52 protein-coding genes and 1 pseudogene (1 of these 53 cut by a window edge) are annotated in these 57022 nt (G+C 64.5%); 38 read left to right on the top strand and 15 right to left on the bottom strand.

Annotated features, from left to right (window positions below):
• Positions 1-661 carry the 3' portion of a PaaX family transcriptional regulator gene (locus ACEQZD_RS11855; RefSeq protein WP_372530078.1) on the top strand. The gene continues 275 nt to the left of window position 1, outside the view, so only the last 661 of its 936 coding nucleotides appear in the window; its start codon lies off the left edge, out of view; its stop codon occupies positions 659-661.
• 21 nt (positions 662-682) lie between these two features.
• Here ACEQZD_RS11855 and ACEQZD_RS11850 read toward each other — a convergent pair whose 3' ends face one another.
• Genes ACEQZD_RS11850 through ACEQZD_RS11840 form a run of 3 tightly spaced genes read right to left on the bottom strand, consistent with a single transcriptional unit; the run spans position 683 to position 2883 of the window.
• The gene (locus ACEQZD_RS11850; RefSeq protein WP_370185705.1) at positions 683-1816 is read right to left on the bottom strand and encodes an acetyl-CoA C-acyltransferase; all 1134 of its coding nucleotides are present in this window, start codon (positions 1814-1816) and stop codon (positions 683-685) included.
• 23 nt (positions 1817-1839) lie between these two features.
• Positions 1840-2274, bottom strand: a complete 435-nt coding sequence (locus ACEQZD_RS11845) for a PaaI family thioesterase (RefSeq protein WP_067604838.1) — start codon at positions 2272-2274, stop codon at positions 1840-1842.
• A 36-nt stretch (positions 2275-2310) separates the two neighbouring features.
• The gene (locus ACEQZD_RS11840) at positions 2311-2883 is read right to left on the bottom strand and encodes a TetR/AcrR family transcriptional regulator (RefSeq protein WP_370185702.1); all 573 of its coding nucleotides are present in this window, start codon (positions 2881-2883) and stop codon (positions 2311-2313) included.
• A gap of 221 nt (positions 2884-3104) precedes the next feature.
• Between ACEQZD_RS11840 and ACEQZD_RS11835 the strand changes: the two genes are divergently transcribed.
• Positions 3105-3488: a DoxX family protein gene (locus ACEQZD_RS11835; RefSeq protein ID WP_370185699.1), complete on the top strand. Its 384-nt coding sequence runs from the start codon at positions 3105-3107 to the stop codon at positions 3486-3488.
• Between the two features lie 102 nt (positions 3489-3590).
• Here ACEQZD_RS11835 and ACEQZD_RS11830 read toward each other — a convergent pair whose 3' ends face one another.
• Together ACEQZD_RS11830 and purT are read right to left on the bottom strand one after the other, a co-directional pair.
• On the bottom strand, positions 3591-3992 hold the full coding sequence (locus tag ACEQZD_RS11830) for a TM2 domain-containing protein (RefSeq protein ID WP_214013522.1): 402 nt from the start codon (positions 3990-3992) through the stop codon (positions 3591-3593).
• Positions 3993-4028: 36 nt separating this feature from the next.
• Positions 4029-5210: a formate-dependent phosphoribosylglycinamide formyltransferase gene (gene purT / locus ACEQZD_RS11825; RefSeq protein ID WP_370185696.1), complete on the bottom strand. Its 1182-nt coding sequence runs from the start codon at positions 5208-5210 to the stop codon at positions 4029-4031.
• A gap of 152 nt (positions 5211-5362) precedes the next feature.
• On the opposite strand from purT, the gene tadA reads away from it, so the two are divergent.
• Positions 5363-5818 (top strand): tRNA adenosine(34) deaminase TadA, encoded by a 456-nt coding sequence (gene tadA / locus ACEQZD_RS11820; protein ID WP_370185693.1) that lies wholly within the window; start codon positions 5363-5365, stop codon positions 5816-5818.
• Here the strand turns inward: tadA and mltF are convergent.
• Complete coding sequence (mltF, locus tag ACEQZD_RS11815; RefSeq protein ID WP_370185690.1) at positions 5815-7239, bottom strand: membrane-bound lytic murein transglycosylase MltF; 1425 nt, start codon at positions 7237-7239, stop codon at positions 5815-5817. The two genes, tadA and mltF, sit on opposite strands and share 4 nt — an antisense overlap.
• Before the next feature lie 290 nt (positions 7240-7529).
• Here mltF and purL point away from each other — a divergent pair, with 290 nt between their 5' ends.
• From purL to ACEQZD_RS11800, 3 genes are all read left to right on the top strand, one after another.
• A complete protein-coding gene (purL, locus tag ACEQZD_RS11810) occupies positions 7530-11447 on the top strand; it encodes a phosphoribosylformylglycinamidine synthase (protein WP_370185687.1) in 3918 nt (1305 codons plus the stop codon).
• Positions 11448-11535: 88 nt separating this feature from the next.
• Positions 11536-12285 (top strand): PaaI family thioesterase, encoded by a 750-nt coding sequence (locus tag ACEQZD_RS11805; RefSeq protein ID WP_370185684.1) that lies wholly within the window; start codon positions 11536-11538, stop codon positions 12283-12285.
• The gene (locus ACEQZD_RS11800) at positions 12282-12605 is read left to right on the top strand and encodes an NGG1p interacting factor NIF3 (protein WP_370185681.1); all 324 of its coding nucleotides are present in this window, start codon (positions 12282-12284) and stop codon (positions 12603-12605) included. Before ACEQZD_RS11805 ends, ACEQZD_RS11800 begins: the two co-directional genes overlap by 4 nt.
• A gap of 183 nt (positions 12606-12788) precedes the next feature.
• Here the strand turns inward: ACEQZD_RS11800 and ACEQZD_RS11795 are convergent, their stop codons facing one another.
• The gene (locus tag ACEQZD_RS11795; RefSeq protein WP_370185678.1) at positions 12789-13349 is read right to left on the bottom strand and encodes an NUDIX hydrolase; all 561 of its coding nucleotides are present in this window, start codon (positions 13347-13349) and stop codon (positions 12789-12791) included.
• Between the two features lie 203 nt (positions 13350-13552).
• Here ACEQZD_RS11795 and ACEQZD_RS11790 point away from each other — a divergent pair, with 203 nt between their 5' ends.
• From ACEQZD_RS11790 to rssA, 4 genes are read left to right on the top strand one after another with little or no spacing between them, the layout of a single operon-like run.
• Positions 13553-14134 (top strand): CoA pyrophosphatase, encoded by a 582-nt coding sequence (locus ACEQZD_RS11790; protein ID WP_370185676.1) that lies wholly within the window; start codon positions 13553-13555, stop codon positions 14132-14134.
• On the top strand, positions 14131-14664 hold the full coding sequence (locus ACEQZD_RS11785; RefSeq protein ID WP_370185673.1) for a gamma carbonic anhydrase family protein: 534 nt from the start codon (positions 14131-14133) through the stop codon (positions 14662-14664). The genes ACEQZD_RS11790 and ACEQZD_RS11785 overlap by 4 nt, the downstream gene beginning before the upstream one ends.
• Complete coding sequence (locus tag ACEQZD_RS11780) at positions 14648-14878, top strand: DUF1289 domain-containing protein (RefSeq protein WP_370185670.1); 231 nt, start codon at positions 14648-14650, stop codon at positions 14876-14878. The genes ACEQZD_RS11785 and ACEQZD_RS11780 overlap by 17 nt, the downstream gene beginning before the upstream one ends.
• 36 nt (positions 14879-14914) lie before the next feature.
• Positions 14915-15835: a patatin-like phospholipase RssA gene (gene rssA / locus ACEQZD_RS11775; RefSeq protein WP_370185668.1), complete on the top strand. Its 921-nt coding sequence runs from the start codon at positions 14915-14917 to the stop codon at positions 15833-15835.
• A 25-nt stretch (positions 15836-15860) separates the two neighbouring features.
• On the opposite strand, the gene ACEQZD_RS11770 is transcribed toward rssA, so the two are convergent.
• Positions 15861-17135 (bottom strand): HlyC/CorC family transporter, encoded by a 1275-nt coding sequence (locus ACEQZD_RS11770; RefSeq protein WP_370185665.1) that lies wholly within the window; start codon positions 17133-17135, stop codon positions 15861-15863.
• Positions 17136-17223: 88 nt separating this feature from the next.
• Positions 17224-18027 carry an inner membrane protein YpjD gene (locus tag ACEQZD_RS11765; protein WP_214013534.1) on the bottom strand — a complete coding sequence of 268 codons (804 nt, stop codon included), beginning with the start codon at positions 18025-18027 and terminating at the stop codon, positions 17224-17226.
• Positions 18028-18193: 166 nt separating this feature from the next.
• On the opposite strand from ACEQZD_RS11765, the gene ffh reads away from it, so the two are divergent.
• The 5 genes from ffh to rplS all read left to right on the top strand — a co-directional run bounded on the left by ffh (position 18194) and on the right by rplS (position 21830).
• Positions 18194-19654 carry a signal recognition particle protein gene (ffh, locus tag ACEQZD_RS11760; protein WP_214013535.1) on the top strand — a complete coding sequence of 487 codons (1461 nt, stop codon included), beginning with the start codon at positions 18194-18196 and terminating at the stop codon, positions 19652-19654.
• A 154-nt stretch (positions 19655-19808) separates the two neighbouring features.
• Positions 19809-20069, top strand: a complete 261-nt coding sequence (rpsP, locus tag ACEQZD_RS11755; RefSeq protein ID WP_067611244.1) for a 30S ribosomal protein S16 — start codon at positions 19809-19811, stop codon at positions 20067-20069.
• Between the two features lie 24 nt (positions 20070-20093).
• Positions 20094-20642: a ribosome maturation factor RimM gene (gene rimM / locus ACEQZD_RS11750; RefSeq protein WP_370185660.1), complete on the top strand. Its 549-nt coding sequence runs from the start codon at positions 20094-20096 to the stop codon at positions 20640-20642.
• Positions 20643-20669: 27 nt separating this feature from the next.
• Complete coding sequence (trmD, locus tag ACEQZD_RS11745) at positions 20670-21455, top strand: tRNA (guanosine(37)-N1)-methyltransferase TrmD (protein WP_370185657.1); 786 nt, start codon at positions 20670-20672, stop codon at positions 21453-21455.
• 15 nt (positions 21456-21470) lie between these two features.
• The gene (gene rplS, locus ACEQZD_RS11740) at positions 21471-21830 is read left to right on the top strand and encodes a 50S ribosomal protein L19 (RefSeq protein WP_142948591.1); all 360 of its coding nucleotides are present in this window, start codon (positions 21471-21473) and stop codon (positions 21828-21830) included.
• A 144-nt stretch (positions 21831-21974) separates the two neighbouring features.
• Here rplS and ACEQZD_RS11735 read toward each other — a convergent pair whose 3' ends face one another.
• A complete protein-coding gene (locus tag ACEQZD_RS11735; RefSeq protein ID WP_142948592.1) occupies positions 21975-22226 on the bottom strand; it encodes a GlsB/YeaQ/YmgE family stress response membrane protein in 252 nt (83 codons plus the stop codon).
• A 147-nt stretch (positions 22227-22373) separates the two neighbouring features.
• On the opposite strand from ACEQZD_RS11735, the gene xerD reads away from it, so the two are divergent.
• From xerD to ACEQZD_RS11700, 7 genes are all read left to right on the top strand, one after another.
• The gene (xerD, locus tag ACEQZD_RS11730) at positions 22374-23294 is read left to right on the top strand and encodes a site-specific tyrosine recombinase XerD (protein WP_370185806.1); all 921 of its coding nucleotides are present in this window, start codon (positions 22374-22376) and stop codon (positions 23292-23294) included.
• Between the two features lie 53 nt (positions 23295-23347).
• On the top strand, positions 23348-24094 hold the full coding sequence (locus ACEQZD_RS11725; protein WP_348320817.1) for a DsbC family protein: 747 nt from the start codon (positions 23348-23350) through the stop codon (positions 24092-24094).
• Between the two features lie 129 nt (positions 24095-24223).
• Complete coding sequence (gene alaC, locus ACEQZD_RS11720) at positions 24224-25417, top strand: alanine transaminase (protein ID WP_214013539.1); 1194 nt, start codon at positions 24224-24226, stop codon at positions 25415-25417.
• Between the two features lie 17 nt (positions 25418-25434).
• Entirely contained in the window at positions 25435-26736 is a 1302-nt protein-coding gene (locus ACEQZD_RS11715) for a homoserine dehydrogenase (RefSeq protein WP_370185653.1), read from the top strand.
• 19 nt (positions 26737-26755) lie between these two features.
• Positions 26756-27898: a threonine synthase gene (gene thrC / locus ACEQZD_RS11710; RefSeq protein ID WP_214013541.1), complete on the top strand. Its 1143-nt coding sequence runs from the start codon at positions 26756-26758 to the stop codon at positions 27896-27898.
• A 413-nt stretch (positions 27899-28311) separates the two neighbouring features.
• The gene (locus tag ACEQZD_RS11705) at positions 28312-29361 is read left to right on the top strand and encodes a putative porin (protein WP_214013542.1); all 1050 of its coding nucleotides are present in this window, start codon (positions 28312-28314) and stop codon (positions 29359-29361) included.
• Between the two features lie 124 nt (positions 29362-29485).
• Positions 29486-31054 (top strand): BCCT family transporter, encoded by a 1569-nt coding sequence (locus tag ACEQZD_RS11700; RefSeq protein WP_370185649.1) that lies wholly within the window; start codon positions 29486-29488, stop codon positions 31052-31054.
• A gap of 356 nt (positions 31055-31410) precedes the next feature.
• On the opposite strand, the gene ACEQZD_RS11695 is transcribed toward ACEQZD_RS11700, so the two are convergent.
• Positions 31411-32631, bottom strand: a complete 1221-nt coding sequence (locus ACEQZD_RS11695) for a serine hydrolase domain-containing protein (protein ID WP_370185646.1) — start codon at positions 32629-32631, stop codon at positions 31411-31413.
• Positions 32632-32774: 143 nt separating this feature from the next.
• Here ACEQZD_RS11695 and ACEQZD_RS11690 point away from each other — a divergent pair, with 143 nt between their 5' ends.
• Positions 32775-33092, top strand: coding sequence for a DUF962 domain-containing protein (locus ACEQZD_RS11690; protein WP_142948601.1), 318 nt, complete (start codon positions 32775-32777; stop codon positions 33090-33092).
• Complete coding sequence (locus tag ACEQZD_RS11685; protein WP_348320811.1) at positions 33089-33514, top strand: group III truncated hemoglobin; 426 nt, start codon at positions 33089-33091, stop codon at positions 33512-33514. Before ACEQZD_RS11690 ends, ACEQZD_RS11685 begins: the two co-directional genes overlap by 4 nt.
• A 9-nt stretch (positions 33515-33523) precedes the next feature.
• Here the strand turns inward: ACEQZD_RS11685 and ACEQZD_RS11680 are convergent, their stop codons facing one another.
• The gene (locus ACEQZD_RS11680) at positions 33524-34726 is read right to left on the bottom strand and encodes a CaiB/BaiF CoA transferase family protein (RefSeq protein WP_370185642.1); all 1203 of its coding nucleotides are present in this window, start codon (positions 34724-34726) and stop codon (positions 33524-33526) included.
• A 132-nt stretch (positions 34727-34858) separates the two neighbouring features.
• Between ACEQZD_RS11680 and trmH the strand changes: the two genes are divergently transcribed.
• The 3 genes from trmH (at position 34859) to ACEQZD_RS11665 (ending at position 37656) form a co-directional block, all read left to right on the top strand.
• Positions 34859-35560, top strand: a complete 702-nt coding sequence (gene trmH, locus ACEQZD_RS11675; RefSeq protein ID WP_370185639.1) for a tRNA (guanosine(18)-2'-O)-methyltransferase TrmH — start codon at positions 34859-34861, stop codon at positions 35558-35560.
• Entirely contained in the window at positions 35544-36215 is a 672-nt protein-coding gene (locus tag ACEQZD_RS11670; protein ID WP_370185636.1) for a 50S ribosomal protein L11 methyltransferase, read from the top strand. Before trmH ends, ACEQZD_RS11670 begins: the two co-directional genes overlap by 17 nt.
• A 109-nt stretch (positions 36216-36324) precedes the next feature.
• Positions 36325-37656 (top strand): DegQ family serine endoprotease, encoded by a 1332-nt coding sequence (locus ACEQZD_RS11665; protein WP_370185803.1) that lies wholly within the window; start codon positions 36325-36327, stop codon positions 37654-37656.
• 175 nt (positions 37657-37831) lie between these two features.
• Here the strand turns inward: ACEQZD_RS11665 and ACEQZD_RS11660 are convergent, their stop codons facing one another.
• Together ACEQZD_RS11660 and ACEQZD_RS11655 are read right to left on the bottom strand one after the other, a co-directional pair.
• Complete coding sequence (locus tag ACEQZD_RS11660) at positions 37832-39478, bottom strand: hypothetical protein (protein WP_370185633.1); 1647 nt, start codon at positions 39476-39478, stop codon at positions 37832-37834.
• A 75-nt stretch (positions 39479-39553) separates the two neighbouring features.
• Positions 39554-41149 carry a GMC family oxidoreductase gene (locus tag ACEQZD_RS11655; RefSeq protein WP_370185630.1) on the bottom strand — a complete coding sequence of 532 codons (1596 nt, stop codon included), beginning with the start codon at positions 41147-41149 and terminating at the stop codon, positions 39554-39556.
• Positions 41150-41211: 62 nt separating this feature from the next.
• Here ACEQZD_RS11655 and ACEQZD_RS11650 point away from each other — a divergent pair, with 62 nt between their 5' ends.
• The 10 genes from ACEQZD_RS11650 to pelG all read left to right on the top strand — a co-directional run bounded on the left by ACEQZD_RS11650 (position 41212) and on the right by pelG (position 54990).
• On the top strand, positions 41212-41817 hold the full coding sequence (locus tag ACEQZD_RS11650) for a DUF3047 domain-containing protein (RefSeq protein ID WP_370185627.1): 606 nt from the start codon (positions 41212-41214) through the stop codon (positions 41815-41817).
• 259 nt (positions 41818-42076) lie between these two features.
• Positions 42077-42640: an HNH endonuclease gene (locus ACEQZD_RS11645; RefSeq protein ID WP_067611814.1), complete on the top strand. Its 564-nt coding sequence runs from the start codon at positions 42077-42079 to the stop codon at positions 42638-42640.
• Positions 42641-42801: 161 nt separating this feature from the next.
• Entirely contained in the window at positions 42802-45564 is a 2763-nt protein-coding gene (locus tag ACEQZD_RS11640) for a bifunctional glycoside hydrolase 114/ polysaccharide deacetylase family protein (RefSeq protein WP_370185624.1), read from the top strand.
• Positions 45527-46405, top strand: a complete 879-nt coding sequence (locus tag ACEQZD_RS11635) for a hypothetical protein (protein WP_370185622.1) — start codon at positions 45527-45529, stop codon at positions 46403-46405. Before ACEQZD_RS11640 ends, ACEQZD_RS11635 begins: the two co-directional genes overlap by 38 nt.
• On the top strand, positions 46402-49185 hold the full coding sequence (locus tag ACEQZD_RS11630) for a tetratricopeptide repeat protein (RefSeq protein ID WP_370185619.1): 2784 nt from the start codon (positions 46402-46404) through the stop codon (positions 49183-49185). Before ACEQZD_RS11635 ends, ACEQZD_RS11630 begins: the two co-directional genes overlap by 4 nt.
• 23 nt (positions 49186-49208) lie before the next feature.
• Entirely contained in the window at positions 49209-49727 is a 519-nt protein-coding gene (locus ACEQZD_RS11625) for a hypothetical protein (protein ID WP_348320800.1), read from the top strand.
• Positions 49727-51064 (top strand): PelD GGDEF domain-containing protein, encoded by a 1338-nt coding sequence (locus ACEQZD_RS11620; RefSeq protein WP_370185616.1) that lies wholly within the window; start codon positions 49727-49729, stop codon positions 51062-51064. Before ACEQZD_RS11625 ends, ACEQZD_RS11620 begins: the two co-directional genes overlap by 1 nt.
• Positions 51057-52049 carry a hypothetical protein gene (locus ACEQZD_RS11615; protein ID WP_370185613.1) on the top strand — a complete coding sequence of 331 codons (993 nt, stop codon included), beginning with the start codon at positions 51057-51059 and terminating at the stop codon, positions 52047-52049. The genes ACEQZD_RS11620 and ACEQZD_RS11615 overlap by 8 nt, the downstream gene beginning before the upstream one ends.
• Positions 52046-53614, top strand: coding sequence for a GT4 family glycosyltransferase PelF (pelF, locus tag ACEQZD_RS11610; RefSeq protein WP_370185610.1), 1569 nt, complete (start codon positions 52046-52048; stop codon positions 53612-53614). Before ACEQZD_RS11615 ends, pelF begins: the two co-directional genes overlap by 4 nt.
• Entirely contained in the window at positions 53614-54990 is a 1377-nt protein-coding gene (gene pelG / locus ACEQZD_RS11605; protein ID WP_370185607.1) for an exopolysaccharide Pel transporter PelG, read from the top strand. The genes pelF and pelG overlap by 1 nt, the downstream gene beginning before the upstream one ends.
• A 191-nt stretch (positions 54991-55181) precedes the next feature.
• Here pelG and ACEQZD_RS11600 read toward each other — a convergent pair whose 3' ends face one another.
• Positions 55182-56213 carry a DUF3080 family protein gene (locus ACEQZD_RS11600; protein WP_142948614.1) on the bottom strand — a complete coding sequence of 344 codons (1032 nt, stop codon included), beginning with the start codon at positions 56211-56213 and terminating at the stop codon, positions 55182-55184.
• Between the two features lie 159 nt (positions 56214-56372).
• On the opposite strand from ACEQZD_RS11600, the pseudogene ACEQZD_RS11595 reads away from it, so the two are divergent.
• Positions 56373-57022 (top strand): annotated as a pseudogene (locus ACEQZD_RS11595) (hypothetical protein); the annotation flags it as partial.

Raw genomic sequence — 57022 nt, 5'->3', positions numbered from 1 at the left:
AGTGGCGCTGAACCGACTGGTGCGGCAGGGCAAGGTCGCCAATCCGGCGCGCGGTCTGTACGCGCTGAACCCCGGTGGCAGTGGTCTGTTCGGCGAGGTTGAGAGCTGGCTGAGCAAGGAGCAGCGCGCGGTGGCCTGGCAGGGCGGTTGGGTCGGCGTGGTCGATGGTGCGGTGCCGCGGCGCGAGAAAACGCTCTGGCGGCGCCATGAGCGCGCCCTGATGCTGCGAGGGTTCCGCGCCCTGGGCGTTAGCGGTTTACAGCTTCGGCCGGACAATTTGCACGGGGGGGTGCCGGGTTTGCGGGAGGATTTGCGCGCGCTGGGCCTGGCGGATCAGGCTACGGTGATCGCGGTGGGCGAGCTCTCCCGGGGGGACGAACAGCGCGCCCGTGGATTATGGGATCTGGCCGCGTTGGAGGCGGCGTATCGGGACATGTTGTCGCGGCTGGAGCGCAGTCAGGCGGGTCTCCATGCGCTGCCGGCGGAGGTGGCGGCCCGTGAGAGCCTGCTGCTGGGCCGCGCGGCGATTCGCTCGATCATCCACGATCCGCTGCTGCCGGACGCCCTGATGGGGGGCGACCTGCGTCACCGTCTGATCGAGCGGATGCGGGACTACCAGAGCGAGGCGAAGCAGCTCTGGATGCGCGTGCTGCCGGCTTGAAGGGTCAACCCGCCGCCGCGTTTACAGCGCTTCCAGGATCGTGGCCACGCCCTGGCCGCCGCCGATGCACTGGGTGGCGAGGGCGTACTTCACCTTTTCCCGTTGCAGCAGCGCCGCCGCCTTGCCGGTGATGCGCGCGCCGGTGGCGCCCAACGGGTGGCCGATGGCCATGCCGCCGCCGTCCAGGTTCACGGTGGCCGGGTCCAGATTCAGGTCGCCGATGCAGGCCAGCGCCTGGGAGGCGAACGCCTCGTTGATCTCCACCACGCCCAGGTCGTCGGGGCTCAAGCCGGCCCGTGCCAGCGCTTTTTGCGTGGCCGGGATCGGGCCCAGGCCCATCACCGCCGGGTCGCAGCCGGCGCTGGCCACGGCGCGGATGCGCGCGCTCGGGGTCAGGTTGTGGCGGGCGGCGAAGTCGTCGCTGGTGACCAGTACGGCGGAGGCGCCGTCGGTGAGCGGCGACGAGGTGCCGGCGGTGACCACGCCGTTCTCATCGAACGCCGGCGGCAGCTTGGCCAAGGCTTCCAGGGAGGTGTTGGGCCGGATGCAGCCGTCCTCGGTGATCCACTCGCCGGTGCCGGTCTGGATGCGCACAATCTCGTCGCGCAGACGCCCCTGCTCCCGGGCGGCGGCGGCCTTGTGGTGGGATTCCAACGCCATCCGTTCCTGCTCGCCGCGGGGAATAGCGTAGCGTTCCGCCACGTTCTCGGCGGTGCGGCCCATGGACACATAGGCGTCGGTGTATTCCTGGAGCCAGGGGTTGGGCGAGAAATTAAAGCCGCCCTGCGGGACCTGGGTCATGGATTCCACGCCCACACACAGAAAGGCGTCGCCCAGGCCGGCCTCGATGTTGGCGGCGGCGATGTGCACCGCCGACATGGACCAGCCGCAGAAGCGGTTCACGGTCATGCCGCCGACGTCCTGGGGCAGGCCGCTGAGCAGGCCGACGATGCGTGCCAGGTTATTGCCCTGGGACGCCTCCGGGTAGGCGCAGCCGAGAATCACGTCTTCGAGCAGCGCCGGGTCCAGATCGGTGTGGGCGAGCAGCGCCTTGACCACCTGGCTGGCGAGATCGTCCGGACGTACCTGGGCGAGCAGGCCTTTGTTGGCGAAATGAAACGGGGATCGGGCGTAGCCCGCGATAACGGCTTTCATGGTGATGCCTCCCGGCTGTTGGGTTACCGCTGCATGATCAGCAGGGTGGAGGTGGCGCTGGCGTAGAGCTTGCCGTTGCGGTCGGTGAGGCGGGCTTCGGCGAAGCCGAGGCGGCGGCCCAGGGTGATCACCGTGCCTTCGGCGCGCACCGGGCCGGTGTCCTTGGTCATGCCCCGGTGGTAGGCCACTTTCAGTTCCGCCGTGGTATAGGCCTGGTCGGCGTCCAGGCTGGCGTGCACCGCGCAGCCGCAGGCGGAATCCAGCAGGGCGGCGGCGTAGCCGCCGTGCACCGAGCCGATCGGGTTATAGACTTTCTCCGAGGGCGTGCCTTCGAACACGGCGCGGCCTTTTTCCACTTCCACCAGGGTGAAATCCAGGGTGTCGCCGATGGCCGGGTTACGCTTCTCCCGCATCAGCATTTGCAGGGTTTCCAGGCCGTTCAGTGCGGCTTCGCTCATGGTTTTACTCCAATGTTCGAGTTAAAAAATCCGGGGTTAGTGCGTGCCGGGCAGCTGGGCGGCCACGGCGTCTAGGAATTCTTCGGAAAGCGCCGGGTCGTCCACCGCCCGGGACAGCACCAGCGCGCCCACCATGGCGGCGCAGGCGGCCACCGCCTTCTGCCGGCGGGCGGCTTTGGCGCGGGTGGGAAGGGCATTGCCGAGCAGGTCGATAAAGCGCTTCACGCTGCCGGTGAAGGCGGCGCGCACCGGCGGGCTTTGTCGCGCGGCGTCGCCGGCCAGGGCGGCCAGCACACAACCGTCCCCGGGGGCGTCGCGGTGGCGCTTGGACAGGTAGCGGCGGGCCAGGGTGTCCATGGACGGCCCGTCGCTGTCGCTGGCCAGCCGCCGCCAACGCCGCCCGGTGACGCCGATGGCGTATTCGCAGGCTTCCGCCATCAGTTGTTCCTTGGAGTCGAAATGGCCGTAGAAGCCGCCGTGGGTCAGGCCGGCGTTCTTCATCAGTTCAGCCACGCCGATGCCGTCGAAGCCCCGTTCGCGAAACAAACGGGCGGCCTGGTGGACGATCTGCTCACGGTTGGCGGCGGCCTGTTCCTTGCTGACTCTCATGCTGGACCTCTTGCGCCTGGTGGTCGCTTTTAGATGATGGGTGTCATTTATATAATGATGATGGTCATCATGTAAATAGGCCGCGCGAAGAAAAGTGCGCCGACCGGTTGAGACCGGACTGTGCATGAATAGCGAAAGTGTGGGCCGGCTGCTTTTCTTTTCCCCGGCAAAACCGTTCAATAGGCTGTAATAACGGTTACTTCTAAACGAGAGGAGGGAATATGCAAAACGCCGATCTGGGCAAACTGATTCTGCGCCTGACCCTGGGGCTGCTGTTGTTGCTGCACGGCATCGCCAAGCTGGAAAGCGGGGTGGGCTGGATTTCCGGTTCGTTGCAGGGTTATGGGCTGCCGGGTTTTCTCGCCTATGGGGTGTTTATCGGTGAAGTGATCGCCCCGGTGATGATCATCATCGGCTATTACACCCGGATCGGCGCGGTATTGATCGTGGGCAACATGCTGGTGGCGCTGCTGATGGCGCACATGAACGAACTGTTCGCGCTCAGCAGCACCGGCGGTTGGAAGGTCGAGCTGCAGGCGTTTTACCTGTTCAACGCGGTGGCGCTGTTCTTCCTCGGCTCCGGCAAATACGCCATGAAAAACTGAGAGAAAACATTGTGGGAGCGGGCCTCGCCCGCGAAAGGATGGCAAGAGCCACCTGGCGGGATTCCAGAGACGCGTGGAATCCCGCCGGCCTGCATACCCTCTTTAAAGCGACCCGTGCATCATATTCTTGCTGCTGATCTGCCCGTTCAGGGTCCAGTAGTCATAGAGAATCCCCAGCCCGAACAACCCCACCGTCAGCAGGTAGATGATGCCGGTGATCCATTTGCCCATGTAGAACCGGTGCAGGCCGAATATTCCCAGAAAGGTCAGCAGAATCCAGGTGATGTTGTAGTCCGTGGGGCCGGAGCGATAGCGGATATCCGCGGATTCATCCATGCCGGGAATCAGAAACAGGTCGATTATCCAGCCGATAAAAAACAGGCCCAGGGTGAAGAACCAGATGGTGCCGGTGATCTGGCGGCCGTAGTAGAAACGGTGGGCGCCCATGAAGCCGAAGATCCAGAGCAGATAGCCGATGATCTTGCTGTGCGTATCCCGATACATGAAAAATCTCTCCGTTGAATTGAAAACGCCGGGCCGTTATAGCTCGACCTTGATGGCGGCAATCACTTTGTTCGCTTTTACGCGGGCGCGTTCCACGCTGTCGGCGCGGGCCACGGCGACGCCCAGGCGGCGGCTGCCGTTGACTTCCGGCTTGCCGAACAGACGCAGGTCCGTGTCCGGTTGCGCCAGGGCCTCGTCCAGATTGCCGTAGCGCATGTCGGTGGACTCGCCTTTCACCAGCAGCACCGACGACGCGGACGGACCACGCTGTTCGATCAGCGGCACCGGCAGGCCGAGAATGGCGCGGGCGTGCAGCGCGAACTCCGACAGGTCCTGGGACATCAGTGTCACCAGACCGGTGTCGTGGGGGCGCGGTGACACTTCACTGAACCACACCTGGTCGCCTTTGACGAAGAACTCCACGCCGAACAGGCCGCGCCCGCCCAGGGCATCGGTGACCGCTCTGGCCTGCCGTTCCGCCTCCACCAGGGCGGCGTCGTTCATCGGCTGCGGCTGCCAGGACTCGCGGTAATCGCCGTCCTCCTGGCGGTGGCCGATGGGCGCGCAAAATGCCGTGCCGTCCCGGTGGCGCACGGTCAGCAGGGTGATCTCGTATTCGAAATCCACGAACCCTTCCACGATCACCCGCCCCTGGCCGGCGCGGCCGCCGGACTGGGCGTAGTCCCAGGCGGCGTCGATGTCCTGGGCCTGTTTGACCAGGCTCTGGCCCTTGCCGGAGGACGACATCACCGGTTTCACCACACAGGGCAGGCCGATGTCGCGCACCGCCGCCAGGTATTCCTCCCGGGTGCCGGCGAAACGGTAGGGGGACGTGTTCAGGCCCAGCTCTTCCGCCGCCAGCCGGCGGATGCCTTCCCGGTTCATGGTCAGGCTGGCGGCGCGGGCGGTGGGCACCACCGTGATGCCTTCCTGCTCCAGCTTGAGCAGCTCGTCGGTGGCGATGGCCTCGATCTCCGGCACGATAAAGTGCGGCCGCTCCTGTTCCACCACGCCGCGTATCGCGGCACCGTCGAGCATGTCGATCACGTGGCTGCGGTGGGCCACCTGCATGGCCGGCGCGTTGGCGTAGCGGTCCACGGCGATCACCTCACAGCCCAGCCGCATCAGCTCGATGCTGACCTCTTTGCCCAGTTCGCCGGAGCCCAGCAACAGTACGCGGGTGGCGCCGGGCGCATTGGGGGTGCCCAGAGTGGTCATGGTGGCGGCTCCTTTCCTTGAAAATCATTGCATCGCCCTCGGGCGCGTCGAGGCATGATTGTAGCCGCTACGGAGTGCCTTGTGGGAGCGGCGTCTGGCGCCTGGCGTCCCGCACGCCGTACCATATGCCGCTGGAACGCAGGGAGATCACCATGACCGCGCAAGACGATGAATTGTGGATGGCCCGGGCGCTGGCGCTGGCGGAGAGCGCCGCCGGAGAAGGGGAAGTGCCGGTGGGCGCGCTGGTGGTGCGCGACGGCGCGGTGATCGGCGAGGGCTGGAACCGGCCGATCATCGCTCATGATCCCACCGGCCACGCGGAAGTGAACGCCCTGCGTGACGCCGCCGCCCGGGCGGGCAATTACCGGCTGTCCGGCGCCACCCTGTACGTCACCATTGAGCCCTGCACCATGTGCTTCGGCGCCTTGATGCACGCCCGCATTGCGCGGCTGGTGTACGGCGCCCGGGAACCCCGGGCCGGGGTCTGTGAAAGTCAGCTGGGTTTGCCTGAACGCGGTTTCTACAACCACCGCATTGAAGTGACCGGCGGCGTTTGCGCGGAGCAAGCCGCGCAATTGCTGCGCGACTTTTTCCGCCAGCGCCGCTAGTCCGCCAGGGCCACCATGTTCGCGCGGTGGCGGTCGGAGTTGTTGGCCCACACCAGCAGGTCGTAGTAGCGGCGGATATGGCGCACGTACACCGCCGCCTGGCCGCCGGGGGCGGCGCCGTAGCGCAGCTGGTTCACGTAGGCCGGGTCGTCGAGCAGGGTGAGGCGGGTTTTCACGTCCTGCCACAGGTCCGGGTTGTCGCCCTGGCGCTCGGTGAGCACGCGGGCGTCTTCCAGGTGGCCCATACCCATGTTGTAGGCGGCCAGCGCCATCCAGGTGCGGTCCGGTTCCTGGATGCGGTCCGGCACCCGGTCGTGCAGCTTACGCAGGTAGGCGGCGCCGGCACGGATGCTCTGGGCCGGGTCGGTGCGGTCGGAGACGCCCATTTCCCGGGCGGTGCGGTTGGTCAGCATCATCAGGCCCTCGACCCCGGTGGGGGAGATCGCCTGGGCGTCCCACAGGGATTCCTGGTAGGCCATCGCCGCCAGCAGGCGCCAGTCGAAGCCGGCGTCCACGGACGCTTCCTGGAACTGGGCGGTGTAGCTGGGCAGGCGGTCGTCCATATGGCGGATAAAGCTGCGCGCCGCGTACAGGTTGAACTGGTCCACATGGCCGTAGAAACGGTCCGCCAGCCGGGTGGTGGTGCCGTCCGCCTTGGCCTGGGTCAAAAAGCGCTGCGCCGCCAGATAGAGGCTGCGGTCGTCGTTGGCGCGGAACGCCCATGCCAGGCCCTGATCCACGCTCAGGGTGAAACCGGACGCCAGGTCCGGAAACAGTGAGCGGTGGATCGCATAGGCGTTGGAGTTGATCAGGGCGTAGTCGCCGTCGCCTTGCTCGACCAGGGCCAGCAACTGCTCGGCGGTGGCGTTCTCCACCTGCTCGAAGCTCAGTTCCGGGTGGTCCAGCTGCGCCGCCACCAGCATGTCCGCATGGCGGCTGCCGGCGCGCACCAGCACCTCCTTGCCGATCAGGTCGGTGATCTCGGCGGGGCGCTGGTCACCCAGGCGGTACATCACCAGGGTGTCCACGTTCTGGTAGGGGGTGCTGTAGCGCAGCGCCTGGTCGCCGTCGTGGCCGGCCAGCAGGGCGGATGCGGCCAGATCGGCCTTACCGCGGCGCACCGCGTACTTAAGGTCGGAGGTGCTGTCCACCTCCAGCAGGCGCAGTTCCACGCCCAGGCGCTCGGCAAAGCCGCGCGCCAGCTCGTATTCCATGCCGGTGAGGCCGTTGGGGTCACGGTAGACAGTGGTCAGTGAGGGCCGGGTGGCCACCACCAGCTCGCCCCGCGCCTGGACACGTTCCAGGGCGGTGGGGGTGGGGCGCATCGCCACCATCAGCCCGACCGCGCCAAGCAGCGCGAGCGGGGCGATAAGCTGTCGGCCGGGGCGGAGGAAACCGCGAAGCCGTTGTAGCACTGTCATATCCGTTGATACCTCTGCTGGGTGTACTCCAGACAGGTCGGTACGGCCCGTGCCGTCCATCGCCGGACCCGGAAATCGGGGCGCTCGCCCCCGGGTCGGCTGTGACCTACATCACGTGTGCGCGGCGAATCTACCATCGGAACTGGTCAAAAATCCATCATTTTTGTCCAACAATCATATTTGCTTGCATCTTTGCGGCCCCCGCGGCGCGCGCATAGGAATTCGGGCGGCCATCCCTTATCATTGCGATCCTTATTTCTCCCCCTGCACGTAAAGGAAAAGCCGACCCCATGCTGATCCTCCCCGGTAGCCCGGCCCTATCCGCGTTTAGAAAGGAAAAACTGCTGGAGGCTCTGCCCCAGGCAGAGGCTCTGTCCGCCCGTTTCGTGCACTTCGTGGAGCTGTCTCCAACGGAGGGCGACGCCGGGCTGGATGAGCGCGAGCGCCAGGTGCTCGACAGCCTGCTGGAATACGGCCCCAGCCTGGAAGACGCGGCCGTGGAAGAGAGCGGCAGTGAAACCTTCGTGGTGGTGCCCCGCCCGGGCACCGTGTCGCCGTGGTCGTCCAAGGCCACCGACATCTGCCACAACGCCGGCCTCGCCAAGGTGGCGCGGGTGGAGCGCGGCATTGAGTACCGGCTCAAGCTCAACGGTCCGGCGGACCGGGGCGAGCTGGCGGCGGCGTTGCACGATCGCATGGTGGAAGCGGTGCTCGACCGGCTGGAGGACGCCGAGGTGCTGTTCACCCACCACCGGCCGCGCCCGCTGACCAGCGTGGACGTGATCGGCGGCGGCCGCGAGGCGCTGGCCACCGCCAACGGCGAGCTGGGCCTGGCGCTGGCGGAGGATGAAATCGACTATCTGGCGGAGCGCTTCACCGCCCTGGGGCGCAACCCCTCGGACGCCGAGCTGATGATGTTCGCCCAGGCCAATTCCGAGCACTGCCGCCACAAGATCTTCAACGCGGACTGGACCATCGACGGCCAGGAGCAGGACCTCAGCCTGTTCGCCATGATCCGCAACACCTACAAGCACGCCAGCGAGGGCGTGCTCAGCGCCTACAGCGATAACGCGGCGGTGGTGGCCGGCCCGGTGGCGGACCGCTTCTACCCGGATCCGGGCAACGCCGGCTATCCGTGTGAGTACCGCTACCGGAACGAGCCGGTGCACATGCTGATGAAGGTGGAGACCCACAACCATCCCACCGCCATCGCCCCACGCCCCGGCGCGGCCACCGGCGCCGGCGGCGAGATCCGCGACGAGGGCGCCACCGGCCGCGGCGGCAAGCCCAAGGCCGGCCTCACCGGCTTTTCCGTGTCCAACCTGTGCATCCCCGGTTTCCGCCAGCCCTGGGAAGACGACTACGGCCGCCCCGGGCGCATCGCCTCGCCGCTGGACATCATGATCGACGGGCCGCTGGGCGGCGCCGCCTTCAATAACGAGTTCGGCCGGCCCAACCTGTGCGGCTACTTCCGCACCCTGGAAATCCAGGCGCCGGGCGTGGCCGGCGACGAGCGCCGCGGTTACCACAAGCCGATCATGATCGCCGGCGGGCTGGGCAACGTCCGCGACGGCGACGTGCACAAGAAACCGATTCCGCCGGGCGCCAAGATCATCGTGATCGGCGGCCCGGCCATGCTGATCGGCCTGGGCGGCGGCGCCGCCAGTTCCATGGCCAGCGGCGAATCCGACGAAGCGCTGGATTTCGCCTCGGTGCAGCGCGACAACCCGGAAATCGAGCGCCGCGTCCAGGAAGTGATCGACCGCTGCTGGGCGCTGGGCGAGCACAATCCGATTGTGTCGATCCACGACGTGGGCGCCGGCGGCCTGTCCAACGCGCTGCCGGAGCTGGTCCACGACCACGACCGGGGCGCCAAACTGTCGCTGCGCGCCATCCCCAGCGCCGAACCGGGCATGAGCCCGGTGGAGATCTGGTGCAACGAAGCCCAGGAGCGCTACGTGCTGGCGGTGCTGCCGGAGGACCTGGAGCGCTTCGAGGCGCTGTGTGAGCGCGAGCGCGCGCCGTTCGCGGTGCTCGGCGAGGCCACCGAAGCGGAACACCTGGAGGTGGCCGACGACCACTTCGGCGATGCGCCGGTGGACCTGCCCATGGATCTGCTGTTCGGCAAGCCGCCGAAAATGCAGCGCGGCTACGACCGGGAAGATTTCGAGCGCCAGCCGTTCACCACCGAAGGCATTGAGCTCAAGGACGCCATCGAGCGGGTCATGCGCCTGCCCACGGTGGCCTCCAAGAATTTCCTGATCACCATCGGCGACCGGTCGGTGACCGGCCTGGTGCACCGCGATCAGATGGTCGGCCCCTGGCAGGTGCCGGTGGCCGACTGCGCGGTGACCGCCACCGGCTACAACCAGCGCACCGGTGAAGCCATGGCGATGGGCGAGCGCACCCCGGTGGCGCTGGTCAACGCGGCCGCCTCCGGCCGCATGGCGGTGGCGGAAACCCTCACCAACCTGGCCGGCGCCCACATCGGCTCGCTGGGCCAGATCCGCCTGTCCGCCAACTGGATGGCCGCCGCCGGCCACCCGGGCGAGGACCAGGCCCTGTTCGAAACCGTCAAGGCGGTGGGCATGGAACTGTGCCCGAAGCTGGGCATCGCCATCCCGGTGGGCAAGGACTCCCTGTCCATGCGCACCCTGTGGCAGGAAAAAGGCATCGACAAGAGCGTGGTGGCGCCGCTGTCGCTGATCGTCTCCGGCTTCGCCAACGTCACCGACATCGGCCTGACCGCCACGCCGCAGCTCAAAACCGGCCTGGACAGCGAGCTGCTGCTGATCGACCTGGGCCGGGGCAAGAACCGCCTGGCCGGCTCGGCGCTGGCCCAGGTGTTCGGCAAGGTCGGCGATGTGGCGCCGGACCTGGATGACGCCGACGATCTGATCGCCTTCTTCGAAGTGACCCAACGGCTGCTGGCGGAAGAGCGCCTGCTCGCCTACCACGACCGCTCCGACGGCGGCCTGTTCACCACCCTGGCGGAGATGGCGTTCGCCGGCCGCACCGGCGTGGACATCGTGCTGGACAACATCGCCGGTGACGGCCCTGAGGCCGTGGCGGCGCTGTTTGCCGAGGAGGCCGGCGCGGTGATCCAGGTGCGCGCCGCCGACGTGCAGGCGGTGCGCCAGCGTTACCAGGACGCCGGTCTGGGCGGCTGCGTGCACAGCGTCGGCACCGTCAACGACGAGGACGTGGTGCGCCTGCGCCTGGGCGGCGCGGTGTTGCGCGAACGCCCGCGCTGGGGGCTGCAGCGGCTGTGGTCGGAAACCAGCTACCGCATCCAGGCGCTGCGCGACAACCCGGACTGCGCCCGCCAGGAGTTCGAATCGATCGCCGATTCCAACGACCCGGGCCTGAACGTGCGCCTCACCTTCGACATGAGCGAGGACGTGGCCACTCCGTTCATCAATACCGGCGCCCGCCCCAAGGTGGCGATCCTGCGCGAGCAGGGCGTTAACGGCCACATGGAAATGGCCGCCGCCTTCGACCGCGCCGGGTTCAGCGCCATGGACGTGCACATGAGCGACCTGCTCGCCGGCCGCGTCAGCCTGGACGACATGAAAGGCCTGGTGGCCTGCGGCGGCTTCTCCTACGGCGACGTGCTGGGCGCCGGCGAGGGCTGGGCCAAGAGCATTCTCTACAACCCGGGTCTGCGCGACGCCTTCAACCGCTTCTTCTTCCGCGAGGACACCTTCTCGCTGGGGGTCTGCAACGGCTGCCAGATGCTGTCCAACCTCAAGGATCTGATCCCCGGCGCCGAGCACTGGCCGCACTTCGTGCGCAACCTGAGCGAGCAGTTCGAGGCGCGCACCTCGTTGGTGGAGATCCAGGACTCGCCGTCCGTATTGCTGCGTGACATGGCCGGCACCCGCCTGCCGATCGCCGTGGCCCACGGCGAAGGCCGCGCCGAGATCAGCGACCAGGACCTCAACCGCAACATCGAACAGCGGCTGCTGGCACTGCGCTACGTGGACAGCCTGGGCAACCCGGCGGAGCAGTACCCCGCCAACCCCAACGGTTCCGCCCAGGGCGTCACCGGCTTCACCTCCCGCGATGGCCGGGCCACCATCATGATGCCGCACCCGGAGCGGGTGTTCCGCGTGCTGCAGAACAGCTGGATCCCGGATGATTGGCGCCGGTTTGAGACTGGGCCCTGGTATCGGTTGTTTGCCAATGCCCGGAAGTGGGTCGGGTGAAGGCAGTTAATAGTTAAGAGTTAATAGTTAACAGTGAAAAGCGAAGTCAAAAGACTGGGCGCTTTTGCGGGATTGGAGTGGGTGCAGTATGGCGGACGAGATGTATAACTATTTTGATATGTTGATCGCGGAGTCGCCGGAGCCTACGGCGGTGTCCCAGCGGCGTCGGGAGCTGGCCAGCGAGTTGAAGGCGATTAGTGAGCAGTTGATTCGTCTGGACGCGGATGAGGCGGCGCTGGCGGAGTACACTGAGCAGGCGCGGGCGCTGCGTGAACGCCTGGAAGGGCATGGTCATCGCAGTATGCGCGATATTCTTGGTCGGCTGATCGTGGGTAAAGGCAGCCGCCAGGACGCGCTGGATATGGCCGACTTTGAGATCCTGACCGGCCAGGCGACGCCGCTGTCGCCGCCGCTGGAGCTGTGGCTGGACGGCGACACCGTGCGCGGCCGCGCCACCTTCGGACGGCTGTTCATGGGCCCGCCGGGCAAGGTGCACGGTGGCGTGCTGTCCCTGGCCCTGGATATGCTGATGGCCAAGTGTCAGGATTTCGTCACCGGCCTCGGCATGACCGGCACGCTCAACATCCGCTACATGGCGCCCACGCCGCTGAATACGGAGATCCGCTTCGAGTCCCGCGTGACGAAAGTGGAAGGCCGCAAGCTGCTCACCGAAGCCAGGGTGTTCGCCGGCGACACCCAGACCGTGTCCGCCACCGGCGTGTGGATCTCATCCCAGGGCAACTATCAGTTGCGCGACGCTTACGCGCACCTGGCCGAGCCCGCCGACAACGACCGCGAGACCCCTGAACCCGGGCGGTCCGCCAGGGAGGCCGGATGACCGTCTACAAGCTTTGTTTCTACGTCCCCGAAGAGCATGCCGAAGCGGTGAAGAACGCCGTCTTCGAGGCCGGCGCCGGCCGCATCGGCAACTACGATTGCTGCAGCTTTCAGGTCGCCGGCCAGGGGCAGTTCCGGCCCCTGGAAGGCAGTGACCCCTACGTTGGCGGCCAGGGCGAGATCGAAACGGTGCGCGAATTCCGGGTGGAAACCATCTGCATGGAAGACCACCTCAAAGCCGCCCTCAGCGCTCTGCGTCTCGCCCACCCCTACGAAGAGCCCGCCATCGACCTGTGGCGGCTTGAGGACCTGCCTGGTTAGGTTCGGACCAGGGTGCGGGCTTTGTGCGAGCGGGCCCAGCCCGCGAAAGGCCGGCGAATGCCGGCCGGCAGGATCCCAGAGAGCTCTCTAACGGCAGCACAAACAAGGTCTCTGGAATCCTCCGGGCGACCTGGGTCGCCCTTTCGCGGGCAGGCCCGCTCCCACAGGCCAGCTCCCACAAGTTCAGTCGTCCAGCGAAGGTTTGCGCTTCAAAGGCGGGATATCCTGGGTCCGCACCGGAAACTCATCGCCGTTGGCGCGGTCCTGGATAAAGAACTTCAGCGTCCGGCCGATGGTGGGGAAGGCGAGTTCGTCCCAGGGAATCTCGTCCTCCGAGAACAGCCCGGCGTCGGCGCTTTCGTCGCCGGCGGCGAAGTCGCCATTGACCATCTCGCTGAGGAAAAACATGTAGACCTGGTTGATGTGCGGCAGGTTGAACACCGTGTACAGGTCGCCGATGGCCACGGTGGCGCAGGCTTCCTCCCAGGTCTCCCGGGCGGCGCCCTCCTGGAGGGTCTCGCCGTTTTCCATGTAGCCGGCGGGCAGGGTCCAGTAGCCGATGCGCGGTTCGATGGAACGTTTGCAGAGCAGAAAGCGGCCTTCCCAGACCGGGATCGCGCCGACCACGATTTTCGGGTTCTGGTAGTGGATCACGCCGCAGTGGTTGCACCAATAGCGGGGCCGGTTGTCGCCTTCGGGGATGGAGAACAGGATCTCTTCGCCGCAATGGCTGCAATATTTCATTGATGCTCTCGCCTGCTTATGGAACCACATCGGGGCGCCTGGCCGCCGGCCGGCATGATGAGGAAACGACAGCCTAATGGCTTGGCGGTGGATCGGCAATTAGGGCGTTTCCACCGGCTCCGCCGTGAATAGAGCGCATCCGGCCTTGCCCGGTGCGCGACGCCTGTTCAAACTGGTGTTTGAAATAAGACAGGGAGTACCCCGTGCTAGAAAAACTCCGGCAGCGCATGTCGGCTTACCCTTTCAATGACTTACCGGTGGACCTGCCGGAAGCGGCCGTGCTGATGCCGTTCGTGGACCAGCCGGATCCGGAACTGATTCTCACCGTCCGTGCCCAGGGTATGCCGACTCACGCCGGCGAGGTGGCATTTCCGGGCGGTAAACGGGACCCCGGCGACCGCGATCTGTTGCACACCGCTCTGCGTGAAAGCCATGAGGAGGTGGGGCTGGCCCAGCGTGAAGTGGAGGTGATCGGCCAGCTGTCGCCGCTGGCGTCCCGGTTTGGCATGAAGGTGACCCCGTTCGTGGGCGTGGTGCGGGCCGGGGTGGATCTGACCCCCGAGCCCGGCGAGATCGAGACCATCTTCCAGGTGCCGCTGAGCTTCTTTCTGGAGGAGGAGCCGGAGCTGTCGCCGCCGATCGATTTCTATGGTCGCCGCCTGCGCATGCCCAGCTATTATTACGAAGACAAGCGGATCTGGGGGCTGACGGCCTTTATGATCCTGGATTTGATCAACCATGTGTACGACGCCGATGTGCGTTTCGACCTGACGGGTGAAAAATGATCTATAAACTGGAAGGCCGCCGTGTGGAAATGCGGGGTGAAGGCCAGTGGGTGGCGCCCAACGCCACGGTAATCGGTTCGGTGATACTGGGCGCCAACAGCAGCGTTTGGTTCGGCGCGGTGATCCGCGGCGACAACGATCTGATCGAGATCGGTGACAACACCAACGTGCAGGAAAACTCCGTGCTGCACGTGGATCCCGGCGTGCCGATGAAGATCGGCAACGGCGTCACCGTCGGCCACAAAGTCATGCTGCACGGCTGCACCATCGGCGATAACAGCCTGATCGGTATCAACGCGGTGGTGCTGAACAAGGCGAAAATCGGCAAGAACTGCATCATCGGCGCCCACGCCCTGGTGCCCGAGGGCATGGAAATCCCCGACAACTCCCTGGTCATGGGCGCGCCCGCCAAGGTGGTCAAGGAGATCTCCGACGGCCACAAGGCGATGCTCACCATGAGCAGCCAACACTACGCCGCCCACGCCAAACACTTCGATGAGCACCTGGAAGTCGATGAGCGCTTTCAATAACCGGCCGGAAATCCCCGAAGCCCCGGTGTCGCCCTGTGTGTCGATCTGCGCCCTGGACGGGGACGACATCTGTGTGGGGTGCTTCCGCACCGGCCGCGAGATCAGCTATTGGGGCCTGCTGCCCGTGGAGGAACGCCGTGAGGTGCTGGTCCGCTGCCAGCAGCGCATGGCCGGCGAACCGGCGCCGTGCATGGTGACGAAGGAGCAGCCGTGAGCGAGGTGAAGCAGCCGTGAGCGAGGTAGAGCAGCCGTGAGCGACAAAGAACAGCCGCTGTTGCCGAACCGTCCCCGGGTGGGGCTGGCGTTGGGCAGCGGGTCCGCCCGGGGCTGGGCGCACATCGGTATTATTCAGGCGCTGGAAGAGCGCGGCATTGAGATCGACGTGGTGGCCGGTACGTCCATCGGCGCCCTGGTGGGCGGCGCCTACGTCAGTGGGGCACTTAAGGAGTTCGGTGACTGGGTGCGCACCCTGACCACCAAGGACGTCTTCGGGTTGATGGATTTCACCTTTTCCGGCGGCGTGGTGAAGGGGGAAAAGCTGTTCGGTTTTTTCGAGAAGCTGCACAGCAACCCCAATATCGAAGACCTGGAAAAGCGGTTCGTCACCGTGGCCACGGACATGAAAAGCGGGCGCGAAGTGTGGATCAGCAAGGGGCCGGTGCTGGACGCCGCCCGCGCGTCCTGCGCGCTGCCCGGGCTGTTCTCGCCCCTGCAGCACCAGCGCCGCTGGATGCTGGACGGCGGTCTGGTCAATCCGGTGCCGGTGTCGGCGGCGCGGGCGTTCGGCGCCGATGTGGTGATCGCGGTGAACCTGAACGCCCAGCTGGTGGGCGCCCACCTGTCACGCCAGACGCCGTCGGACGGTGGCGAGAGCGACGAAGATCGCAGCCTGTGGCAGAAGATGACCCACTATTTTTCCTCCCAGGACGGCGGCTCGCCGGGCTTCTTCGATGTGGTGGCGTCCAGCGTCAATATCATGCAGGACCGCATCACCCGCTCGCGGATGGCCGGCGACCCGCCCGAGGTCACGCTGATCCCGCTGCTGGAGGATTTTGCCTTGATGGACTTCCACCGCGCCGGGGAAGCCATCGATGAGGGCTACCGGCTGGTGGAGCGTCACGAGGGGGACATTTTTGCCTGGGTGGGGTCGCCGGACGCGGACCGGGTATAGGTCTCTGGAAACCTGCCGGGCGCTTTCAGGGGGCGTCGGGCTCCTGGGAGGCGTGGCGGACCTTGGCAGCTTTTACCATGTTGTCCTTCACCTGCAGGATCTCGATCAGATAGTCGCCGATGCGGATCGAGATGTTGGCGTCCGGTATGTCCTGCAGATACTCCAGAATCAAGCCGTTGAGCGTGCGGGGCCCGCCGGTGGGCAGGTCCCAGTCCAGTGAGCGGTTGATTTCGCGCAGGTGGGTGGCGCCGTCGATCACGTGGCTGCCGTCCTCCTGGGGGTGGATGTCCTGGCTGGTGGCGGCCAGGTCGGTGGTGAACTCGCCGACGATTTCCTCGAGGATGTCCTCCAGCGTCACCAGACCCAGCACGTCGCCGTACTCGTCCACCACGATACCGATGCGCCGCCGCGCATTCTGAAAGTTGATCAGCTGACGGTTCAGCGAGGTGCCTTCCGGCACGAAGTAGGGCTCCACGGTGTGCTGCATCAGTTCCGCTTTGTTGATGTCTTCCTTGAGCAGCAGCCGGCTCAGTTTGCGCAAATGCAGCAGGCCCAGCATGTTGTTGGGGTCGCCGCGGTACACCGGCAGCCGGGTGTGCTGGCTGGCGCGCAGGGTGGACATGATCTCGTCCATGTCGTCATCAATGTCCACGCCCACCATTTCGTTGCGCGGGATCATGATGTCCTCCACCGTGACGCTTTCCAGATCCAGGATGTTGAGCAGCATCTTCTGGTGCTTTTCCGGAATCAGGCCGCCGGCCTCGTTGACCACGGTGCGCAGTTCCTCGGGGCTGAGGTGATCGTCGTCGCTGTTGCGGGTCTGCGCGCCGGCCAGCCTCAGGAATATCATGCTGATGCCGTTGACCAGCCATACCAGCGGCGCCAGCAGCACCTGCAGGGGCTTGAGCACCACGCTGGCGGGGAAGGCGATGCGCTCGGGCTTGAGCGCGGCGTAGGTTTTCGGGGTGATTTCCGCGAACACCAGCATCACCAGGGTGATCACCACCGGCGCCACCGCCGCGCCGCTGTCGCCCAGCCAGCGGATCGCCAGAATCGCCGCCACCGTGGCGGCGAAATTGTTGACGAAATTGTTACCGATCAGGATCACCGACAGCAGGCGGTCGGTGCGGCGCAGCAGGCTCTCCACCCGCACGGCGGCGCGGTGCCCCTGGCGGGCCAGATGCCGCAGGCGATAGCGATTGATCGCCACCATGCCGGTTTCACTGCTGGAGAAGAAGGCGGAGCCGAGAATCAGGATGATCAGGGCGGTGATCAGCCACCCGTCGGAGAAACTGTCCAAGAGGAAGTCGTTTCGTTGCTTATTGGCAGCACATTGTTTGGGGTCGGCGCTGGGCTGTCAACCGTGCCCAGGCCCTGGCATAGAGGGCTTAGGCCCTGTCGAGAATCACTTCCAGCACCAGCTGAGAGCCGAAGAACGCCACCACCAGCACCGCGAAGCCCGCCAGGGTGAAGCGCACCGCCGTGCGGCCCCGCCAGCCGCGCAGATGGCGGCCGCCCAGCAGCACCGCGAAAATCACCCAGGAGACCAGCGTCAGCACGGTCTTGTGCACCAGGTGCTGGGCGAACAGGTCGTCCACGTACATAAAGCCGAACAGAATCGCCAGCGTCAGCAGGCTCTGGCCCAGCCAGATGGTGTCGAACAGCATCGACTCCATCACCTGCATGGGCGGGAACAGGCGCATCACCCCGCGGATATGGCCGTCCTTGAGCTGGCGGTCCTGGACCATCAGCAGCAGGGCCTGGCAGGCGGACAGCACCAGCACCGCGTAGGCGAGGATAGACAGCAGCACGTGCAGGCCGATGCCGTGTTCCAGCGGGTGGGCGTTGTAACCGGTGTCGATCCACAGGCTGGCGGGGATGATCAATGCCGCGAACGGAAACACCAGCGCGCCGATCCACTGAAACGGCCGGTACAGGCTGGACACCAGCACCAGCCCGGCGCCCACCGCCGCCATACAGGAGGCCACCGAGAACAGGCCCAGGCGCAGCCCCTGGTCGGTGACCAGCAGGAAATACAGCCCCACGGCGTGGGTGGCCACCGCCAGACCGCCGGGCAGCATCAGCACCGCCCGTGACGGCGCCGCCTGACCGCGGAACTGGCGGTACAGCAACAGCGACGAGAGCGCGTATAAAAAAGTGGCGATCAGGCCCAGGGCCTCGGCAGCAGTCATAGGGTGCGATTTCTCCGAAAAAGCCGCCGAAGTCTGGCACAGGTACCCGTGCTTTTGAAGCGCCAGCCATGACGGGCAGGGCATCGGTGCCCTATAATCGGCGGCCTGTCGTCTCGGTGCGCGCGGTCAGCGCCGCCGAGCGCTCGAAATCTGGAGGTTGATGATCATGTTCGAGAATCTCACGGACCGCCTGGGTCAGTCGCTGAAAGGCCTGGCCGGCCAGGGGCAGCTCACCGAAGACAATATCCGCGACACCCTGCGCGAGGTGCGCAAGGCGCTGCTGGAGGCCGATGTGGCCCTGCCGGTGGTCAAGGAGTTCGTGGAGCAGGTCAAGGAAAAAGCCCTCGGCCAGGAGGTGTTGAAGAGCCTTAACCCGGGTCAGGCGTTCGTCAAGATCGTCAACGACGAGCTGGTGCACACCATGGGCGACGCCAACGACGCCCTGGATCTGGCCTCCAAGCCGCCGGTGGTGATCATGATGGCGGGCCTGCAGGGCGCCGGTAAGACCACCTCCGTGGCCAAGCTGGCGCGTTTCCTTCAGGAACGGGAAAAGAAGAAGGTGATGGTGGTGTCCGCCGACGTCTACCGCCCGGCGGCCATCGACCAGTTGCAGACCCTGGCCGGCGAGGTGAAGGCGGAGTTCTTCCCCTCCACCGGTGATCAGGACCCGGTCGAGATCGCCAATAACGCCCTGGCGGCGGCGCGCAGCAAATATATGGACGTGCTGATCGTCGATACCGCCGGCCGTCTGCACGTGGACGAGCAGATGATGGGCGAGATCAGCCGTCTGCACGGGGCCATCAACCCGGCGGAAACCCTGTTCGTGGTCGACGCCATGACCGGTCAGGACGCCGCCAACACCGCCCAGGCCTTTAATGAGGCGCTGCCGCTCACCGGTGTGATCCTCACCAAGGCGGACGGCGATTCCCGGGGCGGCGCGGCGCTGTCCGTGCGCCACCTCACCGGCAAGCCGATCAAATTCATCGGCATGGGCGAGAAAACCGACGCCCTGGAGCCTTTCCACCCGGACCGGATCGCCAGCCGGATTCTCGGCATGGGCGACGTGCTGTCGCTGGTGGAGCAGGCCGAGCGCACCCTGGACAAGAAGAAAGCGGACAAGATCGCCAAGAAGTTCAAGAAAGGCCGGGCGATGGACTTCGAGGACCTGAAGGATCAGTTCCAGCAGATGCGCAATATGGGCGGCATGGCCAGCCTGCTCGACAAGCTGCCGGGCATGGGCGGCATGATGGAGGCGGCCCAGAACCCGGCCTCCATGAAACAGATGAAGCACATGGAAGCCCTGATCGACTCCATGACCCCCAAGGAGCGCCGCAACCCGGACGTGATCAAGGGCTCGCGCAAGAAGCGCATCGCCGCCGGCGCCGGCCTGGAAATCCAGGACCTCAACCGCCTCATGAAGCAGCAGAAAATGATGGCGAAGATGATGAAGAAGATGCGCGGCAAGGGCGGCATGAAGAACATGATGCGCGGCATGGAAGGCATGATGGGCGGCGGCTCCGGCGGTCCCGGCGGCGGTATGCCCCCGGGCGGCATGGGTGGCGGCGGTGGCATGCCGCCCATGGGCGGTGGCGGCGGTGGTCTGCCCCCCATGGGAGGCGGCCGCTAGGGCTTTATCTCGGCTGCGGATGGGCGTACAATCCGCACCCTTCGCGACCCGACCGGGCCTTTTTCATGGCGCCGGGCGGGTTTTCAAGCGGATACGATGGCCGGCGGCGGGCGCCGCGGGTCGGGAAACCGGATTGAAATAAGGTAATTGAATTATGGTAGTTATTCGTCTCGCCCGCAGTGGCGCCAAGAAACGTCCCTTCTATCACATCGCCGTGGCCGACAGCCGCACCTCCCGCGATGGCCGTTTCATCGAACGTCTGGGTTTCTACAACCCGATCGCCCGTGGCGGCGAAATCCCGCTGCGCATTGATCTGGCCAAGGTTGACGCCTGGGTCGCCGAGGGCGCGCAGCCTTCCGAGCGCGTTAAGGCGCTGGTCAAGAAAGCCCGGAAAGAAGCCGAGCAAAGCGCGTAAAGCGCTGCTGGCGAGCGCCTGAAGATGGCGGCAGCCGATAACGCCCTGACATCCGAGCAGGTGTTGGTGGTGGGCCGCGTAATGGCGGTCCATGGCGTCCAGGGGTGGGTGAAGGTGTATTCCCACACCGACCCGATGGAAAACATCTTCGAGTATCAGCCCTGGTATATGCGTCGCGGCGAGCACTGGCTGCCGGTGACGCTCACCGGCAAGCGCCGGCAGGGCAAGGGGCTGGTGGCCGGCGTGGAAGGTTACAACGACCGGGACCAGGCCCAGCAAGAGCTGGTCGGGCGGGACATCGCCGTCCCCCGCGACCTGCTGCCCCGCTCCGGCGGGGGCGATTATTACTGGCGCGATCTGATCGGCCTGCGGGTGAAACTCGCCGACGGCCGGGATCTGGGCCAGGTGCACAGTTTAATGGAAACCGGCGCCAACGATGTTCTGGTGGTGCGCGGCGACGGCGACAGTCTCGACCGGGAAGAGCGGTTGCTCCCCTGGTTGCCCGAGCAGGTGATTCTGGATGTGGATCTGGAGCACGGCGAGATGCGGGTGGACTGGGACCCGGAGTTTTAGCGAACCGGCTCAAACGGGGGCAAGGCCATGCGGATAACGCTGATCACCCTGTTCCCGGAGATGGCGCGGGCGGTCACCGACTTCGGGGTCACCCGGCGCGCGGTGGAGAACGGCCAGCTGGTGCTGGATACGGTGAACCCACGGGATTTCACCGAGGACCGCCACCGCACCGTGGACGACCGGCCCTTCGGCGGCGGCCCCGGCATGGTGATGAAGGTGGCGCCGCTGGAAAAGGCGCTGACCCACGCCCGGCAACGGGCCGGCGGTGGCAAGGTGATCTACCTGTCGCCCCAGGGTCGGCCGCTGACCCAGGCGAAAGCCGAGGCGTTGGCGGCGGAGCCGGAATTGATTCTGCTCGCCGGCCGCTACGAAGGGGTCGATGAGCGATTGTTGGAAGCGTCGGTGGACGAGCAGATCTCCATCGGCGATTACGTGCTCAGCGGCGGTGAACTGCCGGCGCTGGTGCTGATCGACGCGGTGACGCGTTTGCTGCCCGGGGTACTCGGGCATCAGGATTCGGCGGCCCAGGATTCGTTTTCCGGCGACATGGAAAACCTGCTGGACTGCCCGCACTACACACGGCCCGAGCTGTATCAGGGCCGGTCGGTGCCTGAAGTTCTGCTCAGTGGCGATCACGAACGGATCCGCCGCTGGCGTTTGAAGCAGGCACTGGGACGCACCTGGCGGTGGCGTCCCGAACTGCTGGAGGCCCGCCGGGAGCGGGGCTTGAGCAAGGAAGAGAGCGAGTTGCTCGACGAATACATCCGCGAGTTCGAAGCGCGGGACGACGGGCAGCAATACAGCGATCAATGAACCGAGGAGCCTGCCATGAGCGGCAAAAAACCCCTGATTCAGGAAATCGAACAGGCACAGCTGAAAACCGACGTGCCCGAGTTCGGCGCCGGTGACACCGTCACCGTGCAAGTGAAAGTGAAAGAAGGCACCCGTGAGCGTCTGCAGGCGTTCCAGGGTGTGGTCATCGCCCGCCGTAACCGCGGTCTCAACTCCGCCTTCACGGTGCGTAAAGTGTCCCACGGCGTGGGCGTTGAGCGGGTGTTCCAGCTGCACAGCCCGATCATCGATTCCATCGAAGTGAACCGTCGCGGTGACGTGCGTCGCGCCAAGCTGTACTTCCTGCGTGACCGGTCCGGTAAGTCCGCGCGGATCAAGGAAAAAATCCGCAAGTAATTCAACTTGCGGTTGTGCCGCCGCGAGCCATGTCGTCTCAGCCTTTGCTGTAGGGCAATTCGGAGACGACCTCTGGTCCGGCGGACGCTCCCAAAAAAAGGGCCACCCCAGGGTGGCCCTTTTTTATGCGGCTTGCGGCTGCCTCTATTTAGAGACCGCCCGAAACACCGCCAGAATCACCAGAGCGCCGATCACCGCGGTAACCAGGCCGCCCAGGCTGAACGAGCCCACCGGGCCGCCGATGCCGGCCATGGCGCCCAGCCAGCCGCCGACGATTGCCCCGATGATGCCGAGAATAGTGGTGAGAATAAATCCCCCGCCGTCGCGGCCGGGCATGATCCATTTGGCGATGATACCCGCCAAAAGCCCCAGTACGATCCACGATAAAATGCCCATAAAACGTTCTCCTTGGCCGATTCATTGATCACTTTCAGTATGCCTGCGCAAGCGCGGCGGGGCCGGTAATAAAAGGTAAAACCAGGGCGTGAACAGAGCGCGAGGACGGTGATTGTGTTTTGTGCCGTGATTGCCAATACTCGCGGCATGAACTTTCCCCGCAAGCCCCTCAGCGACACCGACCGGACCCTGGTCGACGCCTGGCTGGACAACCAGTGGCTGGAGCGCGGCCTCAGCCGCCACACCCTGGAAAGCTATGGCCGTGACCTGCGCCAGTTCGGCGAATGGCTCGCCGGCGGCGGGCGGAGCCTGGGGGACTGCGACCGGGAACGCCTGCTGACCTTCCTGGCCGACCGGCACCGTCAGGGCGTGGGCGCGCGCTCCGTGGCCCGTCAGTTGTCCGCGTTGAAAAGCTTTTTCCGCTGGATGAAACGGGAGGGGCGCCTCGCCGAGGACCCGACCCTGAACGTGGCCCGTCCACGCACCGGCCGGGCGCTGCCGAAGACGCTGTCCGAGGCCGACGTGGAGGCGCTGATGCGCGCCCCGGACCTGGACGACAGCCTGGGCCTGCGCGACCGCGCCATGCTCGAGGTGCTGTACGCCTCCGGTCTGCGGGTGTCGGAGCTGGTGGGCCTGACGCTCAGCCAGGTCAATCCCCGCCAGGGACTGGTGCGGGTGATCGGCAAGGGCGACAAGGAACGGCTGGTGCCGCTGGGCGAGGAGGCGCTGCACTGGCTGGAGCGCTACATGCGCGACGCCCGGCCGGCGCTGCTGGGGGCGCACCGCGAGGTATTGTTTCCCAGCCGGCGCGGCGGTTTCATGACCCGCCAGACGTTCTGGCACCGGATCAAGCATCTGGCGGTGCGCGCCGGGGTGCAAAAGCCGTTATCGCCCCATACACTGCGGCATGCCGTCGCCACGCATTTGCTCAATCACGGCGCCGACCTGCGCGTGGTGCAGATGCTGCTGGGGCACAGTGACCTGTCCACCACGCAAATTTACACCCACGTCGCGCAGCAGCGGTTACAAGAGGTGTACCAACAACACCACCCGCGCTCGGGAACCTGAGGGCGGACCCGGGCTCCAACTGGCCTGGGAACCCGAACAACTGGAGAACAATGATGAAAGCGATTCTAAGTGCCCGTATGGCGACCCTGGCGGCCACGCTGCTGGCCGTATCCGCCGTCGCCCAGGGCGCGGGGGAGATCGACGAGAAAGCGTTCAAGAGCAACTTCCAGGACGCCTTTCCGCGCACCGAAATCACCGACATCCGGCCCGCCGCCGATGGCCTGGTGGAAGTGGAGCTGAACGGCCGCGAGATCATCTATGCCTCCGATGACGGCCGCCTGGTGTTCACCGGCGACGTTATCGAGCTGCGCGACACCGGCCCGGTCAACCTCAAGGAAGCCCGTTACCAGAAAGTGCGCAACGCCGGCCTGGCCGATCTGGACCCGGACGCGTTGATCACCTATCCGGCCAAGGGCAAGGAAAAGGCCGAGATCTACGCCTTCACCGACATCACCTGCGGCTACTGCCGCAAGATGCATCGCCACATCGAGGAATACACCAGCGCCGGCATCACCGTGCATTATCTGGCGTTCCCCCGCGGCGGTCCGCAGGCCGGCAGCGCCGAGGACATGCGCCACATCTGGTGTGACGCCAAGCCCGACGAAGCGCTCACCGCCGCGAAGCTGAATAACAAGATCTCCGACTCCGAGCTGGCCGAGTGCGCCGCCGCGGTGGACGAGCAGTACCAGCTGGGGCTGGAATTCGGCGTGCGCGGCACCCCCGCGGTGTACACCGCCGAAGGCGCCCAGCTGGGTGGCTACGTGACCCCGCAGCAGCTTAACCAGCGTCTCGGTCTGTAGCCCGGGCCGCTCGCTCCAGGCCCCGCCACACGGCGCTTTGCGGCGCCGTTCACCGGTTCTTTACATTGACGGCGCAGGGTTGCGCCGTTAATGTGTCCGGCTTCCAATGACCCCGCCCAAGGTGACGCCGTGGAAGCTGACTTTCAGCGCATCAAGCGCCTGCCCCCCTATGTCTTCAACATCGTCGGCGAGTTGAAGATGGCGGCCCGTGCGCGCGGCGAGGACATCATTGATTTCGGCATGGGCAATCCGGATCAGCCCACCCCGAAGCACATCGTCGACAAGCTCACCGAGACCGCCCAGCGCGGCGATACCCACCGCTATTCGCAGTCCAAGGGCATTCCCCGTCTGCGCAAGGCGATCACCGACTGGTACCAGCGCCGCTACGACGTCAGCCTGGATCCGGAAACGGAAGCCATCGTCACCATCGGCTCCAAGGAAGGCCTGGCGCATCTGGCGCTGGCCACCATGGGCCCCGGCGATACCGTGCTGGTGCCCAATCCCAGCTATCCGATCCATCCCTACGGCTTCGTGATCGCCAACGCGGACATCCGCCACGTGCCGCTGGTGCCCGGCGTGGACTTCTTCGAAGAGCTGGTGCGCGCCATCAAGGAAGCCTGGCCCAAGCCGAAACTGCTGGTGCTGAATTTCCCGGGCAACCCCACCGCCCAGTGCGTGGAACTGGAGTTCTTCGAAAAGGTGGTGGCCATCGCCCGGGAATACGGCATCTGGGTGGTGCACGACATCGCCTACGCGGACATTGTCTTCGACGGCTACCAGGCGCCCTCGATTCTGCAGGTGGAAGGCGCCCGCGAGGTGGCGGTGGAGTTCTTCTCCCTGTCCAAGAGCTATAACATGCCCGGTTGGAGGGTGGGGTTCTGTTGCGGCAACCCGCAACTGATCCAGGCGCTGGGGCGGATCAAGTCCTACCTGGATTACGGCACCTTCACGCCCATCCAGGTGGCCGCCATCGCCGCCCTGGAGGGCGATCAGAGCTGCGTGGGCGAGATCCGCGACATGTACCAGCGTCGCCGCGACGTGCTTTGCGATGGCCTCAACGAACTGGGCTGGACGGTGGAGAAGCCCCGCGCCACCATGTTCGTCTGGGCGCGCATCCCCGAAACCTACCGGGAGATGGGCTCGCTGGAATTTTCCAAGAAGCTGCTTCAGGAAGCGGGCGTGGCGGTGTCACCGGGCATCGGCTTCGGTGAATACGGCGACGACCATGTGCGCTTCGCACTGATCGAAAACGAACAACGTACCCGGCAGGCGTTGCGCGGCATCAAGAAGATGTTCCGCGCCGACGGCGTGTCCGGCGAATGAAGAGAGAGGACGCCAAGGTGAATGCGGTAAAGGTCGGCATAGCAGGTCTGGGCACGGTGGGCTCCGGCACGGTCAACGTTCTGCAGCGTAACGCCCGGGAAATCGCCCGGCGCGTGGGCCGCCCGATCGAGATCGCGCATATCGGCGCCCGCCGCGACAATCCGGCGTGCGACATCAGTGGTATCCGCGTGTCGCGGGATATCTTCGCGGTCGCCACGGATCCGGAAATCGACATTCTGGTGGAGCTGATCGGCGGCACCGACACCGCCCGCGAGCTGGTGCTCACCGCGATCAAGAACGGCAAGCACATTGTCACCGCCAACAAGGCGCTGATCGCCGAGCACGGCAACGAAATCTTCCAGGCCGCCCATCAGAACGGCGTGGACGTGGCCTTCGAAGCGGCGGTGGCCGGCGGTATCCCGATTCTGAAATCCCTGGGTGAAGGCCTGGCCGCCAACCACATCAACTGGGTGGCGGGCATCATCAACGGCACCGGCAACTACATCCTCACCGAGATGGAGCAGGGCGGCCGTGCCTTCCAGGAAGTGCTGGAAGAAGCGCAAAGCCTGGGCTACGCGGAAGCGGACCCGACCTTCGACGTGGAAGGCGTGGACGCCGCGCACAAGCTCACCATCATCGCCTCCATCGCCTTCGGTATTCCGCTGCAGTTTTCCAAGGTGTACATGGAAGGCATCAGCCGCATCACCATCGAGGATGTAAAGAGCGCCACCCAGTTCGGTTACCGCATCAAGCACCTGGGCATCGCCAAGGACACCGGCCACGGCATTGAACTGCGCGTGCACCCCACCCTGATCCCCCGCGAGACCATGCTGTCGGCGGTCAACGGGGTGATGAACGCGATCATGATCGACGGCGACGCGGTGGGGCCGACCATGTTCTACGGCGCCGGCGCCGGCGCCGAACCCACCGCCTCGGCGGTGGTGGCGGACATCATCGAAATGGGCCGCGCGCTGACCGTGGACCACGACGAGCGCGTGCCTTATCTGGGCTTCCACGCCGACCAGATGTCCGACGATCCGATTCTGACCATCGACGATGTGTCCTGCAGCTTCTACCTGCGTCTGCACGTTCAGGACAAGCCCGGCGTGCTGGCCAACATCACCCGTATCCTCAGTGACAACCACATCAGCATCGAAGCCATGGTGCAGAAGGAAACCGAGGAAGGCCTGGTGCCGATCGTGATGATGACCCACAAGGTGCTGGAAGGGGATATGAACGCGGCCCTGGCGGCGATCGCCGCCCTGGACACCGTCGATAACAGTATTATGCGCATCCGCGTGGAAACGCTGGACGCTTGACGCTTAAGAGAGATACGACATGCCATTCCGTGACCGCTATACCGGCCTGATCAATCGTTACCGTGACCACCTGCCGGTCAACGACGACACGCCGCTGATCAGCCTGGGCGAGGGCAACACGCCGCTGATCCGTCTCAAGAACATTCCCCGCCTGCTCGGCAAGGACGTGGACATCTACGTCAAATACGAGGGTCTCAACCCCACCGGGTCGTTCAAGGACCGGGGCATGACCATGGCGGTGACCAAGGCGGTGGAAGAGGGCAGTAACGCCATCATCTGCGCGTCCACTGGCAACACCTCCGCGGCGGCGGCGGCCTACGCCGCCCGCGCCGGCATCACCGCCTTCGTGATTATCCCCGAAGGCAAGATCGCCATGGGCAAACTGGCCCAGGCAATGATGTACGGCGCCGTGATCATGCAGATTCGCGGCAACTTCGACCAGGGCATGGAACTGGTCAAGCAGGTGGCCGAGAAAGCCCCGGTGACCATCGTGAACTCGGTCAACCCCTACCGTCTGCAGGGTCAGAAAACCGCGGCCTTCGAAATCATTGAAGAACTCGGCCGCGCCCCGGACTACCACTGCTTGCCGGTGGGCAACGCGGGCAACATCACCGCGCACTGGATCGGTTACTGCGAATACTCTTCCAGCAAAACCGACATCGTTACCGAGGCGTGCGCCTTCTGCGAAGGCCATTGCCGTTACGCCGGTGGCCCGATGATCGGCGACCGCCCGAAGATGGTCGGTTACCAGGCGGCGGGCTCGGCGCCGTTCCTGCGCGGCGAGCGGGTCTCCGATCCGGAGACCGTGGCCACCGCCATTCGTATCGGCAACCCGCAATCCTGGGACAAGGCCTGGAAGGTCAAGGAAGAATCCGGCGGCTGGTTCGACGAACTCAGCGACGAGGAAATTCTCGCCGCCCAGAAGCTGCTCGCCGAGAAAGAGGGCATTTTCTGCGAGCCCGCTTCCGCCGCTTCCATCGGCGGTGCCATGCGTGACATCAAGTCCGGCAAGATCGCCGAAGGGTCCACCGTGGTTTGCACGCTCACCGGTAACGGTCTCAAGGACCCGGACACCGCCATCGAGCAGTGCAAGGATTCCCGTATGGTGACCATCGATGCGGAATTGGACGCGGTTCGCGACGCCATCGTCAAGAATATGTGAGGCGCGATTATAATGATCCGGCGTCCGTTGAAGGGACGCTTTTAAAGAGAGGCGCGGTGCCGAAAGGGCCGCGCCTTTTCTGTTTTTTGCACAAGCGAATTCAGACTCGGCCTTGAAACCTGACGCCGAATGGAGGATATATAAAGCATCCTTGAACACCTTGCGGTAATAAGTTCATTGGATTTTTCAATTTTTTTATATTGCTGGAAAGCCAGAGACAATAAGGGTTTTTTGGCGAAAGTCTGAGCAAGAAAAAGGTCATCGATTTGACATCAGTTCAATGATCTTTAGGCTGCGTGATGACTTCTGCTGGGGAGACCATAATGAGAAAGTCTATTTTTGCGAAGTCCGCACTGGGCTTGTTCGCGGCGACCGCCGTATGCACACCGATCACGGCCACCGCTGGGGCGGAATTGAGCGCCGGCGTTTGGTGGGTCTATCAGAACGTAACCAATTCTGATTTCAATGCGACCTCGTTCAACGAGGATCTCGATAACGAAACCGGCGGCAACTTCGCCGATCCGGCGCTGATTCTGTATGCCGATGACGACGGCAGCCATGGTCCTTGGCATTTCAGCGCGGAAACCCGCATCGGTACCGGTTCCTTTACCAGCCCCGCTAATAACAACAGTGGGGACAACTTTACCCTTCACAAGGCCTGGATCGGTTACGACCTGACCGAGGACGCCAGCCTCAAGCTGGGTAAAAGCCAGGTACCGTTCGGTTGGAAAACCGTTAACTTCTGGCCCGGTGACGGCCTGCAAGGCGGTTACGGCGACCAGATGGACGTGGGCCTGAAACTGAGCGGTGATGCCGGCGCGATTCATTATGACGCGGCCTATTATCACCAGGACGACTGGGGCGAAGACAGCACCGACACCGTTGACGACAACGGTCACTGGGGCAGCAGCGCCACCTACCGCAAGATCAAGACCGGCGTGGTGAACGTCGACTGGAACTTCCTTGAGCATCACACCGTGGGCGCCTCCGCCCAGTACGGTCGCATGCAGGACCTGGTGCCGGTGGCCAATGGTAACCCGTCCGCCAGTAACGACGAAGGTACCCACCAGGCCTACGATCTGCACTACATGTTCGAGATGGACAACTGGTCCGCGAAGTACCGCTTCATCAGTGTCGAGCGTGATTTCGACGGCATGGACGCGCTGCTTGCCTCCGCCGACGCACCGGTGGACAACAAGATCGAAAACCAGCGTCATGTGGTGGAAGTGGGCTACAACCACAACGACTGGTTCTACTATGTGGACGCCGGTGTGGCCAGCACCGACACCACCGGCAACGACGCCGATGACGTCCAGTTCATCGCCCCCGGTATTCGTTACCAGTACGGTCCCGGCTGGATCTACTTCGAGTACCTGCAGTCCGACGGCGACATCAATGCCTACGGCGATGTCTACGAATCGGATTTCGATGCGGCCTACGTCGCCTTCGATTTCTACTTCTGAACCGAGTGCCGTCAAGCCGGCCGTTGCGGCCGGCTTCAGGGTTCGGCGACACCGAACCGACCGCGCGGCGCCGCCTTTCTGGTTATGAGCCGGTGCCGTGTGACACGGAAAATGGAGTCATGCCATGAGCGTGGAATACGAAACAGACTATGAAGCGGGTCAGGATAATGTGCAGATCCTCGGGATGGATATGCACAATCCGGTCTTCTTCATCAGTGCGGTGCTGATCCTTGCGTTCGTGATCGGTACCATTATTTTTCCCGCCGAGGCCAAAACGGCCCTCGACGGCGCCAAGGGCTGGACCATCAGCAACTTTGACTGGTTGTTCATGGTCGGCGCGAATATTTTCGTTTTGTTCTGTATCGCCCTGATTTTTCTGCCCGTCGGTAAAATCCGCCTGGGCGGCGACGACGCCCGGCCGGACTTTTCCACCCTGTCCTGGTTCGCGATGTTGTTCGCCGCCGGCATGGGCATCGGTCTGATGTTCTGGAGCGTGGCGGAGCCGGTGGGGTACTACACCGACTGGTTCGGCACGCCGCTGAACGTGGCGCCGAACACCCCGGAAGCGAAAGACATGGCGCTGGGCGCGGTGATGTACCACTGGGGTCTGCACCCCTGGGCGATCTACGGTGTGGTGGCCCTGTCGCTGGCGTTCTTCGCCTATAACAAAGGCATGCCGCTCACCATCCGTTCCGCCTTCTACCCGATTCTCGGCGAGCGGTGCTGGGGCTGGCCCGGCCACATCATTGATGTTCTGGCTGTGTTGGCCACCATCTTCGGCCTGGCCACCTCACTGGGCCTGGGCGCCAAGCAGGCCGCCGGCGGCATGCATTTCCTGTTCGATACCCCCAATGCCATCAATGTTCAGATCGGCATTATTGTCGGTGTGACGGCGGCCGCGGTGATCTCGGTCATGCGCGGGCTCGACGGCGGCGTGAAACTGCTGAGTAACATCAACATGGGGCTGGCGGCACTGTTGCTGCTGTTCGTGATGATCGCCGGGCCCACCGTGCTGATCTTCACCACCATGGGCCAGACCGCCGTGGATTACGTCGCCAACATCATTCCGTTGAGCAACTGGATCGGCCGGGAAGACCAGGGCTTCCTGCACGACTGGACCGTGTTCTATTGGGCCTGGTGGATCTCCTGGTCGCCGTTCGTGGGCATGTTCATCGCCCGCGTTTCCTATGGCCGTAGTGTCCGTGAGTTCCTGACCGCGGTACTGCTGGTGCCCACCCTGGTGACCGTGGTGTGGATGGCCACCTTCGGCGGCTCCGGCCTGCATCAGACCATCAACGGCATCGGTGAGCTCGCCAACGGCGTCGGCGATTCCTCCCTGGCACTGTTCCAAATGCTGGCGGAACTGCCGCTCACCGCGATCACCTCCTTCCTGGCGATCGTGCTGGTGCTGGTGTTCTTCATCACCTCCTCGGACTCCGGGTCGCTGGTGATCGACTCCATCACCGCCGGCGGCAAGCTCGACGCGCCGGTACCCCAGCGTGTGTTCTGGGCGATCATGGAAGGCCTGATCGCCGGTGCCCTGCTGTACGGCGGTGGCGAGCAGGCGCTGAACGCGCTGCAGGCCGGCGCCATTACCACTGGCCTGCCGTTCACGGTGGTGCTGCTGGTGATGTGCTTCAGCCTCTATAAGGGCCTGTCGGCGGAGCGCAAGCTGATGACCGCCAACCCCTGAAGGCTCTCAGCAAGCCGCAAGAAAAAAGCCCGGCCTCAGCGCCGGGCTTTTTTTGTCCGCTGATTATTCCGGTGTTCGGTGCTCCGTATCCGAGACGCGGTGCAATGGTGGTGGCTTCCGGGACCGCTCAAGCCATCCCTGGGCGCTGTTAGTTGGGCCGTCCCTGGCCAAACAGCTCCCTCCAGGCACCACCATTGCCCCGCTCACTGGGCAGCGGAACCGCCACGGGACATAACACCCCCAGGACCTTTTCAGAAAGGTTCGGCGCCAGCGATAACCCGGAGCCTCAAAATCTCCCCCGGAGCGGGCCTAACACAGACCCGCGACCCAGGCTGGAGAGATACGAGCGTCGCGGCTTATCGGGTGTGGCGGTTAATGGCGTATTGGAGGTTGAGCAGGGCAGGGATATGCGGCCCGATCAACCCCTTGCCGGTGGTCAACAGGGCGCCGGCCAGATCCCGGTCCGGGTCCGCCCAGCAGTAAATGCTGATGAACCCCAGGTGCCCGAAGGCGCGCGGCGCCGCCGGACCGAACAAGCCGATACCGCGATTGCCCAGCATAAAGCCCGGCGAGAACGTCAGCGGCAGCATCAGGGTGCGGTCCACCCGGGGCCGCCGCGAGGCCGGCGCCAGCGCCGCCGCCACGGTCTCCGGCCGGAAGATCTGATGGTCGCCCCAGCGGCCGCCATTGAGCAGCATCTGGAAAAAGCGGCTGGCCTCCTCGGCGGTGGCGTACAGGTTGCCGGCGGGCACCACCGCCTGCTGGAAACGCTCGTCGTTGGTGACCTCCACGACTTCATCGAAAGTGCCGCCCACCGCGTAGTTCAGAAACAGGTCCACCAGTTTCATCGGTACCCCGGTGGCCACGTCGCGGGCCCGTTCCGGTCCGGTGGCGCCGAAGGTGAAGTAGCGCATGCCCATGGGCCGGCGCACCACCCGGTCCAGGGTCTGGTTCAGGCCCTCGCCGGTGACCTTCTCCACCACCGCGCCGAGTATGAAACCGGCGGTGATGGCGTGGTAGGACTGGTTGCCCAGGGTGCTGGGCCGGGCTTCGCAGAGCAGCTTCACGATCTCGTCGGGCCGGTACAGGATGTCCGGCTCCACCGCCTGCTCCGGGCGCGGGATACCGGCCCGGTGGGTGAGCATATGGCGCAGGGTGGTGTTCTGCTTGCCGTGGCAGCCGTACTCCGGCAGATAGCGGCTGACCGGGTCGTCGAGATGCAACTGGCCCTGTTCGGCCAGATGATGCACCAGCATGGCGGTGATCGACTTGGAGGCGGAGAACAGGCACACCGGGGTCTCGGTGGTGAGCAGGCGCTCGCTCACCGGGTCCGCGTAGCCGATCGCCCGGTCCAGGAAGACGCTGCCCTGGCGGCGCAGGCTCAGCGCGATGCCCGGGCTCATGCCGCCCCGGTAGAGCCGCCGCGTGGCCCGCCAGATCGCCTCGACCCGGTCGTCGTCCAGCCCGGCCTCGGCGGCGGGCGCTTCGCTGCCCTGGGCGATGATCGGCGCCAGGTCGCGGGGAATCGGTGTGCGTTGCGGGGAAAGAAGGCGGCTGAGGCGGGGGCGTAGGGCCATGGGCAATCCGGTATCCGTGGTTGATCAGGCCATTGTCCATGGCCGCCAATCGTGGACAATGGCTGAAACAACCATTCCGGCGGCGGGCGTGTCAGTGGCCGGAGCAGCGTATAATAAAGACGTAGCGGCAAGAGGTGAGCACCATGAACGAGATCAAGCAATCCGGATTCGAGAGCTTTCAGGAGTTCTACCCCTACTATCTGCAGGAGCACACCGACCCGACCTGCCGGCGGCTGCATTTCTTCGGCACCCTGGGGCTGTTCGCGGTCCTCGCCGGCGTCATCATCACCGGCAATCCGTGGGGGCTGCTGCTGTTGCCCGTGGTGGGCTACGGCTTCGCCTGGGTGGGCCACTTCTTCTTCGAGCACAACCGCCCGGCCACCTTCAAGCACCCCTGGTACAGCCTGGCCGGTGACTTCGTGATGTTTAAGGACATCCTCACCGGGCGTATCCGCTGGTGACCGTGGCGCAGCGGTTCGTCCCCGGTGAAGCGCCGGCCCGGCGCGACGACAAGCCGGACCTGGACAGCCCGGCGCGCATCGAGGAGATGGTGGATCGGTTCTACCAGCGGGTGCTGGACGACCCGCTGCTGGCGCCGGTGTTTCTGGAGGTGGCGCGCATTGATCTCGACGAGCATTTGCCGCTGATCGCCGCCTACTGGAAGAAGATGCTGCTCGGCGACACCGCCTATGACCGGCACATGATCGCCAAGCACCGCGCGGTGCATGACAAGCAGCCGCTCACCGGCGCCCACCACGAGCGCTGGCTGGCCCTGTTCACCGCCAACCTGCAGGCACACTTCAGCGGCCCCAACACCGACCGCGCCCGCCTGCTCGCCGCCCGCGTCATGGACAACCTCTACCGACAGCTCTCCCAGCGGTAGCTGGAGAGTTCAGGCGCCGAAGACACCCTCGGCTTTCAGGCGCTGGAATTCTTCCTCGGACAAGCCTAGCTCGCCGCGCGCCACGGATTCGGTGTCGCAACCGGCGTCGCCGCCGGGCCAGCGGGTGCCGCCGGGGGTGCCGCCCAGGCGCGGCAGAATCGCCGGGATTTTCAGCGGCGCGCCGTTGATCTCCACCTGCTGGAACAGGCCGCGCGCCTGGAAGTGCGGGTCCGCCATCATGTCGGCGGCACTGTAGATCGGGCCGCAGGGCACCCGGTTCGCTTCCAGCTTTGCCAGCACGTCGGGGCTGGGCAGGGTGGCGCACCAGGCCTCGATGGCGCCGTCGATTTCCGCTTCGTTCTCCACCCGCCCGGGGTTCTTCGCCAGACGCGGGTCCTCGGCCAGATCCGGGCGCTCGGCGGTGACCATCAGGCGCTTGAAGATCGAATCGCCATTGCCGCCGATAATCACGTATTTGCCGTCCGCGCAGCGGTAGGTGTTGGTGGGCACGATGCCGGTGACGGTGGAGCCGGCGGGCTGGCGTATCTCACCGGCGCCGTCGAATTCCGGGATCACCGCTTCCAGCAGATTGAACACCGATTCGAACAGCGCCACATCCACCACCTGGCCCTGTTGGCTGCTGTGCCGCTCCAGCAGCGCCAGGGCGATGCCCAGGGCCGCGTGCAGACCGGCCACGGTGTCGCCCAGGGACAGGTTGGGGCGCACCGGGCGCTCGCCGGGGAAGCCGTTCACGTAGCGCAGGCCGCCAATGCCCTCGCACACCGACGCATAGCCCGGTTTGTCCGCGTAGGGGCCGTCCTGGCCGTAGCCGGAAATGCGCGTGTAGATCAGGCCCGGATTACTCTCCTTGAAGCGTTCCGGGCCCAGACCCCAGTTTTCCAGGGTGCCGGGGCGGAAGTTTTCGATCAGCACGTCGCTGTCGTCGATCAGCCGCGCCGCCAGCTCGCGGCCGGCGTCGCTCTTCAGGTCCAGCGTCACCGAGCGCTTGTTGCGGCCCAGGCTGCGCCACCAGAACGAGGTGCCGGTGTCGTCCAGGGTGCGCCAGCCGCGAATCGGGTCGCCGCCGGGCGGCTCCACCTTGATCACCTCGGCGCCGAAATAGGCCAGCAGGGTGCCGGCGAAGGGGCCCGCCAGTAGTTGCCCCAGTTCCACCACTTTAACGCCGGCCAGCGGCAATGCCCGTTGGTTCATGGACGGTCCTCGTTGCGTGTTTGCTGTCTTTCAAAGGAGGTTAGTGTGCCTCAAGGCCGGCGGCGTTGTCCGCCCGAGGCGCGTGGCGATGCTACAATCGCCGCCGTTGTGCCCGCTACCCATGGAGACCCGATGACCCCGGAACGACACCGGCGCCTGTGCGCCGCCCTGGACCGACGCCAGCCGGACTTGTCCGTGATTCTGGAAGGGGTGCACAAGCCGCACAACATCAACGCCATCGTGCGCACCTGCGACGCGGTGGGCGTGCTCGACGTGCACGCGGTGTTGCCGGAGAACCGCGCCCGGGCCTCGGCCAGCAGCGCCATGGGCTCGCAGCGCTGGGTCTATGTGCACGAGCACGACAGCGGTCCGGACGCGGTGGCCGCCGCCCGGGCCCAGGGGCAGCAGGTGCTGGCGGCGCATTTTTCCGATACCGCGGTGCCGTACCGGGAGGTGGATTTCACCCGCCCCACGGCGGTGCTGTTCGGCACCGAAAAGTTCGGCATCACCGAACGCACCGTGGCCGCCGTGGACCAGCACGTGATCATTCCGATGATGGGCATGGTGTCCTCGTTCAACGTCAGCGTGGCGGCGGCGATCATTCTCTCCGAGGCCTGCGAGCAGCGCCGCGCGGCCGGGCTCTACCAACAGCGGCGGCTCAGCGAGGCCCGTTACAAGCACGCCTTCTTCCGCTGGGCGCACCCGCGCCTGGCGGCCTATTGTGAACGTTACGGCGTGCCGTACCCGGCCCTGGATGACGAAGGCCGCATCGCCGAGCCGCGACGTTTCGACTTTCTACTCAGCGAGGCTGTCCGCCGTGGCGAAGACGCTTGACCCCAAACCGCCCCTCGACCTTCAAGCACGCCTGAACCGCCTGCTTCCCAACATCCGCCTGCTGGCCACGCCGTTGCCCCTGGTGCCGGAACTGCGGCTGTGGCTGCTCGACGAGCTGGTCGACGAACGGCTTGACCAGGAGGTGGCCAACGCCCTGATGGAGGCGCCGCCATACTGGTCGCTGTGCTGGGCCTCCGGCCAGGTGCTGGCGCGGCATCTGTTGACCCACCCGGAGTGGGTACGTGACAAAACCCTGATCGATGTGGGGCCGGGCTCCGGGGTGGTGGCCATCGCCGCCGCGCTGGCCGGCGCGCGCCGGGTGATCGCCTGCGACCTGGACCCGGACGCGCTCGCCGCCACCGCCGCCAACGCCGCGCTCAACGGCGTACAAGTGGCGCTCAGCGACGACCTGGAGGCCTGTCTGGCGGCAGCCGATTGCGTCAGCGCCGCGGATATTCTCTATGACCGGGACAACCTGCCGCTGCTGGCACGCTTCCACGACAGTGGCCTGCCGATCCTGCTGGCGGACTCGCGGATTCCCGATCTCGACCCGCCGGGGCTGACGTTGCTCGGTACCTGGCAGGCTTCGACCTGGCCGGACCTGGGCGAAGCCGGTGAATACAACCGGGTGAGAATCTTCGCTTCGGAACCCTGATCCGGGCCATCGGTCGAAGCTTCGGTTACGCACTGTTGATTCACAGGAGGGTTTGACCTTGCGCACCGTTCTGAAAAGACCTCTCGATCTGATTAGTGCCGTGGTTCTGATGAGTCTGTTGTCGGCGCCCGCCGGCGCCGCGCTGCCCACGCGTATCGCCAGCGGCGAGGAGCTGCCGTCACTGGCGCCGATGGTGGAAAAGACCGCCCCGGCGGTGGTCAATATCGCCATTGAAACCCGGGTGCGGGCGGCCCAGAACCCGCTGATGCAGGACCCGTTCTTCCGCCGCTTTTTCGACATGCCGGATCAGGCGCCCAGCCGCCGCGCGGTGTCCGCCGGCTCCGGCGTGATCGTCGACGCCGACCAGGGCTACGTGCTCACCAACGCCCATGTGGCGCGCAACGCCGACAAAATCGAAGTGACCCTGATCGACGGCCGTGAGCTGTCGGCGGAACTGGTGGGCCTGGACGAGGAAGTCGACCTGGCGGTGCTGAAACTGGAAAGCGCCGAGGACCTGACGCAAATCCGTATCGCCGATTCCGCCGGTCTCAAGGTGGGTGATTTCGTGGTCGCCATCGGCAACCCTTTCGGTCTCGGTCAGACGGTGACCTCCGGTATCGTGTCGGCGCTGGGCCGCACCGGCCTGGGTATCGAGGGCTACGAGAATTTTATTCAGACCGACGCCTCCATTAACCCGGGCAACTCCGGCGGCGCGCTGGTCAATCTCAACGGCGAGCTGGTCGGTATCAACACCGCCATTCTCGCCCCCGCCGGCGGCAATGTGGGCATCGGCTTCGCCATCCCCACCAATATGGCGGTGAACGTGATGGACCAGTTGATCGAGCACGGCGAAGTACGCCGCGGGGTGCTCGGCGTGACCATTCAGGATCTCACCGAGGAACTGGCCAGCGCCTTCAAGGTGGAGCGCCGCAAGGGCGTGGTGATCACCAATGTGCTGCCGGAAAGCGCCGCCGATGAAGCGGGGCTCAAGGCCGGCGACGTGGTGCTGGAAGTGGACGGCCAGCCGGTGGACCGGGTCTCGGACCTGCGCAATAAAGTCGGCTTGTCGCCGGTGGGCGAGAAGATCGAGCTGACCATTCAGCGTGACGGCCGCCGCAAGACGGTCACCGCGGAGATCAGCGAATCCGGCCTGGGCGCCGACGCCGGGGACGGGGTCTCGTCGCACCTGCAAGGCGCCAACCTGCGTGACCTGCGCGAAGGCGAGCTCGACCACGTCCAGCGCGGTGTACTGGTGGAAAACGTGGCGCGCAGTTCCGCCGCCTGGCGCGCCGGTCTGCGGCGCGGCGACGTGATCGTTAACGTCAACCGCCAGGACGTGAACAACCTGGAGCAGTTGCGCGCCGCCGTCCCCGATAAAGACGCCGCTTTGCTGTTGCGTATCAACCGCGACGGCGGCGTCTTCTTCGCGGTGGTCCGCTAAGGCTCGTTGAAACGCGCCTTGTGGGAGCGGGCCCCGCCCGCGAAAGGGTGGCGCTAGCCACCCGGCGGGATACCAGAGACTTGGTTAGTGCCCGCTTTCAGACCTCTCTGGCATCCTGCCGGGAGCTTTGCTCCCTTTCGCGGGCAGGGCCCGCTCCCACAAAGAGCGGCCGGGGCTAGTTCAGCGGAAAGTCGGTCCAGCCATCCGTCCAGTCGCGGGCGGCGCCGGGGCGGATGGCGCCGATATAGAGCGCGGACTCGTCCCAGAACTCCCCCTGGGGCGGCGCCACGGCGCCGTCCCGCAGGCCCGAAGTGCCGCCGGGCGCGAAGTCCGGGTTCACGGTGCTGCTCACGTCGCGGCTGAACTGCGGGTCCACGGCGAAGCGGGCGCCCACGGTGTCGCGGAAGTAGCCGGCCTCATCCAGGCCGCCGTCATCGTCCGCCTCGCCGCTTTCTGCCTCGAAATAGCTGATGCCGCGCCCGCCGATGTCGTTGATCGCCAGGGCCTGGAACGTCAGACGTCCGTTGTCCAGATTGGCCACCGTCACCGCGTCCTTGATGTCCACCGCTTCCCCGGAAAAACCGTGCATCAAGACGTTATGGAAGTGCCCGCCGGTGCCTTCGCGTAACGTCATGGCGCGGTGGTGGCGGGTGTGGCTGCGCGGGCTCACCAGGGTGACGTTGTACATCACCGGTTCCGACATCGGCTCGGCGTCGTGCTGGCCGCCGTTGTTGTCCGCCTCGAAGGCGTTGTCGCCGCTGTTCGGGTGCTGCTGGGCAATCAGGAATTGCACCCGGCCGCGCCAGCCCCAGTCCCAGTCCAGGGAGTCGTCGCCGGCGCCGGTGATCAGAACATGGCGCAGGTCCGCGGTGCCGCCGAACATTTCCACGCCGTCGTCCAGGGAGCGGTGCACCTGCACGTGGCGGATGATGGTGCCGCTGCCGCAGCCGCCCATGGTCAGGCCGTTGAGTTCGTTGTTGGCGTACACCTCGAAGCCGGCGAACTCAATGCGCGCGTACTCAAGAACGCCGCAACTGCCGTCGGCGTCGTCGCCGCCGAACGAGCCACGGGTATCATTGGCCGGCACCCCTTCGATGTGCGCGTCGGCCTGATTCACCGGCGCCGAGCCGAGCAGCACCACGCCGCCCCAGTCGCCGGGGGCGCGGGTGCCTTGCGGCTGGCCGCTGGTGAACACGATCGGCATGTCGGCGTTGCCGGCGGCGTGCAGGCTGGCGTCCCGCGTCACCACCAGGGCCGACCCCGGCCGCCCTTCAATGCGGGTGCCCGGCTCGATGGTCAGGCGTGCGCCGTCCTCCACATAGACGATGCCGTCCAGCACCCAGGTGCGGTCGGCGGACCAGCGGTGTTCGCCGGTGAGCGGGCCGGCCACCACCTGGCGGCCGGAGAGCAGGCCGCCGATGGAAGGCTGCAACAGCACCCCGGCGGCGATCACCCCCACCAGCACCAGCGTGCCCAGGCCCAGCCACCATAAGTTCGATGAGCGTTGTGGAGTGGCGTCGTTCCGGGGCGCGGGCCGGAGCGGGGTGGGGGCGGTGTCGCTACTGGCCGTGGCAGGGGCGCTGGTTTTATGCAGCAGGCCGCCCTGTCGGTTGGCGGCTTTCAGCTTGCGGCCCAGTTCGCGGATGCGCGGGTGCTCGCTGGACAGCGCCTTCTCGATCACCTCGGCGCGGTACTGCGAGTCGTTGAGGAGAGTGTTGAAGTGAATAAAGCGCAGCGAGCCGTCGCCGCTTTGATCGTAGTTCTGTTTCAGTTGCCACAGCAGTTCCACGAGCTGTGCCCGTGGTGACGATTCGCCACTCATGATGCCCCCTCCCCGGACGGATTTCCCCATTGCAGGGAACGCAGTCTGGGAGGAGGGCGTTACAGTGCGATGAAATCAGACGCCGAGAATCTTGTCGGCGGCTTTTTCCGCGATCATCACCGTGGGCGCATTGGTATTGCCGCCGATCAGCGTCGGCATGATCGAGGCGTCCACCACCCGCAGGCCTTCCAGGCCGTGCACTTTCAGGTCCGGGTCCACCACCGCCTGGTCGTCGACGCCCATCTTGCAGGTGCCCACCGGGTGGTAAATGTTGTCGCATTTCCGGCGCAGGAAGTCGCGGATCTGCTCGTCGCTCTGCACATCGGCGCCGGGGGCGATTTCCTCGCCCCGCCAGGGCGCCAGTGCGTCCTGGGACATGATCGCGCGCATCGCCTTGACGCCGCGCACCATGCCTTCCATGTCATCCGGGTGCTCCAGGAAGCGCGGGTCGATCAGCGCCGGGCTGCGCGGGTCCGCATCGCGCAGACGGATGGTGCCGCGGCTCTTCGGGCGCAGAATGCAGACGTGGCCGGAATAACCGTGGCCCATGCTGAACATCCAGTTCAGACCATGGTTGTCGAGTTTGGCGGCGGTCAGATGCAGTTGCAGGTCCGGGCGCTCTTCCTCCGGCCGGGATTTAATGAAGCCGCCGGCTTCCGCCACGTTGGAGGTCAACTGGCCGCTGCGTTTGGTGAAGAAATCCCACACCGCCTTGGCACCGGTGAACGGCAGCTCCCAGGAGCCCATGGTGAAGGTGTCGCGGCGCCGGTTGCGGTGGATCACCAGCACGTCCGGGTGGTCCTGCAGATTGCCGCCGACGCCGGGCAGCTCGTGCACCGGATCGATACCGTGGCGCTTCAGCTCCTGCGGATCGCCGACCCCGGACAGCTGCAGCAACTGCGGCGAATTGATCGCGCCGCCGGACAGGATCACCTCGCCGGCCTCGATGGTGTGCATGCCGCCCTTATGCTCCACCTCCACGCCGGTGGCGCGTTTGCCGTCGAAGCGCACCCGGTGCACCAGGGCCCCGGTCATCACCGTCAGGTTGTCCCGTTCCATGGCCGGGTGCAGATAGCCGCGGGCCACGCCCCAGCGTTCGCCGTCCTTCTGGTTGACCTTGTACATCGACATCCCTTCCTGGGTGTCGTTGTTGAAATCATCGGTGGCCGGGTGGCCGGCCTGGACCCCGGCGGTCACGAACGCCTCGCTGACCGGGTGGCGGAACTTCAGCTCGGCGATATTGAGGTTGCCGTTAACGCCGTGGAACGGGCCTTCACCGCCGGGCTCGTAGTGTTCGCAACGTTTGAACAGCGGCAGCACGTCCTTATAGCCCCAGCCGGGGTTGCCGAGCGATTCCCAGTGGTCGTAATCCCAGGGGTGGCCGCGCGTGTAGCACATGGCGTTCACCGCCGAGGAGCCGCCCAGGGTCTTGCCGCGGGGAATATAAATTTCACGGTTATTGAGCGCTTTCTGCGGTACCGTGTAATAACGCCAGTTGCGGGCGTTGGAGCGCATCAGCCAGATGATCCCGGCGGGGATGCGAATGAACAGGCTGTTGTCCGCGGGGCCCGCTTCCAGCAGACAAACACGGGTGTTGGGGTTCTCGGACAGCCGGTTGGCCAGGACGCAACCGGCGGAGCCGGCGCCCACGATCACATAATCAAACTGCATGCCGCTCGCCTATGTTCAGTGCCTATTTCAACCAGTATACAGCCTGTAGCGCGCTCCTGTTATTGACCCTGTGTATCCGCGCCACGGCCAATGCGGAGCCGCCGCCGGACTGGCGGCACGTGGCCTTCGAGGGCGAGACCCGCTACCAGCTGACCGACGCCGGTTGCTGGCGGGCCCTGGCGCGGGCCAGCGCTTCGGGTCTGGTGCGTGAGCAGGCGGTGGATCTGGCCCGCACCCCCTGGTTGAACTGGCGCTGGCGGGCCGCTGAAACGCCGGCCTGGCCGGCGGCGGACGAGCAGAGCAAGCAGGGCGATGATTTTCTGGCGCGGGTCTATGTGATCAAGGAGGGCTGGGTGCCCTGGCGCACCCGGGCGATCAATTACGTCTGGTCGCGCTCGCACCCGCCGGGCAGCCACTGGCCCAACCCCTATGCCGGGCAAGCGGAAATGGTGGTGGTCCAGGGGCCGGACGGCGAAGCCGGGCAGTGGCGCGGGTTCAGCCGTGACGTGGCCGCTGATTTCAAGCGCTTCCACGATCTGGAGGTGGACAGCGTGGACGCGGTGGCGATCATGACCGACACCGACAACACCGGTGTGGTCGCCGAAGCCTGCTATGAACTGCCGTCTTTTTCCGCGCAGCCGCGGCATTCCCGGCCGTCTGAACGGTAATCACGGTTGCGGACCCCGATTAAGGCTGTTTATTATTCAGGCAGTCGTTTTCTTTACCTGCTTTCTGATTAGCCGGCCGGGATCGATTAATCAGAGATCAGGACAGTACCCGCGCCACCCGCCGGCGCGTGCTTTCGAGGCCTGGCGCCGGTGCCTTTTCTCACCGCCGCCCGCCCCCTGTCGCAGAATCGTCACGCTTAAAGACTTTCATGACTCCGCGGAACGCGGAAGAAAAACGTCGGAACAGGCGAAGGTGCCTATGAGTGAGCGTATTTTGCGGTTGGACAAGGCGGGCACGCCGGTGGAGTGGCTGGACTGGCAAGCCGCCGCGGTGCTCTACGCCCGGGGTCTGGTGACCTGGACCCTGGGCGACGTGATTTACAACCTGCGCGGGGGCATGTGCCGCCTGACCGGCGACCGGTCGCGGCTGTCCCTGCATTCCATTATCGCCTGCGACGGCATCGCCAGCCCGCGCCGCCGCACCCGTCCGCCGCTCACCAACCGTGCGCTGTTCCGTCGTGACCAGCATCTTTGTCTGTATTGCGGCAAGCCCTATCCGGAAGCCCTGCTCACCCGCGACCATATCCGGCCCACCTCGCGGGGCGGCAAGGACAACTGGCTCAACGTGGTCGCCGCCTGCCGGCGCTGCAATCAGCATAAGGGCGACCGCCTGCCGGAAGAAATCAACATGGAACTGCTGGCGCTGCCCTATGTGCCGAACATGGCGGAATACCTGGCGCTGATTAACAGCCACCGCATTCGCGGCGACCAGATGGCCTTCCTGCGCAGCCAGTTCGGCAAGAACAGCCGGCTATTACTCTAACGAGGGTGAAGTGCGTGAGTTTTCTGTGAAGGTCTTTGCTTTGTAAAATAGTGCATCCATAGGCGCCGGTTTTGGTCCCTGAGTGAAGAACATTGCTTGTTTGTTCACGCAGCGACTGGCAACTTACACGTTATAACTATAGTAACGTTTGGGAAGCCACCTTGGCGCGTTTTTCTCTGTTTATCGCTTGCTTGCTTCTGCCTTTGACGGTGTCCGCCGGACTCCGCTCCGCCGCCTTTTACTATGGCCCGGATATCCCCTGGAATGAGCTGGCTGCATTCGACCTGCCGGTCGTGGAGGCGGCACAGAGTGACGCGCCGCCCGCGCATTTGGTGGGGGAATTCTATGCTTATGTGAGCCTGGGCGAAGTGCTGCCCTCGAGGGATTACGCCTCCGGGATCAAGCCGGCGTGGATTGTGGGCGAAAATCGTGACTGGCAAAGCCGGGTTCTGGATCTGACCAACGAGGACCTGCGCGGCTATTTGCTGGAGCACGTGATCGCTCCGTTGTGGGCGCAAGGCTATCGGAAGTTTTTTTTCGACACCCTCGACAGCTATCGTCTGGTAGAGGGCACTTCCGGCGATCTGGAAGCACAGCGTGAAGGTTTGCAGACGCTGATCAATGCTATTGCCGGGGCCTTCCCGGGTGCCCGGTTTATTTTGAACCGTGGTTTCGAGCTGCTGCCTGCTGTCCATGAACATGTGGATGCGGTCGCGGCGGAGTCGCTGTATCAGCGCTGGGTGCCCGCGGAGAAGCGCTACCAGGCGGTGCCGGAAGACGACCGCCAGTGGCTGCTCGACCGCTTCCAGGAGGTTCGTGAACGCTACGACCTGCCGACCATAGCCATTGATTACGCGCCGCCCGGTGATCGTGCCGGCGCGCGCGCTTTGGCCGAGCGTATTCAGGCCCGGGGCGTCATTCCCTGGGTTAGCAACCCGGCTTTGGACATGCTCGGGGTGGGGCAAATCGAGGTCATGCCACGCCGGGTTCTGGCGATTCACGGCGAACCGAAAGGCAGCCGCTGGGAACAGAGTGAGCTGGTGCGCTTTGCCTTAATGCCGATGCAGTTCCTAGGGCTGGTGCCGGACATTCGTGATGTCGGTGACCCGATGCCCGGAGGCACGCTGACCGGCCGTTATGCGGGCATTGTTACCTGGATCAATGAACCGGATCGGGTCAACAGACGGTTTCGCAAATGGCTGGCGGGCCAAGTGGCTGATGGGGTCCCGGTGGCGATTCTCGGGCAGATGCCCTTCGACCCCGAGGACCCGGTCAGTAAGCCGTTTGGTTTGCAAGCACAGCCGGTGCCCCGGACTCTCCCCCGGGTGGTCAAACAGCATCCGGCGATGGCGTTCGAAGCGCCGTTGCCGGCATTATTGGAAATCGCTGCCCCGCTTACCCTGGACGCTGGCGAATCCTGGTTGCAGCTTGCCGTCGGCGACCAGCAGTACACATCCGTGGCGGTTACCCCTTGGGGCGGCTATGCCCTGGACCCTTTCGTAGTACGCTCCGCGTTGCCGACCATTAGCAGTGAAGAAACCACGGGCCGCTGGATGGTCCAGCCGCTGACGTTCCTGCGCGCCGCGCTCAAGCTGCCGGAGATGCCGGTGCCGGATGTGACGACTGAAAATGGGCGGCGGTTGTTCTTTGCGCATATGGACGGCGACGGTTTTCCCAATCTCGCGGAAGTGGAAGGCTATCGCGGCCAGGCCGCCGGCGAAGTGCTGCTGCAAGAGATTCTCAAGCGGTACCGGGTACCCACCACCCTTTCGGTGGTCGAAGGTGAGGTGGCGAAAACCGGGCTCTATCCGGAACGTGCCGAAGAGCTGGAGGATATCGCCCAGCGCATGTTCGAGTTGCCGCACGTGGAGGCGGCCACGCACACCTATTCGCATCCGTTTTATTGGTATGAGGCCAGCCAGAAGCCGGGCGCGATACTGGGCAGTGAAGGCCCGTTGCGCCTTAACATTCCCGGTTATGAGTTGACTCTGCAGCGCGAACTGGCCGGGTCCGCCGACTACATGAAAAAGCGGCTTTTGCCGCCCGGCAAGGACGTGGAGATGGTGCTGTGGAGCGGCGATACCATGCCCACGGAAGAGGCGCTGGAAGTCGCGCGAAAAAACGGCCTGCTGAATATGAACGGCAGCGATACCCTGATCACCGAGAGCGCGCCGAGCTGGACGTTGATCAAGGGCATCGGTCTGCCCAAGGGCGACGAATACCAGGTTTACGCACCCAACCAGAACGAGAACGTATATACCGGCGAATGGCGCGGCCCCTTTTATGGTTTCCAAAGAGTGATCGAAACGTTCCAGCTTACCGGTGAGCCGATTCGCTTTAAGCCGATCAACGTGTACTACCACACCTATATCGCCAGCAAGAACGCCTCCCTGACCTCGCTGCGCCGGGTTTTTGATTGGGTGCTGTCTCAGCCGGTGCACGCCGTGTTCGCTTCGGAATACGTCCGCAAGGTATTGGATTTCAACCGCATGGTAGTGGCCCGCGACGGCGATGGCTGGCTGATACGGGGCGGGGGTGAGCTGCGCACCTTGCGTGTGCCTGCCGGTGTGGCGCTGCCTGATCTGGCGCGCAGCGCGGGTATTGCGGGCTACCAAGAAGGCGGCCCCGGGCCTTATGTGCACATGAGCGGCGAAACGGCCCATTGGCGTAGCGGCGATGCTGGTAAAGACACCGGGCTTTGGTCGGCCAATGCCCGGCTCACGGCGTTTGAGCGAAACGGAAGCACCCTGCGCTTTTCCCTGCGCGGCTATTTGCCGCTGTCGTTTACCCTGATGCAACCTGCGGACTGTGTGTTGCGCCAGGGCGAGCAGGTGATCGAACCGGCGCGGCGCGATGGACGTCTTTACCAATACAGGAGCGACCAGCGTGAGCTCAACGAGCTACGGCTACAGTGTCGACAGTGAACGCCGCCGGGTCATCGGGCTGACCGAACTGGCCGCGCTTGTCGTTCTGGTGGCGGTGGTGTGCTGGCTGGTGTTCCCCCGCGATCTCTCCGACACCCTGCGGAATGCGGACCTGGACGCGGTCACTTTGTCCTATTCCACGGCCTGGCTGAAAGCCAAACCCGATGACCATGCGCTGCGCCTGGTTCTGGCCCGCGACCTGATCGAGTTGGGGCGCTTTGCGGAAGCCGACAAGCAATTGGATTATGTCGCCGCGAACACGGTACAGCCATCGCTGCTGGATGAGCTGCAATGGCTGCGAGCGCGTCTGCCGTTCGTGGCGTTGATGGCTATGGCACCGGCTGAGCGCGGTGGTAGCGCGTTGAGTGCCCGCGCCAGAGTGGCGTTAGCGAAGGTGCGGCCGGAACGGCTGGAGACGGCACAGTTGCAGCAGTACGCCGAGATGGCTCTGATTATGGGCAATCTGGACCTGGCGGTGAGTGCCTATCATTTGCTCGCGGTTCAGGCACCGCCGGCATGGCAATGGCATCGCAAGGCCGGCGACGCGATGTTGGCCCGGGGCCGGTACGCTCGAGCCTCCGAGGAATACATCCTGGCGATGCGAGCGCAGCAAGACGGAGCCGGGCGCGCTGACTTTTTGAAAGCGGTAAGTACCCTTCAGGCGGGCGGATTATCCGGCCAGGCTTTGGGTGTGGCCGCTCGTTGGGAAGGTGCGTTTTTGAACGACTCGGAGGTACTTTATCGCCTTATGAGCCTGGCGCGTGCCGCTGGAGATGGTGTGCGGGCACAACACTATGCGGTGCTGTTGTTGCGCCTCCGGAAAGACGAGGTGAGCCGGTGAAACGCAAGTGGTTGTGGTTGGCGCCGCTGGCGGTGGGCGTTTCCATCAGTGCCGTGGCTCAGGCGCCAGTACCGTACGAGCATCGCTACTACGATGACGGTTATCAGGTCTTCGTAGGTAACGGCAATCTGCCCCGTGCCCGGGAAGTGGTGGAGAACGCACTCTATTGGCGTCCCGCCGATCCAGTGTGGTTGCAGCGGCTGGCGCAGGTCGCCGGATGGCAGGGCGATGTGGAGCTTTCCCTGGCTGCCTGGCTGAAGCTGGCGGAATCCGATAACAGTGATTTGGCGTGGCAGCGGGTGCTGGAACTGGCTCCGGCGACGTTCAATAACGAGTTGGCGTTGCGCGCGCGCCGCCGGCTGCTGCGCAACGACCCTGGCAACGAAACACTGGTCGCCCTGGTGGCCGCTGAGTACGAACGCCTGGGGCGGCCTGAAGAGGGCATAGCCTTCCTGGATGATTGGAGCGAGCGGCACCCCAGCCCCACGGTGTTTGAAGTGCTGCAGCGCCTCGCCGAGCAGAGCGGCCGGGACGTTCAAGCGATCCGTTATTACCGTGCGTTCATGGACCGTTACGGCCCGCGCCCGCGAATGGCCTGGCATGCGGCGGATCTGCTGTGGCTGCGTGGCGAACGAGAACGTGCTTACCAGGCGTTGCGACGGGACGCGGACGGGCTCTCTTACGACCCCAACCTGACCCGCCGCCTGGCGGTGATGGCCACGGAACTCGGCGACTGGCCCGCCGCACTGGACGATTACCAGCGGCTGTTCGCCAAGGGGCATGCCAGCGTCGGTGACGGCTACCGCTACTTAACCCTGGCGCGCTATCAGGCGCCTGAACGGGTGGCTTCCATTTTGCGCTACCTGTGGCAGCAAAGCGACGATCCACGCCTGGCGGTCAGCTATCTCTATGCGTTGCGCGAAGACGGCGACAAGCGTGCCATGGCACTGTTCTTCGAGGGTTTGTCCGAACAAGAGCGCCGCGCCTTCTATCAGGACCGGGGCTTCCTGCTGGTTTACGCCGATTATCTGCAGTGGACCGGCCAGCCGGAGCGGGCCCGGTCGGTATTGCGGCAGGCCCTGGCGCTGGCGCCGGGCGATGTCGAAGTGCGGATGTCCTGGTTGTGGCTGCTGATCAGTCTGGGTGATGACAGTACGCTCACCGGCAGCCTGGTGCGTTGGCACGATCAGATCGCCCACGACCGGCGCTATCTTGAGGTTTTGGCCGCGGCGTTCATGGCGCTTGATCAGCCGGAGCAAGCCTTGCGCTATGAAATGGTGCTCCTGAAAGGTGACCCGGATAACTGGCGTCGTCTCTGGGCGTATTCCCAGGCGTTGCTGGCGGCCGGTCGGGAGGACCAGGCCTGGCCGGTGCTGCGCCGGTTGTGGCGGAACCCGCCGCCGGCGGACACCATCGACGACCGGAACCGGCCGCTCTACAACGAGATGCGCAGCGCCCTGGTGGCACGGTTTGAAAACGGTGACACTCAATTGCGCTTCCAGCAGCGCCAATGGGCCGCCACCAAGCCGGCCGAGCGCGCCCAGCGTGCCGAATGGCTGGCTCAGTGGTCGCTCGGGGTGAACGCGCCGGAATTGGCCCGTCTTTGGTATCTGCGCCAGCAGCAATGGCGCCCGGAGGGTCTGCCTCCCGGCTCAGCGCTGGCTTTGGCGACTCTGGAAGGCGACCGTCTGGCGATTCGTGAACTGCGAGACCAGCACGGCGACCGGCTAACGGCGGGTGAGCGCCTGGAGGCGGACAACACCCTGGGCCGCAAGCGTCTCGCCGCCGCGCAACTGGCGGAGCAGCAGCGGCATGCACCGGAAGTGGCGGACCAGCATCCGCAGCAGGAGAGCCTGCTGTTGCCCGCCGAAGAGAATCTCGCTGTCAACCTGGAGCACCGTCGTCAGGGTGCCTTGGATGTGAACAGCGCCGAAGTGTCCCAGACTCAGCCCCTGGGCGACCGCTGGGGGCTGCGCTTCAAGGCGCAACAACACCGTTTCAGCAGCAACGATGACGCGATTCTGGCGGTCAATGAGCGTGAACAGCGATTCAGTGTCACGGCGCGGCGCGAAGGCCGGCGCTTGGATACCAGCCTGAGCGCCGGACACCGCGATATCTTCGATTATCAGCGCCCGGATTTAACCCTGGCCTTTGCCGGAGAGCTCGGCCGTGCTTGGCGTTGGAAAGGGGCCTATGAATGGCAGGCGCCCGCCGATGAGAGCTCGGAGTTGTTGTTGGCCGGGGACCGTACCGGCGCGGCGCTCTCGCTGAGCTGGTCACCGGTGTCCAACTGGCAGAATGGTGTCTCGGTCGCGCGGTATGACTATCAGGACCTGGAAGACCGCGACCTCGGCCAAGGCACCCGAGTCAGTGCGCAGAGTACCTGGCGGCCTTGGTTATCGCGCTTTTCGCCGGGCCTGCGCGTGCGGCACACCCGCGCGTCATTCAGCGGCCAGCGGCCTTTGAGTGGTGAGATTGGTGTGATGCGGCCCGGCGCGGAGACGCTGCCGGCGGTGCCGCAAAGCTATCGCGAGACGGAGCTGGCGCTGCTGCTGGGGTCGCCGGATGTTCATTTGCGTCCACACCGCATTCAAGCCTGGGGTGAACTGGGCGTCACCGACAACAGTATTTCCGGCACTGGTTTTAATACCCGTGTGGGCGCCGAAGGCCCATTGCTGGGGCGCGACGCCTGGCGCTTCTATCTGGAGCGCGGGCTGAATACCGGCGGGGCCGATGAAGACAGCTATCGCGCCGGGTTCGATTACCGGTTCTACTATTAACAGGGGTTTATCAGGAGAAACGCATGAAATTGTCATTAATCGTACTCTGCACCGCCGTACTGGCGCTGACCGGGTGCTCGACGCATATGCGCAGTACCCAGGATGTGTCGTTCGAGCGGCAGGCGCGCTGGCTGGTGCTGCCGTTGACCAATCGAACCACCACACCCCAGGCCGGCTTACGTGCCCAGGCTATCGTCGAAGCGGTACTCGCCCAACACGGAGCACGTCCGGTGGTTGCCTTCGAGCAGGAAAACGGCGAAGGCGTGTTGTTCGAGGCCGGCTCAGAGGAAAGCCGGCAGGCCATGCGAGCCTGGGTGGCCGAGCAGAACGGGCGCTATGTGGTGTCCGGCGTGGTCCATGAATGGCGTTATAAAACCGGCGTCGACGGCGAGCCCGCGGTGGGCGTGATGATTGAGATCCGTGACCCCGCCGGTGAGCTGCTTTACAGCGGTACCGGTTCGCGTGCCGGCTGGGCCCGTCAGTCACTGGGCGAGACCGGGCAGCGGGTTATTGACGATCTGATCGCGCCGGTGATCGACTGATGCTCAGCAACCTTGGCGACAATCGCCTGGCGCGGTTTCTCGCGCCCCCTAAGCTGGGGGCCATGGCCTGGCTGGAAGCGCCCCTTTTGGTGGTGTTGGTGGTGCTGGTCGGTTTTTTAGTGCGCCCGGACGATCCGCTTATTTTTCAGGGCGGTATCCGCTGGAGCATCGTGGTGGTGCTTTTGGTGGCGTTGCGGTACGGCTCCTTGCTGGGCTCCTTGGGCATGCTGACCTTGTTGCTCGCCTGGTTTGCCTGCAAAGCGTTGAGCCTTTATCCGGGGCTGGCCTTCCCTGAGCTCACCTTTCTGGGCGGTTATATTATTGTCTTGATCACCGGTGAATTCGCCGATATGTGGCGGGTGCGACTGGATCGCGCGGAAAGCCGCGCCGGTTACACCCTGGATAGGCTTCAGAATCTTACCCAGCGTCATGTTCTGCTGCGGTTATCCCACGATCGACTGGAAGAGAACCTGCTGGTTCGCCCCTATACGGTACGCGATGCCTTGCTCAGCCTGCGCGACGTGATGATGGACGAGAGTCACTCGGAAGTGCTGCCCGCGGGCGATGAGCTGCTGAATTTGCTGGCGGATTATTGTCAGTTGCAACGTGGCGGCCTGTACGCGGTAACCGGCGGCGGCATCAATCCAGAGCCGGTGGCGTTGTTGGGGCAGAACGCACCTTTGGATCTTGACGACCGTTTGCTCAAGCATGCGTTTGAAAGCCGGCAGATGGCCCATGTACAGATGGCCGGTGAAGGGTATGGCGGCATTTACTGGGTCGCGGCTCCGGTGATGAATAGTGGTGGACAGTTGATCGGCATGGTGGTGGTGGAGCGGATGCCGTTTCTTTCCATTCACCAGGAGACCCTGCAACTTTTCGGGCTGTTGCTTAACTTCTACGCCGATGTCGTGCAGCACGGCCCGGCGGTGGATCACCTGATCGACGTGTGGCCCGGTATGCCCGCGGTGTTTGGCCGCGAGCTGGTAGCGTTGGGTAATTTGTCCGCTGCGAAGAAAGTCGATACCACCCTGGTTCTACTCACCCCGGACGATAGCGCCCAGTCCCGTCAGATCGTCGAAGGCCTGTATCGGGGGCGCCGTAACCTGGATGGCTACTGGTGGGTGGATCAAGAGAGCCACCAGTTGATGTTGTTGATGCCGATGACGGGGCCCTCCAGTTTCGAGAGTTTCCTGCGTCGCGTGGAAGAGTGGCTGGCCGACGATTACGCCTTTGCCAGCCTGGCGCAGGCCGGAGTCAGCTATGTTCACCATTCACTCGATAAGCGCCCGGTCAAGGTACAGATCGAAGAAATGCTGGTAGAGGCCGGTAATGGTTGAAGTCCGCTGGTTGCTATACGCCCTCGCCCTGGAGCTGGCATCGCTGGTATCGCTGTTGTCCGCGTCCAACGAGCTCAGCCTGTTCATCACCTATCTGGGCACTCATCTGGTGGCGTCGTTGCTATTGGCGTCGGCGGTGTGGGCGTTGTTGCCTTCGGGGTTTCGAAAGCCCGCTGTCGGCTCATGGGCGCTAACGTTCTCACTGGCTTTCTTTGTGCCGGTATTCGGCTTGGTGGGCATACTGGGAGGTGTGCTGGTTGGCTATCTTCTGCCCGCGGCGTTCCGCGACGAGCCCTTCGTGGGTGTGGACGCACCGGTCTTCACGCCGGTGCCCGCACCCGCGATGGCCGGCTTTCGCCAAGAGGACCTGAAAGGCCTTTTGAAGTCCACCGACACGCCCGTGGAGGTGCGGCTGCAAAGTATGTTGACGGTACGTGGTATGCCCACGCGCTCCACCGGGCGGGTGTTGCGTGAAACCCTTGGTGACGCCTCCGATGATGTGCGATTGCTTGCTTACGGGATTCTTGACCAGAAAGAAAAAGCGATCACCCAGCAGATCGGCAGGGCTATCACGTTGTTGGATAGCGCCACGCAGGCGCGCTGCTATCGTCTCTATCGGCGTCTTGCGGAGCTCTATTGGGAGCTGAATTTTCAGGATCTGGTGCAGGGCGATATTCGTAAGCTGGCGCTGGAGCGGGCGTCGTTCTACGTGGACCGCGCTCTTTCCGAGCGGCCTGATGATGCCGGTATGTGGCTGCTGCGCGGTCGTATTCTTCTGACCGATGAAGAACTAGAGCACGCTGAAGAGAGTTTTCTGCATTGCCGTCAGCTCGGGCTGCCACCCTCGAGGGTTAACCCCTGGCTTGCTGAACTGGCCCTGCTTCGTGGTCAGTTGGGCCGTGTTCGAGAGTTGATGACGTCGATATCGGATGACACACAGTTTTCATCACTGAAGGAATCAGTCCAATACTGGAGAGACGCATGAGCTTGCCGCGCGCCAACAGCGCCGATATTTGTCTGCTTCTGGAGGGGACCTTCCCCTACGTCAGCGGCGGTGTTTCCAGTTGGGTGAACCAGATTATACGGGGGTTTCCTGAGTACACCTTCGCCTGCTGTTTCGTCGGCAGCCGGGCGGAGGACTATGGTGAGATGAAGTACGACCTACCGGACAACGTGGTGCATCTGGAGGTCCACTATCTGCATGATCAGGGCAACAAGACGGAAAAGAAGGCCTCCCATGGCAATCAGAAGATGTTCGAAAACGTCGATCGTTTCCATCGCATGGTGCGCAGCGGTCGCGTCAGCGAGGAACGCAACCGGCTATTCACGGAGCTGATTGGTGAGTTGGGTGACGGTGGCGCCTTGTCCGAAGAGGCTTTTCTGCACAGCCGGTCAAGCTGGGATCTGATTTCGGAGAGCTATCGACGCTACAGCCGTGACCCTTCGTTCGTGGACTATTTCTGGACGGTGCGGATTATGCACGCGCCGATCTGGATTCTGAATCGGATCGCGGACAATCTGATCCCCGCCAAGATGTACCACACTATTTCCACCGGCTATGCCGGATTTCTTGGCGCTCTGCTGCGCCGCAAGACCGGCCGCCCGCTACTGCTTTCGGAGCATGGTATTTATACCAAGGAACGGAAGATCGATCTTTTTCAGAGTGAGTGGATTAGCGATAACCGGGGCCTGGTGGAACGCAATAACGTGGAAATGGCCTATTTCCGCGAAAAGTGGATAAATTTTTTTCAAGAGTTGGGTCGCGAATGCTACCAGGCGTCGGATCAGATCGTTGCCCTCTACGAGAATAACCGTCTTCGTCAGATTGCCGATGGCGCCCCTGCGGCGCGTACACAAAACATCCCCAACGGCATTAACCTGCCGGCTATGCAAGCGGTACGGGCGCAGCGCGGTGATGCGATTCCTCCAGTGGCCTGTTTGATTGGCCGTGTGGTGCCCATCAAGGACGTGAAGACCTTTTTAAGATCGATGCGGACTCTGGTGAATGTCATGCCGGAAGCACAAGGCTGGATTGCCGGTCCGGAGGATGAGGACGAAGAGTACGCGGCGGAATGCCACTCTCTGGTCAGCAGTTTGCAGCTCGACGATAACGTGCGCTTCCTCGGGTTTCAGAAGATCAGCGAGCTGCTGCCGAAAGTGGGCGTGATCGTGCTCAGTTCGATCAGCGAGGCGCTGCCTCTGGTACTTTTGGAAGGCTTCGCCGCCGGAGTGCCGGCGGTGTCCACGGATGTGGGGTCCTGCCGCCAGTTGATTGAAGGCTTTGGAGAGGAAGATCGTGCGCTCGGATCCGCCGGCGACGTGGTGGGGATCGCTAACCCTGAGGCACTGGGTCATGCCGTCGCCGATCTGCTCCGCGACGAGCAGCGCTGGTACCAGGCCCAGCAAGCGGGTATCCGTCGGGTGGAAAAATACTACACCCAGGAAATGATGTTCTCAGCCTATCGGTCGCTTTACCAGGGGCTTCTAACGCAGGCCGACGTGGTGGATAGCGACAGCACCGTACCCACGCTGGACCAGGAGGCGCGCTAATGGCGGGCATCGGTTTCGAGCTGCGCAAGCTGTTACGTCAAGATACCTTGCTGGGGATGATACGTGCCTATGCCTACGCGGGCGTAATCGGTTCCGGCCCCTGGGTGCTGTCGATCATTGGCATTTTGATCATCGGTTTGATCAGCCTGGCGGTGGTGTCACCCGCGGAAGCGGTGACGCAGTTTCAGGTTACGGTGACCTATATCATCGCCTTCAGCCTGATCCTGACCGGTACCTTGCAACTGGCTTTCACACGCTTCTGCGCTGATCGTATCTTTGAGGAGCGGGAGGACGTGATTCTGCCTAATTTTGGCGGCGTCACGTTATTGGTCACGGTGGTGAGCGGGCTGTTCGCGTTACCGGTGGCGCTGTTTCTGTTTCCGGAGCAAAGCGTGCTGTTTCGCGTTGTCCTGGTGGCCAGCTTTGTGGTGGTGAGTAACATCTGGATTGCCACCATTTTCCTGTCCGGCATGAAGCAGTATCAGGCCATCGTGTTGCTGTATGCCCTCGGTTATACGCTCACCGTGGGCGTGTCTTTTCTGCTGCGCTTCATGAACCTGGAAGGCCTGTTGATCGGCTTTCTGATCGGTCAGGTGTCGCTGCTCGGCGGGATGTTGGTTTTGATCGTGCGCGCCTATCCGGCACGCCGGTCGGTGGCGTTCAATCTTTTCGAGCCTCGCTGGCTCTATCCCAGCCTGATGTTGGTGGGGCTGTTGTTTAACGCCGGGGTATGGGCGGACAAGATCATGTTCTGGATGGATAGTGGCACCGGCAGCGCGGTAATTGGGCCCCTGCGTGCCTCCTTGATTTACGACATTCCGGTGTTCTTATCCTATCTGTCACTGATCCCCGGTATGGCGGTGTTCCTGGTGCGTATGGAAACCGACTTCGTGGAGTATTACGGCAATTTCTATGATGCGGTCCGAGAGGGTGGGTCGCTGTCGTATATTGAGGATATGCGCAATCAAATGGTTTCGACCATTCGCCTGGGTGTGTTTCAGATCGTCAAGATCCAGGCCATCGGTGCCTTGTTGATCATGGTGGTGGCGCCGGACATTTTCGTTACCCTGGGCATCTCCAATCTGTACTTGCCGTTGCTCAAGGTGCAACTGGTGGCGGCAGGCCTGCAGGTGGTCTTCCTGGCGGTGATTAACGTGTTCTGTTATCTGGATCAGCGCCGCATCCTGGTTTTTCTCACCGCGTTGTTCCTGGTGCTTAACGTGATGCTGACTCTGGTCAGCCTTCAGTTAGGCCCACAGTTCTTCGGCTATGGGTTCCTGTTGGCGCTGGCGGTATCGGTGGTGGTCGGGCTCTGGCTGGTGCAGCGCAGCATGGGCCGCCTGGAATACCAGACCTTTATGCTGCGGTCCGGCTAGCCAAAAAAAAACGGCGTCCAGAGGACGCCGATGAATCGTTTGGCTCGGGAGAGCTATCACGGAGCAGTACTCCGCTAGTCGACGGATGGGACCTCGTCGACGAATGGGAGTATGTCTGTGACCGATTTCAAAAACATTAGCTGTACAGCCGTTCACAAACGCTTCGTTGGCCAATAATTCGCCGTCGCTGATCAGCCGCCCCCGGGCATCAGCCCGCAGGCTCCGAGCACGGTCTGCCAGCGCTCGGTGTGGGCCCGCAGCGCCTGATCCAGGCGCGCTGCCTGGCCCCGGGGGCCGAAATAGTGGGCCAGCCACTGATCCAGCGCCGGGTTGGCGCCGCTGCTGACCGCCCGCAACGCCCGCAGGCGGTCGTCCAGCCGGCGCCGGCGACGGTCCAGATCCGCCAGATACGGTTGTACCTCCTGCCCGTAGACACTATCCAAAAGATTGCGCAGATAGCGGGCCCTTTGGCTGGCCCGGCCCCGCGGGCAGAGGCTGTCCTCGTCCAGCGATTCGAGCATGCCCAGGGCCTGCTCCAGGGCCACCCGGGCGGCGGCGATCTCACGCAGCACCGCGCCGCCGGCGGCGCCACCGGCCAGGGTGGCCAGGTGGCGCTCCAGGTCGGGTAGGGCGTCCGGCGGCGGTGAGGCACGCAGCGCCCGCCCCGCGCTCACCAGGCCGCCCAGCGCCTCCAGGCCCTGGGCGGGATCGCCGGCCGGGCCCGGCGACTGGTTGAGGAAGCCGCGCAATTCATCACTGGCCCAGGTGGCGTTCCAGAACAGGTCGCCGAGGCTGTCCCGTTTCACGGCCAGGGTGCGTTCCAGCAGGGCGATAAGCGCCGTGTCTTCCAGCTTAGCCTCTGCCAGACAGCGTTCGCCGCGCTGAATAAAGGTCAGCTCGTAATCCAGTCGCAGAGAGGCGCTGCGCAACTTGCCCAGGGCGCTGTTGCGCTCACTGACCAGCGACATCAGGTCGCAATGGCGCAAACCCAGATAGTTGAGCAGCCCGGTACGCAGGTCCGGCAGCGGGCGGCGCAGCGCCGCGTTGCCCGGGTAGGGCCGCAGCTCCAGGGCGGCCGCCGGCGGCACCGGTTGCCGGGTGAGGCGTTCCAGGCGGGCCAGGTAGTCCTGCCAGCGGGCGGCCACCGGGTCTTCGGGCCACAGCGCCAGGCCGGCGGTGGCCGCCAGGGCGATCAGCGCAACCGCCAATACGGTTTTCTTCATGGCGCGGTCTGTGTCATGGGGCGCGGGTCCCGCTGCATTTCAGTACGATTTTACCTTGTGCGAGGAGGGCGGCCTTTGGCAACTGTGCTACCTTTTCCGGAAACACTCTCCCCGTGACAAAACGTGCCCCGTAACAATAAGCCCAAGGCGGTCAAAGGAATGCGATTACAACACTTAGGCGTGCTGTTTCTGGCCCTCTCCCTGCTGGCCTGCGACACCGCCGAGGAACCCGGCCCGGCATCTTCCAGTGGGGAAACGTCCCCGCCAGCCTCTTCCCCGGCCAACGACGGCGAAGACGCCGCCCCCATGGACAGCCGCTGGCGCAGCCACCTGGACAGCTGGCCCACCGGCGCAGTGAGCGCCCGCGCGCCGCTGGTGGTGCGTTTCACCCACCCGGTGGTCGCCGAGGAGGCACTGGAACAGCCCGCCGAAGGCGTCGCCCGTCTGGCGCCGGAGGTCGGCTTCAAGGCGGTGTTCACCGCCCGCGACCGCCTGGAAATCCGCCCCGACGCGCCGCTGGAACGGGGCCGGGAATTGACGCTGACGCTGTTTCCCCAGGAACTGTCCGGGGTCGACGACGGCCTGCCGCCACTGACGCTGCCGCTGACCGTGCTGCGCCAGCAACTGAGCCTGCGGGTGGACGCGCTGGCGCCGGTGGATGGGGCGCCGGCCCGCATGCGCCTGAACGGCGAGCTGACCACCGCCGACCAGGCGGACCCGCTTGCGGTCCAGTCGGCCCTCACCGCCAGCCAGGCGGACCGGCGGTTGGACATTGAATGGCACCACGGCGCCGCCGGGCTCAGCCACGG

Origin of the sequence: Alloalcanivorax sp. (assembly GCF_964221125.1) — a bacterium.
GTDB classification, from domain to species: Bacteria; Pseudomonadota; Gammaproteobacteria; order Pseudomonadales; family Alcanivoracaceae; genus Alloalcanivorax; species Alloalcanivorax venustensis.
This window is presented reverse-complemented; position numbering and strand designations above follow the sequence as displayed.

Coding starts and splice junctions, on each gene's coding strand:
- ACEQZD_RS11850 (WP_370185705.1), bottom strand. CDS start 1,816: ATGAAAGCCGTTATCGCGGGCTACGCCCGATCCCCGTTTCATTTCGCC.
- ACEQZD_RS11845 (WP_067604838.1), bottom strand. CDS start 2,274: ATGAGCGAAGCCGCACTGAACGGCCTGGAAACCCTGCAAATGCTGATG.
- ACEQZD_RS11840 (WP_370185702.1), bottom strand. CDS start 2,883: ATGAGAGTCAGCAAGGAACAGGCCGCCGCCAACCGTGAGCAGATCGTC.
- ACEQZD_RS11835 (WP_370185699.1), top strand. CDS start 3,105: ATGCAAAACGCCGATCTGGGCAAACTGATTCTGCGCCTGACCCTGGGG.
- ACEQZD_RS11830 (WP_214013522.1), bottom strand. CDS start 3,992: ATGTATCGGGATACGCACAGCAAGATCATCGGCTATCTGCTCTGGATC.
- purT (WP_370185696.1), bottom strand. CDS start 5,210: ATGACCACTCTGGGCACCCCCAATGCGCCCGGCGCCACCCGCGTACTG.
- tadA (WP_370185693.1), top strand. CDS start 5,363: ATGACCGCGCAAGACGATGAATTGTGGATGGCCCGGGCGCTGGCGCTG.
- mltF (WP_370185690.1), bottom strand. CDS start 7,239: ATGACAGTGCTACAACGGCTTCGCGGTTTCCTCCGCCCCGGCCGACAG.
- purL (WP_370185687.1), top strand. CDS start 7,530: ATGCTGATCCTCCCCGGTAGCCCGGCCCTATCCGCGTTTAGAAAGGAA.
- ACEQZD_RS11805 (WP_370185684.1), top strand. CDS start 11,536: ATGGCGGACGAGATGTATAACTATTTTGATATGTTGATCGCGGAGTCG.
- ACEQZD_RS11800 (WP_370185681.1), top strand. CDS start 12,282: ATGACCGTCTACAAGCTTTGTTTCTACGTCCCCGAAGAGCATGCCGAA.
- ACEQZD_RS11795 (WP_370185678.1), bottom strand. CDS start 13,349: ATGAAATATTGCAGCCATTGCGGCGAAGAGATCCTGTTCTCCATCCCC.
- ACEQZD_RS11785 (WP_370185673.1), top strand. CDS start 14,131: ATGATCTATAAACTGGAAGGCCGCCGTGTGGAAATGCGGGGTGAAGGC.
- ACEQZD_RS11780 (WP_370185670.1), top strand. CDS start 14,648: ATGAGCGCTTTCAATAACCGGCCGGAAATCCCCGAAGCCCCGGTGTCG.
- ACEQZD_RS11765 (WP_214013534.1), bottom strand. CDS start 18,027: ATGACTGCTGCCGAGGCCCTGGGCCTGATCGCCACTTTTTTATACGCG.
- ffh (WP_214013535.1), top strand. CDS start 18,194: ATGTTCGAGAATCTCACGGACCGCCTGGGTCAGTCGCTGAAAGGCCTG.
- rpsP (WP_067611244.1), top strand. CDS start 19,809: ATGGTAGTTATTCGTCTCGCCCGCAGTGGCGCCAAGAAACGTCCCTTC.
- rimM (WP_370185660.1), top strand. CDS start 20,094: ATGGCGGCAGCCGATAACGCCCTGACATCCGAGCAGGTGTTGGTGGTG.
- trmD (WP_370185657.1), top strand. CDS start 20,670: ATGCGGATAACGCTGATCACCCTGTTCCCGGAGATGGCGCGGGCGGTC.
- rplS (WP_142948591.1), top strand. CDS start 21,471: ATGAGCGGCAAAAAACCCCTGATTCAGGAAATCGAACAGGCACAGCTG.
- ACEQZD_RS11735 (WP_142948592.1), bottom strand. CDS start 22,226: ATGGGCATTTTATCGTGGATCGTACTGGGGCTTTTGGCGGGTATCATC.
- xerD (WP_370185806.1), top strand. CDS start 22,374: ATGAACTTTCCCCGCAAGCCCCTCAGCGACACCGACCGGACCCTGGTC.
- ACEQZD_RS11725 (WP_348320817.1), top strand. CDS start 23,348: ATGAAAGCGATTCTAAGTGCCCGTATGGCGACCCTGGCGGCCACGCTG.
- thrC (WP_214013541.1), top strand. CDS start 26,756: ATGCCATTCCGTGACCGCTATACCGGCCTGATCAATCGTTACCGTGAC.
- ACEQZD_RS11700 (WP_370185649.1), top strand. CDS start 29,486: ATGAGCGTGGAATACGAAACAGACTATGAAGCGGGTCAGGATAATGTG.
- ACEQZD_RS11695 (WP_370185646.1), bottom strand. CDS start 32,631: ATGGCCCTACGCCCCCGCCTCAGCCGCCTTCTTTCCCCGCAACGCACA.
- ACEQZD_RS11690 (WP_142948601.1), top strand. CDS start 32,775: ATGAACGAGATCAAGCAATCCGGATTCGAGAGCTTTCAGGAGTTCTAC.
- ACEQZD_RS11680 (WP_370185642.1), bottom strand. CDS start 34,726: ATGAACCAACGGGCATTGCCGCTGGCCGGCGTTAAAGTGGTGGAACTG.
- trmH (WP_370185639.1), top strand. CDS start 34,859: ATGACCCCGGAACGACACCGGCGCCTGTGCGCCGCCCTGGACCGACGC.
- ACEQZD_RS11665 (WP_370185803.1), top strand. CDS start 36,325: ATGAGTCTGTTGTCGGCGCCCGCCGGCGCCGCGCTGCCCACGCGTATC.
- ACEQZD_RS11660 (WP_370185633.1), bottom strand. CDS start 39,478: ATGAGTGGCGAATCGTCACCACGGGCACAGCTCGTGGAACTGCTGTGG.
- ACEQZD_RS11655 (WP_370185630.1), bottom strand. CDS start 41,149: ATGCAGTTTGATTATGTGATCGTGGGCGCCGGCTCCGCCGGTTGCGTC.
- ACEQZD_RS11645 (WP_067611814.1), top strand. CDS start 42,077: ATGAGTGAGCGTATTTTGCGGTTGGACAAGGCGGGCACGCCGGTGGAG.
- ACEQZD_RS11625 (WP_348320800.1), top strand. CDS start 49,209: ATGAAATTGTCATTAATCGTACTCTGCACCGCCGTACTGGCGCTGACC.
- ACEQZD_RS11620 (WP_370185616.1), top strand. CDS start 49,727: ATGCTCAGCAACCTTGGCGACAATCGCCTGGCGCGGTTTCTCGCGCCC.
- ACEQZD_RS11615 (WP_370185613.1), top strand. CDS start 51,057: ATGGTTGAAGTCCGCTGGTTGCTATACGCCCTCGCCCTGGAGCTGGCA.
- pelF (WP_370185610.1), top strand. CDS start 52,046: ATGAGCTTGCCGCGCGCCAACAGCGCCGATATTTGTCTGCTTCTGGAG.
- pelG (WP_370185607.1), top strand. CDS start 53,614: ATGGCGGGCATCGGTTTCGAGCTGCGCAAGCTGTTACGTCAAGATACC.
- ACEQZD_RS11600 (WP_142948614.1), bottom strand. CDS start 56,213: ATGAAGAAAACCGTATTGGCGGTTGCGCTGATCGCCCTGGCGGCCACC.